Annotated in this window: 50 protein-coding genes, 1 tRNA gene and 1 pseudogene (1 of these 52 running past the window's edge); 32 read left to right on the forward strand and 20 right to left on the reverse strand. The window is 56.7% G+C overall.

The annotated features are described in order from the left end of the window. Nucleotides 1-365 precede the first annotated feature (365 nt). The 8 genes from B5G09_RS08655 (at nucleotide 366) to B5G09_RS08690 (ending at nucleotide 9,150) form a co-directional block, all read left to right on the forward strand. The gene (locus B5G09_RS08655; RefSeq protein WP_087309605.1) at nucleotides 366-1,364 is read left to right on the forward strand and encodes a MoxR family ATPase; all 999 of its coding nucleotides are present in this window, start codon (nucleotides 366-368) and stop codon (nucleotides 1,362-1,364) included. A gap of 2 nt (nucleotides 1,365-1,366) precedes the next feature. Then, nucleotides 1,367-2,251, forward strand: a complete 885-nt coding sequence (locus B5G09_RS08660) for a DUF58 domain-containing protein (RefSeq protein ID WP_087404965.1) — start codon at nucleotides 1,367-1,369, stop codon at nucleotides 2,249-2,251. Continuing rightward, nucleotides 2,248-3,228 (forward strand): hypothetical protein, encoded by a 981-nt coding sequence (locus tag B5G09_RS08665; protein ID WP_087404881.1) that lies wholly within the window; start codon nucleotides 2,248-2,250, stop codon nucleotides 3,226-3,228. Before B5G09_RS08660 ends, B5G09_RS08665 begins: the two co-directional genes overlap by 4 nt. An 11-nt stretch (nucleotides 3,229-3,239) precedes the next feature. After that, complete coding sequence (locus tag B5G09_RS08670; protein ID WP_087404882.1) at nucleotides 3,240-4,040, forward strand: tetratricopeptide repeat protein; 801 nt, start codon at nucleotides 3,240-3,242, stop codon at nucleotides 4,038-4,040. 15 nt (nucleotides 4,041-4,055) lie between these two features. Further along, nucleotides 4,056-5,045, forward strand: coding sequence for a VWA domain-containing protein (locus tag B5G09_RS08675; protein ID WP_087309608.1), 990 nt, complete (start codon nucleotides 4,056-4,058; stop codon nucleotides 5,043-5,045). Nucleotides 5,046-5,057: 12 nt separating this feature from the next. Continuing rightward, entirely contained in the window at nucleotides 5,058-6,086 is a 1,029-nt protein-coding gene (locus tag B5G09_RS08680) for a VWA domain-containing protein (protein WP_087404883.1), read from the forward strand. A gap of 83 nt (nucleotides 6,087-6,169) precedes the next feature. Then, nucleotides 6,170-7,552 (forward strand): aldehyde dehydrogenase, encoded by a 1,383-nt coding sequence (locus B5G09_RS08685; RefSeq protein WP_087404884.1) that lies wholly within the window; start codon nucleotides 6,170-6,172, stop codon nucleotides 7,550-7,552. Nucleotides 7,553-7,851: 299 nt separating this feature from the next. Beyond that, complete coding sequence (locus tag B5G09_RS08690) at nucleotides 7,852-9,150, forward strand: MFS transporter (RefSeq protein WP_087309611.1); 1,299 nt, start codon at nucleotides 7,852-7,854, stop codon at nucleotides 9,148-9,150. A 151-nt stretch (nucleotides 9,151-9,301) separates the two neighbouring features. Here the strand turns inward: B5G09_RS08690 and B5G09_RS08695 are convergent, their stop codons facing one another. Further along, complete coding sequence (locus B5G09_RS08695; protein WP_087404885.1) at nucleotides 9,302-11,296, reverse strand: glycoside hydrolase family 97 protein; 1,995 nt, start codon at nucleotides 11,294-11,296, stop codon at nucleotides 9,302-9,304. Between the two features lie 488 nt (nucleotides 11,297-11,784). Between B5G09_RS08695 and B5G09_RS08700 the strand changes: the two genes are divergently transcribed. The 11 genes and pseudogenes from B5G09_RS08700 (at nucleotide 11,785) to B5G09_RS14360 (ending at nucleotide 23,286) form a co-directional block, all read left to right on the forward strand. Then, complete coding sequence (locus B5G09_RS08700) at nucleotides 11,785-14,400, forward strand: zinc-dependent metalloprotease (RefSeq protein WP_087404886.1); 2,616 nt, start codon at nucleotides 11,785-11,787, stop codon at nucleotides 14,398-14,400. A 30-nt stretch (nucleotides 14,401-14,430) separates the two neighbouring features. After that, nucleotides 14,431-15,501 carry a BACON domain-containing carbohydrate-binding protein gene (locus B5G09_RS08705; RefSeq protein ID WP_087404887.1) on the forward strand — a complete coding sequence of 357 codons (1,071 nt, stop codon included), beginning with the start codon at nucleotides 14,431-14,433 and terminating at the stop codon, nucleotides 15,499-15,501. 844 nt (nucleotides 15,502-16,345) lie between these two features. After that, nucleotides 16,346-16,558 (forward strand): hypothetical protein, encoded by a 213-nt coding sequence (locus B5G09_RS14355; RefSeq protein WP_241147619.1) that lies wholly within the window; start codon nucleotides 16,346-16,348, stop codon nucleotides 16,556-16,558. After that, entirely contained in the window at nucleotides 16,555-17,079 is a 525-nt protein-coding gene (locus B5G09_RS08715; protein ID WP_206384435.1) for a hypothetical protein, read from the forward strand. The genes B5G09_RS14355 and B5G09_RS08715 overlap by 4 nt, the downstream gene beginning before the upstream one ends. Before the next feature lie 214 nt (nucleotides 17,080-17,293). Then, on the forward strand, nucleotides 17,294-17,590 hold the full coding sequence (locus B5G09_RS08720; protein WP_087404966.1) for a helix-turn-helix domain-containing protein: 297 nt from the start codon (nucleotides 17,294-17,296) through the stop codon (nucleotides 17,588-17,590). Continuing rightward, nucleotides 17,580-18,221, forward strand: a complete 642-nt coding sequence (locus tag B5G09_RS08725) for a hypothetical protein (RefSeq protein WP_087404888.1) — start codon at nucleotides 17,580-17,582, stop codon at nucleotides 18,219-18,221. The genes B5G09_RS08720 and B5G09_RS08725 overlap by 11 nt, the downstream gene beginning before the upstream one ends. A gap of 181 nt (nucleotides 18,222-18,402) precedes the next feature. Next, on the forward strand, nucleotides 18,403-19,356 hold the full coding sequence (locus tag B5G09_RS08730) for a toprim domain-containing protein (RefSeq protein ID WP_087404889.1): 954 nt from the start codon (nucleotides 18,403-18,405) through the stop codon (nucleotides 19,354-19,356). A gap of 206 nt (nucleotides 19,357-19,562) precedes the next feature. Next, nucleotides 19,563-20,524 (forward strand): annotated as a pseudogene (locus tag B5G09_RS08740) (relaxase/mobilization nuclease domain-containing protein). 20 nt (nucleotides 20,525-20,544) lie between these two features. Further along, nucleotides 20,545-21,174, forward strand: coding sequence for a hypothetical protein (locus B5G09_RS08745; protein WP_087404890.1), 630 nt, complete (start codon nucleotides 20,545-20,547; stop codon nucleotides 21,172-21,174). A gap of 224 nt (nucleotides 21,175-21,398) precedes the next feature. Further along, nucleotides 21,399-22,529 carry an ATP-binding protein gene (locus B5G09_RS08750; RefSeq protein ID WP_087404891.1) on the forward strand — a complete coding sequence of 377 codons (1,131 nt, stop codon included), beginning with the start codon at nucleotides 21,399-21,401 and terminating at the stop codon, nucleotides 22,527-22,529. A gap of 445 nt (nucleotides 22,530-22,974) precedes the next feature. Continuing rightward, complete coding sequence (locus B5G09_RS14360) at nucleotides 22,975-23,286, forward strand: sigma factor-like helix-turn-helix DNA-binding protein (RefSeq protein WP_087404892.1); 312 nt, start codon at nucleotides 22,975-22,977, stop codon at nucleotides 23,284-23,286. A gap of 393 nt (nucleotides 23,287-23,679) precedes the next feature. On the opposite strand, the gene B5G09_RS08760 is transcribed toward B5G09_RS14360, so the two are convergent. From B5G09_RS08760 to B5G09_RS08810, 11 genes are all read right to left on the reverse strand, one after another. Then, entirely contained in the window at nucleotides 23,680-25,008 is a 1,329-nt protein-coding gene (locus B5G09_RS08760) for a DUF4989 domain-containing protein (RefSeq protein WP_087404893.1), read from the reverse strand. Between the two features lie 21 nt (nucleotides 25,009-25,029). Continuing rightward, nucleotides 25,030-26,466, reverse strand: coding sequence for a DUF1735 domain-containing protein (locus tag B5G09_RS08765; RefSeq protein ID WP_087404894.1), 1,437 nt, complete (start codon nucleotides 26,464-26,466; stop codon nucleotides 25,030-25,032). A 33-nt stretch (nucleotides 26,467-26,499) separates the two neighbouring features. Then, the gene (locus B5G09_RS08770) at nucleotides 26,500-27,651 is read right to left on the reverse strand and encodes a DUF1735 and LamG domain-containing protein (RefSeq protein ID WP_087404895.1); all 1,152 of its coding nucleotides are present in this window, start codon (nucleotides 27,649-27,651) and stop codon (nucleotides 26,500-26,502) included. A gap of 8 nt (nucleotides 27,652-27,659) precedes the next feature. Continuing rightward, the gene (locus B5G09_RS08775; RefSeq protein WP_087404896.1) at nucleotides 27,660-28,706 is read right to left on the reverse strand and encodes a glycoside hydrolase family 18; all 1,047 of its coding nucleotides are present in this window, start codon (nucleotides 28,704-28,706) and stop codon (nucleotides 27,660-27,662) included. A 21-nt stretch (nucleotides 28,707-28,727) separates the two neighbouring features. Further along, the gene (locus tag B5G09_RS08780) at nucleotides 28,728-30,338 is read right to left on the reverse strand and encodes a SusD/RagB family nutrient-binding outer membrane lipoprotein (protein ID WP_087404897.1); all 1,611 of its coding nucleotides are present in this window, start codon (nucleotides 30,336-30,338) and stop codon (nucleotides 28,728-28,730) included. A 12-nt stretch (nucleotides 30,339-30,350) separates the two neighbouring features. Continuing rightward, nucleotides 30,351-33,737 carry a TonB-dependent receptor gene (locus B5G09_RS08785; RefSeq protein WP_087404898.1) on the reverse strand — a complete coding sequence of 1,129 codons (3,387 nt, stop codon included), beginning with the start codon at nucleotides 33,735-33,737 and terminating at the stop codon, nucleotides 30,351-30,353. 202 nt (nucleotides 33,738-33,939) lie between these two features. Then, nucleotides 33,940-34,884: a FecR domain-containing protein gene (locus B5G09_RS08790; protein WP_241147620.1), complete on the reverse strand. Its 945-nt coding sequence runs from the start codon at nucleotides 34,882-34,884 to the stop codon at nucleotides 33,940-33,942. A gap of 105 nt (nucleotides 34,885-34,989) precedes the next feature. Beyond that, entirely contained in the window at nucleotides 34,990-35,571 is a 582-nt protein-coding gene (locus B5G09_RS08795; RefSeq protein WP_087404900.1) for an RNA polymerase sigma-70 factor, read from the reverse strand. 285 nt (nucleotides 35,572-35,856) lie between these two features. Then, nucleotides 35,857-37,341: a BACON domain-containing carbohydrate-binding protein gene (locus B5G09_RS08800; RefSeq protein WP_143256519.1), complete on the reverse strand. Its 1,485-nt coding sequence runs from the start codon at nucleotides 37,339-37,341 to the stop codon at nucleotides 35,857-35,859. Nucleotides 37,342-37,370: 29 nt separating this feature from the next. Next, nucleotides 37,371-38,822: a DUF1735 domain-containing protein gene (locus B5G09_RS08805; protein ID WP_087404902.1), complete on the reverse strand. Its 1,452-nt coding sequence runs from the start codon at nucleotides 38,820-38,822 to the stop codon at nucleotides 37,371-37,373. Nucleotides 38,823-38,849: 27 nt separating this feature from the next. Beyond that, on the reverse strand, nucleotides 38,850-39,176 hold the full coding sequence (locus tag B5G09_RS08810) for a hypothetical protein (RefSeq protein ID WP_087404903.1): 327 nt from the start codon (nucleotides 39,174-39,176) through the stop codon (nucleotides 38,850-38,852). Between the two features lie 281 nt (nucleotides 39,177-39,457). Here B5G09_RS08810 and B5G09_RS08815 point away from each other — a divergent pair, with 281 nt between their 5' ends. From B5G09_RS08815 to B5G09_RS08850, 8 genes are all read left to right on the forward strand, one after another. Next, the gene (locus tag B5G09_RS08815; protein ID WP_087404904.1) at nucleotides 39,458-39,853 is read left to right on the forward strand and encodes a hypothetical protein; all 396 of its coding nucleotides are present in this window, start codon (nucleotides 39,458-39,460) and stop codon (nucleotides 39,851-39,853) included. 435 nt (nucleotides 39,854-40,288) lie between these two features. Beyond that, nucleotides 40,289-41,686 (forward strand): phage integrase SAM-like domain-containing protein, encoded by a 1,398-nt coding sequence (locus B5G09_RS08820; RefSeq protein WP_241147621.1) that lies wholly within the window; start codon nucleotides 40,289-40,291, stop codon nucleotides 41,684-41,686. Nucleotides 41,687-41,911: 225 nt separating this feature from the next. Continuing rightward, nucleotides 41,912-42,226 (forward strand): helix-turn-helix domain-containing protein, encoded by a 315-nt coding sequence (locus B5G09_RS08825; protein ID WP_087404905.1) that lies wholly within the window; start codon nucleotides 41,912-41,914, stop codon nucleotides 42,224-42,226. Then, nucleotides 42,219-43,151, forward strand: coding sequence for a phage/plasmid replication protein (locus B5G09_RS08830; protein ID WP_143256520.1), 933 nt, complete (start codon nucleotides 42,219-42,221; stop codon nucleotides 43,149-43,151). The genes B5G09_RS08825 and B5G09_RS08830 overlap by 8 nt, the downstream gene beginning before the upstream one ends. Before the next feature lie 515 nt (nucleotides 43,152-43,666). Beyond that, the gene (locus B5G09_RS08835; RefSeq protein WP_087404907.1) at nucleotides 43,667-44,335 is read left to right on the forward strand and encodes a hypothetical protein; all 669 of its coding nucleotides are present in this window, start codon (nucleotides 43,667-43,669) and stop codon (nucleotides 44,333-44,335) included. A gap of 101 nt (nucleotides 44,336-44,436) precedes the next feature. Beyond that, nucleotides 44,437-45,285 (forward strand): WYL domain-containing protein, encoded by an 849-nt coding sequence (locus tag B5G09_RS08840; protein WP_162608258.1) that lies wholly within the window; start codon nucleotides 44,437-44,439, stop codon nucleotides 45,283-45,285. Nucleotides 45,286-45,405: 120 nt separating this feature from the next. Next, complete coding sequence (locus B5G09_RS08845; protein ID WP_143256521.1) at nucleotides 45,406-45,744, forward strand: hypothetical protein; 339 nt, start codon at nucleotides 45,406-45,408, stop codon at nucleotides 45,742-45,744. Further along, entirely contained in the window at nucleotides 45,741-46,025 is a 285-nt protein-coding gene (locus B5G09_RS08850) for a hypothetical protein (protein WP_087404910.1), read from the forward strand. The genes B5G09_RS08845 and B5G09_RS08850 overlap by 4 nt, the downstream gene beginning before the upstream one ends. 110 nt (nucleotides 46,026-46,135) lie before the next feature. On the opposite strand, the gene B5G09_RS08855 is transcribed toward B5G09_RS08850, so the two are convergent. The 8 genes from B5G09_RS08855 to B5G09_RS08890 form a co-directional block, all read right to left on the reverse strand. After that, nucleotides 46,136-46,221, reverse strand: a tRNA-Leu gene (locus B5G09_RS08855). 218 nt (nucleotides 46,222-46,439) lie between these two features. Further along, nucleotides 46,440-48,410: a S46 family peptidase gene (locus tag B5G09_RS08860; RefSeq protein ID WP_087404911.1), complete on the reverse strand. Its 1,971-nt coding sequence runs from the start codon at nucleotides 48,408-48,410 to the stop codon at nucleotides 46,440-46,442. Continuing rightward, nucleotides 48,407-49,003 (reverse strand): Maf family nucleotide pyrophosphatase, encoded by a 597-nt coding sequence (locus B5G09_RS08865; RefSeq protein WP_087309643.1) that lies wholly within the window; start codon nucleotides 49,001-49,003, stop codon nucleotides 48,407-48,409. Before B5G09_RS08865 ends, B5G09_RS08860 begins: the two co-directional genes overlap by 4 nt. 219 nt (nucleotides 49,004-49,222) lie before the next feature. Then, nucleotides 49,223-49,855 (reverse strand): fumarylacetoacetate hydrolase family protein, encoded by a 633-nt coding sequence (locus B5G09_RS08870; protein WP_087404912.1) that lies wholly within the window; start codon nucleotides 49,853-49,855, stop codon nucleotides 49,223-49,225. Beyond that, the gene (gene lpxB, locus B5G09_RS08875; protein ID WP_087404913.1) at nucleotides 49,852-50,988 is read right to left on the reverse strand and encodes a lipid-A-disaccharide synthase; all 1,137 of its coding nucleotides are present in this window, start codon (nucleotides 50,986-50,988) and stop codon (nucleotides 49,852-49,854) included. The genes B5G09_RS08870 and lpxB overlap by 4 nt, the downstream gene beginning before the upstream one ends. A 96-nt stretch (nucleotides 50,989-51,084) precedes the next feature. Next, complete coding sequence (gene trmD / locus B5G09_RS08880) at nucleotides 51,085-51,762, reverse strand: tRNA (guanosine(37)-N1)-methyltransferase TrmD (protein ID WP_087404914.1); 678 nt, start codon at nucleotides 51,760-51,762, stop codon at nucleotides 51,085-51,087. Beyond that, complete coding sequence (locus B5G09_RS08885; protein WP_087404915.1) at nucleotides 51,752-52,483, reverse strand: FkbM family methyltransferase; 732 nt, start codon at nucleotides 52,481-52,483, stop codon at nucleotides 51,752-51,754. Before B5G09_RS08885 ends, trmD begins: the two co-directional genes overlap by 11 nt. Then, nucleotides 52,480-53,151, reverse strand: a complete 672-nt coding sequence (locus tag B5G09_RS08890) for an MBL fold metallo-hydrolase (protein WP_087309653.1) — start codon at nucleotides 53,149-53,151, stop codon at nucleotides 52,480-52,482. The genes B5G09_RS08885 and B5G09_RS08890 overlap by 4 nt, the downstream gene beginning before the upstream one ends. Before the next feature lie 194 nt (nucleotides 53,152-53,345). Here B5G09_RS08890 and rlmD point away from each other — a divergent pair, with 194 nt between their 5' ends. The 5 genes from rlmD to B5G09_RS08915 form a co-directional block, all read left to right on the forward strand. Then, complete coding sequence (rlmD, locus tag B5G09_RS08895) at nucleotides 53,346-54,755, forward strand: 23S rRNA (uracil(1939)-C(5))-methyltransferase RlmD (RefSeq protein ID WP_087404916.1); 1,410 nt, start codon at nucleotides 53,346-53,348, stop codon at nucleotides 54,753-54,755. A 183-nt stretch (nucleotides 54,756-54,938) separates the two neighbouring features. Continuing rightward, the gene (locus B5G09_RS08900) at nucleotides 54,939-55,856 is read left to right on the forward strand and encodes a M23 family metallopeptidase (RefSeq protein ID WP_143256522.1); all 918 of its coding nucleotides are present in this window, start codon (nucleotides 54,939-54,941) and stop codon (nucleotides 55,854-55,856) included. Nucleotides 55,857-56,014: 158 nt separating this feature from the next. Next, the gene (locus B5G09_RS08905) at nucleotides 56,015-56,707 is read left to right on the forward strand and encodes an SIMPL domain-containing protein (protein WP_087404918.1); all 693 of its coding nucleotides are present in this window, start codon (nucleotides 56,015-56,017) and stop codon (nucleotides 56,705-56,707) included. A gap of 294 nt (nucleotides 56,708-57,001) precedes the next feature. Next, a complete protein-coding gene (locus tag B5G09_RS08910) occupies nucleotides 57,002-57,457 on the forward strand; it encodes a cytidine deaminase (RefSeq protein ID WP_087309659.1) in 456 nt (151 codons plus the stop codon). 7 nt (nucleotides 57,458-57,464) lie between these two features. After that, nucleotides 57,465-57,671, forward strand: partial view of an RNA pseudouridine synthase gene (locus B5G09_RS08915; RefSeq protein ID WP_087309661.1) — the beginning only. The gene runs 480 nt beyond the window's last position; only the first 207 of its 687 coding nucleotides appear in the window; its start codon is at nucleotides 57,465-57,467; its stop codon lies off the right edge, out of view.

Below are 57,671 nucleotides of genomic sequence, written 5' to 3' on the forward strand. Positions count from 1 at the left end.
GTCCCGGACCTCCGCCACCGCCCTCCCCGCCCGGCCGCCCCGCACAACCGGCGGCTCTCATCCGGCAGGCGCCCGAGCCACACCCGGATCCCCGCCGAAAAACGAGGTTCCGAAGGAATATTTTTCGAAGAAAATAATAACTTTGCATCCGAATCGTTAAAATTTTTGCAACGACACCCTCAGCACCCGTTCTTCCGCTGCGATCGGGAGCTTCCGCAACACCCCGTGCCGGGAGGACCCCGAGCGGTCCCGGCCGCAGTGCGCTCGCGACGGCTTCGGCGCCTCCCGGACAGGGCGGCCGGAACAGGTTCTCCGGGGTCCTGCACGACGGATCCAGAACAAACAACGAACATACATAAAAGACAATGAGCGAAGTCATCAACATCAAGGAACTCAACGAGCGCATCGAACGCGAATCGGTATTCGTCGACACGCTGCGCACCGAAATGGGCAAGGTCATCGTGGGTCAGAGCCATCTGATCGACACGCTGCTGATCGGTCTGCTCTCCAACGGCCACATCCTCCTGGAGGGTGTCCCGGGACTGGCCAAGACGCTGGCCATCACGACGCTGGCCAAGGCCGTCGACGCCGATTTCTCGCGTATTCAGTTCACCCCGGACCTGCTGCCTGCCGACCTGATCGGTACGCTGATCTACTCGCAGAAGAGCGAGGATTTCGTGGTCCGCAAGGGCCCGATCTTCGCCAACTTCGTGCTGGCCGACGAGATCAACCGTTCGCCGGCCAAGGTGCAGTCGGCGCTGCTCGAGGCCATGCAGGAGCGTCAGGTGACCATTGGCGACAACACCTACCCTCTGCCGCAGCCCTTCCTGGTGCTGGCCACGCAGAACCCCCTCGAACAGGAGGGTACCTATCCGCTGCCCGAGGCACAGGTCGACCGTTTCATGCTCAAGGCCAGGATCTCCTATCCCAAGAAGCAGGAGGAGCGCGACATCGTGCGCATGAACCTCTCGGGAGCCGGCATGCCCCAGGTCAACAAGGTCATTACGCCGGAGGATATCGTCAAGGCCCGCCGGGTGGTCGAGGATGTCTACATGGACGAGAAGATCGAGAAGTACATCGTCGACATCATCTTCGCCACGCGTGAACCGGCCGAGTACAACCTGCAGAAGCTCCAGAACCTGATCGCCTACGGCGGTTCGCCGCGTGCGTCGATCTCGCTGGCCAAGGCCGCCCGTGCCTACGCCTTCATCCGGCGCCGCGGGTACGTCATTCCGGAGGATGTGCGCGCCGTTTGCCACGACGTGCTCCGCCACCGTATCGGACTGACCTACGAGGCCGAGGCCGAGAACATCACCACCGAGGAGATCATCACCGATATCCTGAACAACGTAATCGTGCCCTAATGATGCAGGAGAGCGAGAACGATATTCTCAGACGCGTCCGCAAGATCGAGATCAAGACCCGGGGTCTGTCGAACGAGATCTTTGCCGGAAAGTACCATACGGCTTTCCGCGGACGGGGCATGTCGTTTTCCGAGGTCCGCGAATACCGCGCCGGAGACGACGTGCGCGACATTGACTGGAATGTCACGGCCCGTTCGCGCAAACCCCACATCAAGGTCTACGAGGAGGAGCGCGAACTGACGATGATGCTCGTGGTCGACGTCTCGGGCTCGCGCATGTTCGGCTCGACCGACCGCCTGAAGAAGAACATCATCACCGAAATCGCCGCCGTGCTGGCCTTCTCCGCCTCGCAGAACAACGACAAGGTGGGGTGCATCTTCTTTTCGGACCGTGTCGAGAAGTTCATCCCCCCGAAGAAGGGGCGCAGCCACATCCTGATGATCATCCGCGAGCTGATCGGCTTCCAACCCCAGTCCACGGGGACGAAGCTCTCGGAGCCGATCCGCTTTCTGACGAACGTCAACAAGAAGCACTGCACGACCTTCATCCTCTCGGACTTCATGGATTCGTCGGACGATAGTGCGGCGCTGGACGATGCGCTGAAGATCGCCGGCAGCCGCCACGATCTGGTCGGCATCCGGGTCTACGACCCCCGCGAGACGGAGCTTCCCGACGTGGGGATCGTCGAACTGCGCGACGCCGAGAGCGGGCGCAAGGTCTGGGTCGACACCTCGTCGCGTGCCGTGCGCGACCACTATGCCGCCTCGTGGCGCGAGCTGAGCGAGCGGATCGACTCCACGCTCAAACACAACCGCATCGATACGGCTACGATCTCCACCGACGGCGATTACGTCGCCGAACTGATGAAACTTTTCAAACAGCGATGAAACGTCTCTCAACCATAGCCCTGTTTGTCGGGCTGACCCTTGCGGGCGGCTCGTTGCGGGCACAGAATATGCCCGTCGTCACGGCGCACATCGAGCCCGACAGCATCATGATCGGCGACCGCTTCGACTACGTCATCGACGTGGAGAAGGACCTGGTTCAGGTGGTCGACTTTCCGGTTTTCGACCCCCGCGACGGCAAGCTCGAACTGGTCGAGAGTCTCCCCGTGGATACGCTCGAACGCGACGGGCGGCACCTCCGGCTGCGCAAACGCTACCGTCTGGCGGCCTTCGACGAGGGCAAGTACAACCTCGGCGTGGCCCAGGTGCTCTATGCCGACAAGAATATCCTCGATACGCTCCGCAGCCGTGATTCGCTCTATCTGGAGGTGGCGACCTTCCAGATCGACTCCACCTCGCAGTCGATCTACGACCTCAAGGGGCAGAAGACGCTTCCGTTCCGGCTGAGCGAGATCCGGGGCTACCTGCTGTGGGGGCTTCTTGTCCTGCTGATTCTGGCGGCCGGGGCGTGGGGGCTTCACCGCTGGCTGGCCAAACACGGCAAGGGATTCGGCGATCTGTTCAAGCCGGCGCCGCCGCTGCCGCCGCACGTGGCCGCCATCCAGGCCCTCGAGGCGCTCCACAACCAGAAACTCTGGCAGAACAACCGCCACAAGCAGTACTATTCGGGTCTGACCGACATCCTGCGCACCTACATCGCCGGACGGTGGGGAATCGGTGCCATGGAGATGACCTCCGACGAGATCATCGCGGCGATGCGCGGTGAGGAGCTTCCGGACAAGGCCCGCCGGGATATGGAGTCGATCCTGCGCGACGGTGATCTGGTGAAGTTTGCCAAGGCGACGCCCGATGCCGAGCAGAACGAGTCCGACTATCTGAAGGCCTACTATTTCGTCGAGGAGACCAAGCTCGTCGAGGAGACGACGGTCCAGCCGCCGGAGGATCCGATGCAGAATTAAACGCAACAACGATGTACAGAATACTATCCATTACCTTCGTTCTACTCTTTGCGGCGGCCGGCGTGCAGGCGCAGCAGCTGCCCGAGCGTTCGCTCGTGCGCAAGGGTACGCGGCAGTACAACAAGGGGGAGTACGAAACGGCGATCCAGCGTTACGAGGCGGCGCTGAAGGCCGCACCGGGGCTGTTCGAGGCGACGTACGACCTGGGCAACGCCCTCTACAAGGCCGAGCGTTTCGACCGTGCCGAGCAGACCATGCAGCAGGCCGCGGCCGACACGCTGCGCAGCGACACGGAACGTGCCGAAGCCTTCTACAACCTCGGCAACGCCCAGTTCAAACAGAAAAAGTACCAAGAGGCGCTCGAGAGCTACAAGCAGTCGCTGCGTCTGAATCCTGCGGACATGGAGACCAAGTACAACTACGCCTACACCAAGCGGCTTCTGGACCAGAACCAGAACGGCGGCGGAGGCGGCAATGACCGGAACCAGAATCAGGATCAGCAGCAGAACAAGGATCAGAATCAGGGTCAGAACCAGAATCAGGGCCGGAACAAGGATCAGCAACAGCAGCAGAATCCGCAGCAGCAGAACCCGGGCAAGGATCAGCAGCAGAACCAGCCGCAGAATCCGAACGGGAATCCCGACCAGAATGGCGAGCAGAAACCCGGCGAGGGTCAGCCGACGCCTTCGGGCATCTCGCCGCAGGAGCAGGAGCAGATGCTCGACGCCATCCAGGCCCAGGAGGACAAGACGCAGGAGAAGCTCAAGGAGAAGGCCAAGGGCGTGGTGGTTCGCGGCCGGAAAAACTGGTAAAAACGTTTGTAGACTATGCATTTCGCTTCACCCCATTATCTATGGCTGCTTGTGCTGCTCGTGCCGATGGTCGGCTACTACGTGTGGCGGACGCTGCAGGGCGGTGCGGCCATTCAGATCTCGACCGTCCGGGGCGTCGCGGGGGCTCCGCGCACGGTGCGCTACTACCTGCGGCATCTGCCCTTCGTGCTGCGCGCCGCGGCCTTTTCGCTGCTCATCGTGGCGCTGGCCCGGCCCCAGGATGTCGAAGAGAACGTCTCGACCAACACCGAGGGCATCGACATCATGCTGGCCATCGACGTCTCGGCCTCGATGCTGGCCCGCGACTTCCAGCCCGACCGCATCACGGCGGCCAAGGAGGTGGCCGGATCGTTCATCGCCGACCGCTACGGCGACCGCATCGGACTGGTGGCGTTCGCCGCCGAGGCCTTCACGCAGAGCCCGCTGACCACCGACCAGAGTACGCTGCAGACGCTGCTGGCGCGGATCCGCAGCGGCCTGATCGACGACAGCGGTACGGCCATCGGCAACGGTCTGGCCACGGCCATCAACCGCCTGCGCGAGAGCGACGCCAAGTCGAAGGTTGTCATCCTGCTGACCGACGGTGTGAACAACCGCGGACAGATCACCCCGATGACCGCCGCCGAGATTGCCCGGGCACAGAACATCCGCGTCTATACGATCGGAGTGGGTTCGATGGGTACGGCCCCCTATCCGGCCGTGGACATGTTCGGCAACATCACCTTCGTGCAGCAGAAGGTCGAGATCGACGAGAAGACCCTTCAGGCCATGGCCGAGATGACCGGCGGCAAGTATTTCCGCGCTACGGACAACGAAAAGCTCAAGGCCATCTACGACGAGATCAACCAGCTGGAGAAGAGCAAGGTCGAGGTTTTCGAACACGTCGCCTATCACGAACAGTTCCTCGGCTGGGTGCTGGGTGCGCTGGCCCTGCTGCTCGTGGAGTTCCTGTTGTCGAATCTCGTTCTGAAACGTATTCCGTAAAAAGCATCCGTCATGTTTCGTTTTGCCAATCCGCAATATCTCTGGCTCCTGGTCGTGCTGCCCGTGATGGTGGCGCTCTTCTGGCTTGTGGCCCGCAGCCGCCGCAGGCGGATCGCACGCTTCGGTCATCCCGACGTGCTGCAGGAGCTGATGCCCGAGGTCTCGACCGGCCGTGTCACGCTGCGCTTTCTGTTGCTGCTGGGGGCGGTTCTGTGTCTGATTCTGGCCGCGGCGCGTCCCCAGTTCGGGTCGAAACTCCGCGAGGAGAAGACCCAGGGGATTGAAATGATGCTCGTGGTCGACGTCTCGAATTCGATGCTGGCCGAGGATTTCGAACCCAACCGGCTCGAACGGACGAAATACGCCATCGGCAAACTCTTCGACGGCCTTGAGCAGGACCGTGTCGGGCTGGTGGTCTTCGCCGGCGAACCGAAGGTCCAGCTGCCGATCACCTCGGACTACCGCATGGCCAAGGCCTTTGCCCGGCGGATCGATCCCTCGCTGGTCTCCGAACAGGGCACGGCTATCGGCAAGGCCCTGGAGCAGGCTTTGCTCTCGTTCTCGGGCGACACGGAGCAGAACCACGGACGGGTCATCATCCTGATCACCGACGGTGAGAACCACGAGGACGACGCCCTGGCCGTGGCCGAACGGGCTGCCCAGCAGGGGGTGAAGATCTTCACGATCGGCATCGGCACCCCCGAGGGCGCACCGATTCAGATCGACGGCGAGTTCATCAAGGACGAGAAGGGCGAAATGGTCGTCTCGAAGCTCAACGAGGAGATGCTGGCCAAGATCGCCGACATCACGGGCGGCGCCTATGTGCGCGCCACGAAGCAGTCGATCGGTCTGGACGAGATCGTCAAGGCGATCAACGACATGGAGCAGACCGAACTGTCGACCATCCGTTTCGAGGAGTTCAACGAGCAGTATCAGTACCTGCTCATCGCGGCGCTTGTCCTGCTGCTGGCCGAGTTTGTGATGCTCGACCGCCGCAATCCGCTGCTGGCCCATCTGAATATCTTCCGGGAGAAGAAGTAGTCCCGCACGAAAAGGGGGAGTGCCACACACATGCGCTGCGGCACTCCCTTTGTAGGTTGCCATAAGCCGTAAAATCCGAAATCATGACCCTTACGGATACCCCTGCGGCCCGCATCGAGGCGTTGGCCGCCGCCCAGAAAGCCTGGTTCCGCACGGGCGCCACGCGCCCGGAGAAGTTCCGCCGCACGATGCTGCGCCGGCTCGATGCCGCTCTGGTCAACTGGGAGGGTCGCCTGTGCGACGCCCTGTGGCAGGATCTGCACAAGTCGCACGAGGAGGCCATCCTCACCGAGCTGAGCATCATCCGCAGTGAAATCCGCCAGCATCTGCGCCACCTGCGCGAATGGATGCGTCCCGAGCGGCGACCGACCCCGATGAAGCTGCAGCCGGCGCGGAGCCGCATCGTGGCCGAACCGTTGGGGCAGGCGCTGATCGTTGCACCGTGGAACTACCCCGTGCAGCTGCTGCTCAATCCGCTGGTGGGGGCCATCTCGGCGGGCTGTACCGCCGTGCTGAAGCCTTCGCCCCACACGCCGCACGTGGCCCGCGTGCTGGAGGGGCTGATTGCGGAGATCTTCGACGAGGAGTATGTGGCCGTGGTGCAGGGCGGACGCGAGGTCAACACGCAGCTCTTCGCCCGGCGCTGGGACGTGATCTTCTTCACGGGGAGCCCGGCCCTCGGACGCGTCGTGATGCGGGCCGCGGCGGAGCACCTCACCCCGGTAGTCCTCGAACTGGGCGGCAAGAGCCCCTGTATCGTCGACCGCGGGGCCGACCTGCGGATTGCGGCGCGGCGCATCGCCTGGGGGAAGAGCCTCAATGCGGGTCAGACGTGCGTGGCTCCCGACTACGTGCTGATCCATCGTACGCTGCGCGACGACTTTGTCCGGGCCTTTGCCGACGCCGTCAGACAGTTGCACGGCGAGGATCCCCGCCGCAGCCCGCACTATGCGCGGCTGGTCGACGAACGGGCCTACGAACGGGTGACCGGTTACCTGACGCGGGGGCGGATCCTCTTCGGCGGAGAGACCGATGCCGCGGAACGCTACATCGCCCCGACGCTCTTGGGTGATGTCGATCCCGAATGGCCGGTCATGCAGGAGGAGATTTTCGGTCCGGTGCTGCCCGTATTGATCTTCGGGACGACGGACGAAGCTGTGGAGTTCGTCACGACGCGTGAGAAGCCCCTGGCACTCTATTATTTCGGTCCCGAGGAGACGGGACGGGAGATTCTGGCGCGCACGACCTCGGGCGGAGCCTGTCTGAACGATACGGTCATGCACTTCGCCAACGATCATCTGCCGTTCGGCGGTGTGGGCAACTCGGGCATGGGACGTTATCACGGTCGGGAGAGTTTCGAGGCCTTTTCGCACCGGCGTTCGATGCTGGAGGTTTCAGGGCGCATCGACCTGCCGTTCCGCTATCCGCCCTACCGGCTCTTCCGCTGGGTGCGAAAGATGCTCTGATGCGTCTCTGCGGGGCGATCTCTGCGGGGCGATCTCTGCGGGGCGTTTTCCGTTCCGCCGAAGCGGTATGCTACATTGCCGCTGATGTATCCCGTGCGGGTGAATCCCGCCCCGGAGGCGGCGGCCTTGTTCGGGCGGTTGCGGAGCCCGGTCAGACGATCGACCGGAACCCTCCGCCTGGCCGGACGGGCTCTCTTTTGCCGGAAAGCGGCTGCCGGTTAGGGTGTTTGCCGGGGCGGAGTTTTGTGCGGACGTTTTTTTTGGTTACTTTTGCGTCGGAAACGTTGACCTGAACCTTTATGACTCCGAAGAAAGTATCTCCCCTTGCATGGGTCCCGACGGCCTACTTTGCCATGGGATTGCCCTTCATCATGCTCAGCCTGGTGGCCCCGATCATGTTCAATGATTTCGGGATCAGCGATGCGCAGGTGGCCTTCTGGACCTCGCTGCTGATTCTTCCGTGGTCGTTGAAGCCCTTCTGGAGTCCGCTGCTGGAGATGTACCGCACGAAGAAGTTCTTCGTCGTGGCGACGCAGCTGCTATCGGGCGTATCGCTGGCGCTGGTGGCCATGGCGCTTCCGCTGCCGAACTTCTTCCCCTATGTGGTGGCGATCATGGCGGTGCTGGCCTTCAGCGGCTCGACCCACGACATTGCCCTCGACGGCCTCTACATCCACGAACTCACCCCCACGCAGCAGGCGCAGTATATCGGCTGGCAGGGGGCCTTCTACAACATTGCCAAGGTGACGGCCATGGGCGGTCTGGTCTATCTGGCGGGCGTTCTCGACGAACATTTCGGATCGCTCTACGCCTGGATGATCATCATGGGGGCGAGCGGAGCGCTGCTCTTCCTGCTGGGCATCTACCACCTGCGGATCCTCCCCTCGGGCGGAGCCGCCACGGTGCAGGCGGGGGGCAATCTGCGCTCGACGATGCGCGAGACGTGGGAGGTCTTCCGGCTCTTCTTCCGCAAACGCTACATCTGGATCTATATCGCGTGGATTGTCTTCTACCGCTTTGCCGAGGGGTTGGTCATCAAGATCGTGCCGCTGTTCCTCAAGGCGCCGATTGCCGACGAGGGGCTGGCGCTGACCAAGAGCCAGATCGGACTCTACTACGGCACGTTCGGAGTGGCGGCCTTCGTCATCGGGTCGATTCTCGGCGGATACTTCATCTCGTGGCGCGGACTGAAGCGGGCGCTCTTCCCGCTGTGCTGCATCTTCAACGTGCCGTTTGCGGTCTATGCGCTGCTGGCATGGCTGCAGCCCTCCAATCCGGTGATGGTCTGCGCGGCGATCGTCTTCGAATATTTCAGCTACGGCTTCGGTTATGTCGGCCTGACGCTCTTCATCATGCAGCAGGTGGCACCCGGCAAACACCAGATGGCCCACTATGCCTTCGGTACGGCGCTGGCCAACCTCGGCGTGATGCTTCCGGGCATGATCAGCGGTGTGATCAGCGATGCCGTCGGCTATCGGGCCTTCTTCCTGTGGTCGCTGCTGGCCACGATCCCGGCCTTCATCCTCACGTGGGTGGTTCCTTTCTCGCACGACCCCGAAAAGGAGGCGCAGGAGCAGGCGGCCGAAGAGCAGGCATAGTCTCCGAGATATGGAAAACGTATGGCAACGGCCCGGAATCTGTTTCCGGGCCGTCGTTTTTTTTGGGGGGGGGGACATTACCGCCCGCCGTCTCTGCAGGGAGGGAAGAAGGGGCCCCGCTGCCGGACTCTGTTGCCGACCTCTCCCGTGTCTATTTGCCGAGGGGCTCGAAGGTCACGGCACACCCTCCGTCGGGGGCCATGACGATGCGCAGCGAATCGGCCGAGGTCAGCTGCCGCTCCTCGATGCGGTAGGCGGTGCGGAGCTCCGAGGCGGGGTCGTCGGCGTAGATGCGGGCCGTGTAGGTCACCCCGGGTCGGAGGAACCGGAGGGGCTGGACGACGGTCCGCGCCTCGGCATTGGTGCCGGCGCCGAGGAAGTAGCGTTCGCCGGCGCGGCGGGCCACGACGATCCAGTCGCCGATCTCGCCCTGCAGTGCCTCGGACCAGTCGCAGTCGGCGTCGAAGTCGCGGAAGAAGCGGAAGGCCGGATGCCCCTCGTAGTTTTCGATCAGATCGGCGGCCATCTGCAGCGGCGAGTAGATGATCACCCAGTTGGCGATCTGGCGGGCGAGCGTCGTCTTGATCGAGCAGCGGGAGTTGTCGCCGTTCCACTGGATGCGTCCCGGATCGGCCTTGGCGCGGTCGTAGTAGATGTCGAAGATGCCGGGCGTGTAGTCCATCGGGCCGCTCAGCAGCCGCACGAAGGGCAGCGTGCAGAGATACTCCGAAGAGTTGCCCTCGGACCAGGCGTTCCACTCCATGCCGCGGGCCCCTTCGCGGGTCATCATGTTGGGCCACGTGCGGCGGATGCCGGTCTCCTTGATCGGCTCGTGGACGTCGAGCATGATGCCGTACCTGGCGGCCAGCTCCACGACGCGCTGGTAGTGCTGCACGCCGTACTGCGAATGGTGGAAGTATCCGTCCCTGAATCCGCCGGCATAACCCGTCTTGAGGGTGTGGATGCCCAGTTCGGCATAACGCTTCATGGCCCGTTCCATCTGAGCCTCGTAGTCGGGGATGTTGCCTCCGGTCTCGTTGTGCATCCAGAGTTCGACGCCCTTGTCACGTGCGTAGCGGGCGATGCGCTCCAGATCGAAATCGGCGTAGGGTTCCACGTAGTCGAACTGCTGGTTTCCGCCCCAGTTCTCCCAGCCGCGGTTCCAACCCTCGAACAGCACGCCCTGGATGTTGTTCGCGGCGGCGAAGTCGATGTGGCGCAGGGCATTCTTGGTCGTGGCGCCGTGGCGCGGGCCCTGGGTCCAGACCTGCGTGCCGAGGTGCATGCCCCACCAGACGCCGACGTACTTCTGGGGCCGGATCCACGAGGTGTCGTCGATCTTTGAGGGCTCGTTCAGATTCAGGATCAGCGCCGAATTGATCAGATCGACGGCCCGGCGGCCGATCTGCAACGTCCGCCACGGGGTGACGAAACACCCCTTGACGCGGGCCTTCACGCCGTCGGGCAGCGGGGCCAGTTCGGCCTTGAACGAGAGAGGATCCTCGCGCAGCAGATGCATCTCGGGAAAGTCGTAGAGCGCCGCCTCGTGGATCGAACCGTAGAGTTCGCCGAGGTGGAACGTGAAGGGGGTGTTGGCCCGTTCGACGGCCGACAGAGGCTGCTCGCGATAGGGGAGTTCGTAGGTTTCATAGCTGCCGTCGATGCTCCACGAGAGGCCGTCCTGTGCAAAACGGAGTGTCGTGTGTTCGTCGGTGATTCGGAGCGAGTCGGTCGGCGTGCGGTATTCGTAGCGGAATCCCAGTCCGTCGTCGAACAGACGCACGCGCACGGTGAGTGCGACCCCTTCGGGATTCTGCATCGTCACGGCCGTTTCGTTGTGATGGTCGCGGATCCGGCGGTTTTCGCCCCAGGGCTGTGTCCAGGTCACGTCGAGCGACTGCCGCTCGACGTGTTCGACCGTAAATCCCGAGGCAAGGTTGAGTCCGTCGGCCTCGAGTCCCAGCCGCGGGGCTTCGAGAAGCGGGCTCCCGTCGACGTCGATCCTTAGGGCGGGGACTCCCCGTTCGTCGAGCGAGAGTTGAGCCCGGATGCGGCCGTCGGGCGAAGTGACGGAGGTGTCGTGCGAGCAGGACGAGAGGGCGACGGCAGCGCCGAGCATCGCCTGCAGAAGCGTCTTTTTCTTCATGTCGTGGCTGGTTAAGGGTCCGTTGGGCTTTGGCGCGTTCGGAAGACCGGATCCGCCGTTTTCGGAGTCGTCTGTCCGGACGCTTTACAAAGGTAGTAAAATGGGCGGATCGGACAAAACGCTTCCGGGCTTTGGATTCGGTTTTATTTCGTAACGGGACAGGGCGATTTTGCGCTTTCGGGTTCTGGATGAAACGAAGGAATGACTTTTTGTCCACAAACTGCCTCAGAAGCCCTTTTGGATAGCTTTTTTGCCCGGGTCCCGGAGCGACTGATTTTGCTATTTCCAAATTAAACATATAACTTTAAAGCGACAACACCAGATTTTGCCTATTGCCAAATCCTAAAAAACAGTTTGTCGGGACTTTCGCACCCTCTGACGGCCGACAAACATGCCGACTGGTCGGGTTTCGAATCCATCCGGTCGCTGTGGCTTAAGGAACTTTAAATTCAATAATTTCATAATCAATTATTTACAAGCTACAAGAGATGAACAGGAAGTTGATTCTGGCTGTGGCGGCGGTACTGCTGGCCTGCAGCCCGTTGCAAGCCGAGCAGATCTGGCCCTTCTCGCGCAAGAAAAAGAAGATGGAGCAGACCGAGAAGGCCGACTCCGTGAAAAAGGAGGACAAGTTCGACAAGGCGGTCAAGGGGGCCCAGAAGGGTTCGGGCCTGTTTGACTACTACGTGACCAGGAAGGGCGAACTGCTGCTGGCCATTACGCCGCGCAACCTGAAGGGCAGCTATCTGCTGGCCAACCGGGTTTCGGAGATCAGTCAGAATGCCAATTTTGTCGCCGGGCAGATGCTGGGTGAACCCTTCATGATCCGCTTTTCGGCCGATACGTCGAACGTCTACCTGCACAAGGTGAACCACTGGGCACGGGTGGCACCGAACGACCCGATCGAGCGTTCGTTCCGCCGCAACGTGCAGGATCCCATCACACGGACCTTCAAGATCAAGGCGAGCCGCAACGATACGCTGCTCATTGACGTGACGTCGTTCTTCGTTTCGAACGACAAGCTGCTGACGCCGATCCGTCAGAGCCCGATGGTCCCGGGCGAGATGCGAGCGACGTACGACGCCTCGGGATCGAAGCTCAAGGAGGTGAAGGTCTTCGAGAAGAACCTCGAGATTACGAGCATCCTGAACTATTCGACCGAATCGAACGGCTATACGGTGACCGTTCGGCGCTCGATTCTCGAGCTGCCCGAGGAGCCGATGAAGATCCGCTACCAGGACAACCGGGTGGGTTACTTCAGCTCGAAGTTCTACACCTACACCTCGTCGGAGGACAAGCTTCTCACGCATGCGATGATCCACCGCTGGCGCGTGGAGCCCAAGGAGGGCGAGTGGGAGAAGTACTACCGCGGCGAACCGGTCGAACCGGCCCAAAAGATTGTCTTCTACGTCGACAGCGCCTTCCCCGACAAGTGGCGCGATGCGGTCAAGCAGGGCATCGAGGACTGGAACCAGGCCTTCGAGGCGGCCGGCTTCAAGAACGTGGTCGAGGCGCGTGACTATCCCGACGATCCGTCGTTCGATCCGGACGATATCCGCTACAACTGCATCCGCTATGCCGTGACGGACGTGGCCAATGCCATGGGCCCGAGCTACACGGACCCGCGGACGGGCGAAATTCTGGTGGCCGACGTGATCTGGTATCACAACGTCATCTCGCTGGTTCACAACTGGCGTTTCGCCCAGACGAGCGCCGCCGATCCACGAGTGCGCAAGAAGGTCTTCGACGATGACGTGATGCGCGAGTCGCTGCGTTACGTGGCTGCCCACGAGGTGGGCCATACGCTGGGACTGATGCACAACATGGGAGCCAGCTATGCCTTCCCGGTGGATTCGCTGCGCAGCCCGTCGTTCACGCAGAAGTACGGTACGACCCCCTCGATCATGGACTACGCCCGCAACAACTACATTGCCCAGCGGGGTGATTTCGAACGGGGCGTACGGATGGTTCCGCCCGTGATCGGCGTCTACGACATCCACGCCATCAACTGGGGCTACCGCATCTTCGAGCAGACGCGCGATGCGGAGGAGGAGCTTCCGCTGCTCAACGCGCTGATCGCCGCACACAACGACGATCCGATGTACGAGTTCGGTGCACAGCAGATCTTCTTGACGCGCGACCCGACCGACCAGTCGGAGGATCTGGGCAACGACCACATCAAGGCCGGCAACTACGGCGTTGAGAACTGCAAGTATATCATTGCGAATCTCTGCCGGTGGTTTGCCGAGGAGAATCGTGACTACAAGGAGATCCAGTCGATGTATTCGGCCGTGATCGGACAATATACGCGTTATCTGATGCATGTGATGCCCTACCTGGGCGGCGTGGTGTACAAGGATCTGGTACAGGACGGCCGTCCGCTGCGTGCGATGAGCTACCTGCCGCGCGAGCGTCAGAAGGCGGCCATGGATTGGCTGGTGGAGCAGGTGCTCACGGCGCGGTCGTGGCTGCTGCCGCAGGAGATGATGGACAAGCTGGGCCAGTCGTCGACGATTCTTGACAATGCGGCAGCCAGCGTGGCCAACAAGATCTTCAGTCCGGCGACGCTGGGCGGCATCTATCAGGGCGAGCGTTCGGGTCAGGAGAATATCTACCGTGTGGACACTTACCTGAGCGATGCCTATAAGACGGTCTTCGCTTCGGCTCTCCGGGGAGGTTCGCTGACCATCGAGGAGATGAACCTGCAGGGAGCGGCCGTTGCGTCGCTGCTCAAGAACAGCGGTCTGACGGGCCCCTCGGGTACGGAGCTGCAGCTGAGCGCCTATGTCGACGGAACGGCTGCGGAAGACGAGTCGATGGCCGCCCTGGCCCGGATGGCCGACGAGGCGCTGCCTCCGTTCATCTGCAACCACCCGGAGTGCAACCACGATCATGCGGCTTCGGCGGGCGAGATCTCCTATTACCGCCACGACATGAAGGGTCCGGCCCTTTCGATGCAGGTCGGGCAGCCGCTCTATACGGCCACGTTGCGCCGCGTGCTGAACCTCTACCGCCAGCGTCGCGGATCGGGCGACAGCCGTACGCGCGATTTCTACGCCTACCAGATTCTGAAGATCGAGTCGGCCTTCGAGAATGTGAAATAAGCGATAATGATTCCCTAAAAAAGTCAGGTTATGAAAAAGGTGAAATTTCTGACCCCGGTGCTGGCCCTTGCGGCACTGGCATTCGTCGGCTGCAGCAGCGACGATAACAAGGATGTGGCGCCGGCGGCAACCCGTCTTGAACTCAAGGATCCGGCCCAGGTGGCCCTCACCTTCCCGGCTACGCGCCAGAAGCAGACGATCGAGATCTTGACCGATGCCGCGGTTTCGGAGATCCGGGTTTCGCAGGTCAAGGCTTCGGCCGACGAGGCCGATGCCGGCTGGTGCATCGTGAAGGTGGAGAGTGCTTCGGAGATCTCGGTCGAGGCCAGCGACAACAACGGTACGGCATTCCGCACGGCCACGTATGCCATCCAGGCGGGGTCGCTCACGCCGATTGAGTTTACCGTGAAGCAGGACTTCATTGAGCCGGAGAATACCGAAATGTCGATTTCGTTGGCTGCGGATTCGTATGGTTCCTATACGTTCATGGCACCGGCTGCGGGCGGTGACGTGTCGATAACGACGGTGACCACCACGGCCCATCAGTGGACGGCCATATTCTGCGACTGGAGAGGTGATCCGATTGAAAATGAGGAAGCCCTCCCGGCCTATTGCACGATCAAGACCCCTTCGGGCGCAAGCGGCGAGGCGTTGATTCTCACTTTTCAGCCCAATGCGGCATTTTCGATGCAGAGTGGTGCGATGGTCAAGATTTCGTCGGGAAATGCGGAGCCCTTCGTGATCCATGTCAATCAGGATATGCCTCTGGCGACATCGGCGATCGTTATGGATGCGGATTGTACCGAGGTGTATCAGTCTCCCCATGCAGTCTCGTTCCAGAAGGATGCATCCACAGCCTCCAAGCTGGTGTTTGGTGTGGAAGCCAATGGTAGCTGTGAGGTGAAGTTTGTCGAGGTCGGCACGACGACCGAAGTTTCGGAGCCGTGGCTTGACTCCCAGTATCGTGGTGTAGATAGGATTTGGACTGTTTATCCCTCCTCGGCGAATGAGACCGGTTCGGACCGTTCGCTGGATGTCCTGCTGACGGGTCAGAACGGAGTCGAGCTCTTCCGTCTGAAGGTGACGCAGGCCGGAGCCTGATGTCTGGACGCAATGCATGAAAAAACGGGACGAACCTCTGGGGATCGTCCCGTTTTTGTTGTCAGCCCTCCGTGGCGACCTCTGCAGCCCGGGAGGTGAGCTCTTCCCGGACAGCGGCTTCAGAGCAGCAGCAGGAAGAGGATCGGAATGGCAATGCCGGCCGCCAGACGAACGTCTCTCCATGCACGGCTAACCTGCATGGAGGAGCTCAAATTCCCCATGCTGCTCTATGCCTACACCGGCCGGCAGTGTTACCTCGACCTGGATGGCCTGCCGTCCCGTTGAATTTTACATTGTTTCATAACTATTTGTATTATAGTATTTTAATATTCATACGAATAAATATTGATCTTTCTTGTTTTAGGCATTTTTCATAAATGCGGACACGGTGCGGACACGGATTTGTTGCTGTATTCAAATATCAATCATATACTTGCAAAGCATCAAATGGTGAGTCTATGGCAAAAGTCACGTATGTATTGGCTCAGGGAGCGAACAGTGCCGGGGAGTCTCAGGTCAATTTTCGGGTTTACATTTCGCGGGAACTGCGTTTGCGTGTACCGTCGGGCATCTGGATCGACCGCAAACGCTGGGGCAAGAAGAACGACATCAACGTTCCGAATATCCCGGGCGAGGAGCGGAACGCTCTGCTGTCCAAGCGGGCGAAACTGAAAGAGCTGGTCGACGTGATCGAGCACACGATTGAGACAACCGATGATAAATCGACCGTTACGCGGGAGTGGCTTGAAAAGTTGATCCGTCGGACGATCCGTTCAAGCAGTATAAGATCGCGGAGATCGTTTACGGCACGCCGGTCTATATTACGACCGAGGAGCGGAAACAGTTGGCCGAGGCGGATATGGGAGATGACAAGCAACTGGCGACGCAGCGCGATATCTTTGTCTTTCAGTGCATGATCGGCTGCCGGGTGAGCGAGCTTTACAAGATGACCTATGCCAATATCATCGGGGACTACATTGAATATGTTCCCCGCAAAACCCGTGACGACCGGGTGGTGACGGTCTCGGTGCCGTTGATCGATGCGGCGTTCGTTTGATTGTGGCGAGTGTCCTTATCTTTTTCCTCATCGTGTTATTCTGCGTCATGGTTTCGCGGGGCTTCCCGTTTTGGATGGCCTTTGTGTTGCTTGTTCCCGTGGGGCTTTGCGTGGCAGGACTCTACTATTTCAGTCTGGGTACTTCGGCGGACCTCTCGGAGCGTTTCTTCCGTCGTTTCCGTCGTGAGCAGCCCAACCCGGAGGAGATCTCTACCGTGAAAGAGAATCCGGAACCCGCAGTCGATGCGACGGATGAGAAGAGCTTGGATTCGACCGTCGCGATCTCCGAAGTGATTCCCGGCGATCCGGCCCTGGAGACACAAATTCTCGAAAATGCACTTTCGACGGTCTATACCTATACGGATCAAATTCTGGGCGAGGCCCTTGATGAATCGAATCGGTTGATTTTACGGCGTCGGCTGCTTTATCTGGCCTGCATGGCAGCGATTCCAGAGTCGGTTCCTCAGGTTCGGCTCCGGGGCGATCGGATCGGTTACGGCATTGAGTATATCCAACAATAGGAGCGGAATCTTTCTCTGTCGATATTCCCTGCACCGATGAGGTGCAGGGATTTTTTGTTTGGATTGTGTGTGATTGCAATAGCCTGTAAAATAGCTATTTATGAAATTGTTTTCCGGTGCAACGGCGGTGATTTGATTGCAAAAACAGGTGCAGGGGAGGCACCTGCTATATTCGCTGCCGAACCTGCTGTTGGGTTCGATAAAAGATCGAGTTATGGACCTGAAACAATTGTATGAAATGGGCGGTGACGTGCATGTCACCGTCCGTCTGGAGGATCTCCGGCAATGGCATCGGGAGTTGACAGCGGCCGTCCCGTCGCCCTCGGTCTCACCAGCCTTGCCGCAAACGGGCGAACTGTACACGCGCAAGCAGATCGTTGCCTTGTTGGGTGTCGACTCCTCTACGCTTTGGCGCTGGGCAAAGAGCGGCTATCTTGTCCCCGTGGAGTATGGCGGGCAGCGTCGTTATCGTGTGGCGGATGTGCAACAAATAGGTCCCCATGACCGCTAAACGAGAGGAGACCGGCACGGCCTATCTGCGCGTGGAGACGACCATCTACAAGCGGGTTCAGCAGCCGTTGAGCAGCGGCCGGAGCATCGAGACCCTACTGGCGTGGAATGTCGAGACCCTGCGCCAGGATTTCGGAAAGGATTACCTGGCCCGCATTCCGAAGTACGACGGATTCTGCACGGTTCCCGACCACACGAACTACCTGCGGGAGATCCACGGCTTCCTGAACCGCTACGAGCCGATTCCCTTCCAGCCGGCCGAAGGGGATTTCCCGCACATCCGCGGCTTTCTGTCGCACATCTTCGGCGAGCAGGTCGAGATAGGGTATGACTATCTGCAGCTGCTCTACCTGCGGCCCCTGCAGCGGCTGCCCGTTCTGCTGCTGGTCTCCAGCGAGCGCAGTCCCGTGCTGATCGAGGCGGCGGAGACCCGCTACTGGGTACGGCGTATCCCGCCACTGACGCACGACGACCAGCAGCTGCTTGCCCGGATGCAGACTGAAATCCCGGGGCTGCTGTTCTTTCTGCAACAACGCACGCTCTCGACCCGCGAGGAGAGCAAGACGGCACGAATCTATACCGTCACACGGAAACTGCTTGATGAACTGCTGAACGACGTCTCCGGCCTGTAAGATTGTTGGAAGCGAAGGATATTCGGCTTATTCTCTGTTTCTTACATTTCTTACAAATCCTCTTGCAAAATTTTACAACGCTTACGGACTTACGGGCCACCTGCCGTGTAAGAACGTTGTAAGGCGACAACCTTTTCTTTCACTGCGTTTTACGCGGATTTCTCAACAAACTTACGGAAAGATGAATACCACCCCATATTCGCCCCGGATCCCCATCCGGGAATATCTTGCCCGCCGCGGCATTCTGCCCCGGTACGAACGAAACGGCTACGGCATGTATCTCTCGCCCCTGCGCGAGGAGCGCACGCCGAGCTTCAAGGTGAACTACCAGAAGGATCTCTGGTATGACTTCGGGATTGGTGAGGGCGGCACGCTCCTCGCACTCATCATGCGCCTGGAGCGATGCAGCCGCAGCGAAGCCTTCGAACACCTGCAACACGCGGCCGAAGGGACCGTCAGCCTCCTGGCCGCCCGTATCTGCGAGCGCTATGCCGTGCCGACCGAGAGCCCGAATTCCCAACCGGCGCTCCGCATCCTCTCGGATGCACCGCTGCGCCATCCGGCCCTGCTCGGGTACCTTGCCTCGCGCGGCATTGTGCCCGGGATTGCATCGGCGTATTGTCGGGAGGTGCGCTATCAGGTCCGCAGCCGTTGCTTTTTCGCCATCGGCTTCCGGAATGACTGCGGAGGCTGGGAGCTGCGATCCGAACGCTTCAAGGGGAGCTCTTCACCCAAACAGATAACGACCTTCGATCACCAGTCCGACAAGGTGATTGTCTTCGAGGGGTTCATGGACTTCCTCTCCTGCTTCTCGATAAAGCACCCCGCACCGTTCGGGATCGACGCCGCGATGCTGAACTCGGTGGTCAACCTGCCGAGGGCGCTCCCTCTCCTCGAACGGCATCCGACGATCCATGCCTTTCTGGACAACGACGAAGCGGGACATCGCACCCTCGCCGAACTGACCCGTCGGTGTCCACGCAGCCAGGTGATCGACCACGCGCAACTCTATCGAGATTACAAGGATCTCAACGACTTTTGGATCGCCCGCAGACGGCTTCGGGATGATTCGGAAGAGGCAAAGACTGAATCCCGAAAACCACAATTACGCCCCAAGGGAGGAATGAAGGTTTAAGGGAGGCAAGTTTGTGTTTTTGTCAGCCAAAAACCGACCGCAAGGCCCTATCCCGATGGTCTCAACTCAAAAATTCCAATCCATGAACACACCGAAGAAAGGGGGCCGTCCGCCTTTGGGACGCGCCCGAAAACAGGAATACCGCATCACCCTACGGTGCAACACCGCCTGTAACTTCAAGCTCCGCGCCCTGGCTCGTGCGGGAGATGGTCGAGGATTTCGAGGATCAGGCACGCCTCAATCCCCGTCTGCGGCAGAACGTCGGACATATCTCCCTGTCGTTCTCGCCGGAGGATGCCCCGAAGCTCACCGACGAACGGATGACACAGATTGCAAAGGAATACATGCAGAAGATGGGTATCACCGATACGCAATACCTTTTGGTGCGGCACCTCGACCAGCCCCAGCCCCATTGCCATCTGGTCTACAATCGCGTAGGTGATCACGGGTCGACCATTCCCGACCGCAACATCAAGCTCCGCAATGCGAAGGTCTGTCGCGAGTTGACCGAACGTTTCGGGTTGCATCTGGCTCCGGGCAAGGAGCCGTCCGGCGGGAGCGGCTTCGTGAGCCCGACCGGACCCGGTACGAGATCTACGATGCGATCAAGGAATGCCTACCCAAGTGCAGGAACTGGAACGAACTGGAAGGGAGATTAAAGGAACAGGGTATCAATGTCCGCTACAAGTATTGCGGTTCTACCAATCAAAAGCAGGGCATTCTGTTCTCGAAAAACGGGCTGGAATTTTCTGGCTCGAAGGTCGACCGGGCCTTCAGTTTCTCGAAGCTGGATCGCCACTTCGGCCAGGTGCAACAGCGACAAACGACCCTGATGTCAGGACTCAAGGCGGCAGCCGGGAGCTTCCGGGTTGCTTTTGCAGGTCTGTTCGGAGGCGGGCGCCCCTTCTCCGCAACGGGAGGCGCTGGAGGAGGCGGAAACCATGGCGCAGGATCGGTGTCGCTCGGCAGTGCCGGGTCGATTCCACTGCCACCGTTCGACTCGCCATTTGCCCTTTCACCCGAGATGATGCAGCGACGTGAGGGTGAGAGCCCCGAGGAGCATATCGCCCGCATCACGGCATTGATCAACAAGGCGGCCGAGGCGATGGCCGTAGCCTTGATGGAGCGCAAGCGCCGCATGGAGGCACGCTCCCGCAAAATCGGATAACAAACCTAAAATACGAAAAGATGAAAGAGAACACCCTAGAGCTCTCCTTCGAGATGTACGAAGAGTTGAAGGAGGCCCTGATCAAGACGCTCCGCACGGAGTTGGCCGAGGCCCGATCACAGCCGGCAACAACCGTTGATACGAACGCGATCATGCGGTTGCTTCAAACAATCTCCGAGCGGCAGGAGCAGATTCGCGAAGACCTCGGAACGCAGATCGCGGAGATCGACGAGAAAGTGGCCGGGATGGAGATTCCCGAGGAGCTGCCGCCGCGGATGGTGCAGCACTGTTTCTCGTTCTCACTGGACGCAACCCGCAACTTTTGGCTCTTCATGTCGATGTTTGTCGTGATTGCGGTGCAGTCTGTCGGGCTCTATTTAGACTGGCGCCCCGACCGCGGCCGGTATGACAATGATCTGAAGTATCGCTATGTGCTGATGAAGGGCGAGGCGTCGCCGAAACGGCTGTCGGAGTTGGAGGAGTTGTTCGAGACTGAGCGGGATCAGCGGCGTATTGATTCGATGCGGAAGGATATCGTGGAGTACGAACGGCTGGTACGCAGAAGGGCGGCCCTCGACGAGCAGGCACGGCTGAAAGCCCAAGAGGCGGAGCAACTCAAACGCGACGCCGCCAAACTTAAAAACAAGTAGCCCTTCCCTTTCTGCCGCAAAGAGATGCCGCCGGACGGACCGCGCAAGGTCAGAACGAGTTGCCACCGGCAAACCTTGCGCAAAGTCCATCCGGCAGCTTTGGCTTGTCGCTACCAAGCGAATATTTATTGTAAATGGATAAAAAGTAACTTTTTTATTAGTAATAAAATTATTAGTAATAATAATATTTCTTATTTTTGCTTCAGAATAAAATTTGCGTACACATGGAAAATAAACCTTTCACATTCGGTGTTGCAACATCGGGAGATAACTTTACTGATCGAGAAAAAGAGACGGAACGTTTGTTGTTGAATTTTCGTCATGGTGTCAATACCGTACTTATTTCTCCTCGCCGTTGGGGTAAGACCTCTTTGGTGCAGAAAGTATGTCGTCTGGTACAATCCGATCAGTTGAAGGTTGTATATCTTGATATTTTTTCTTGCCGGAGCGACAAGGATTTCTATAATGCATTCGCTTCTGCAATTCTTAAACAAACCTCCTCAAAATTAGAGGAATGGGTCGAAAATGCCAAACTGTTCTTGGCCCGTATTACTCCAAAAATCTCAATCGGGCCTGACACTATGACAGATTTTTCCATATCGCTTGAAATAAATCCCAAAAGCAACGACATCGATGAAATCCTGCAGCTCCCCGAGAAAATAGCTCAAAAGAAAGGGTTCAATATCGTTGTCTGTATTGATGAATTCCAACAGATTGCAGAGTTTAAGGATTCCAAAACTTTTCAGAAGCGCTTGCGCTCGGTTTGGCAATTGCAGAAATCTGTATCCTATTGTCTTTTCGGGAGTAAGAAACATCTAATGAATGAGCTGTTTGAAAAAAAGAGTTACCCGTTCTATAAATTTGGAGATGCAGTTTATCTGTCAAAGATCGGTACGCGAGATTGGATAGAATATATTTGCAGACGGTTTGAAGTTACTGGCAAGCAAATCTCTGAAGAATTGGCTGAGAAGATTTGCCAAAGAGTGGATAATCATTCTTCGTATGTACAGCAGTTGGCATGGTTAGTATGGATTCATACGGATAGAGTTGCAACAGAACAAGATCTCGAAGCCGCATATCAGGATATCATAGACCAGAATACTCCGTTATTTGAGAAGCAGACCGAGAGCCTGACAACCTATCAAATGAATTTCCTGCGGGCCATTATAGATGGTATTCACAGTGAGTTTACCACACAGGAGGTCCTGCATAAATATCAGCTCGGTTCGTCTGCTAATGTTAGTATTGTAAAACGGGCTTTGGTCAAGAAAGAACTTATTGAGATCGAGAAACGCCAGGTTGTGATTCCAGATCCCATTATGGTGGTATGGTTAAAACGTGAATTAGGAATATAAAAGGAGGGAACGTGAGCTGTATAACTAATACATTTCAGGTGGATATTCGCGAAAACGAATTTTCGAACAATCGCCTGATCTGCTTTCAATATTATTGATCGATCGAACGTTAAGCTCGGAAAATTGTCAAGTCAATATTTTCTGGGTGACAAACAATTATACCAACTTGGGAGCTGGTTATCAATATGGATACCCTATTATAATAGGGGCTATTACTGGTAAAACGGAGATGTAATTAAACCTCGAGCTGTCAAAAGTCGTGAAATGCAGCAATAGCGTAGTCGTGAGATGGCAACCGACATCGTGACGGACAGTTTCATGTACCTGTGGGAGCACCGCGAGAATCTCGACTTGGACTTCAACATCAAGGGCTATCTCTGCAATTACGTACGGACCCGCTGTATCTCGTACCTGCGCAAACGCAAATCGATGCTCAAAGCTCAGGATGAACTCTACAAGAAAGTTATGGCGTCTCGAGTCCAGTATCAACACCCTCTCCAACGAGGAGCAGGTCAAAAGACTCTTCGAAGAGGAGATCATCGAGATCTACCAGCGCGAGTTGTCCCGGATGCCAGCCCTGACACGCCGGGTTTTCCTTGCAAGCCGACAGGACAATATGACCTATCAGGAGATAGCCGAAAAATTGAATTTGACCGTCCGCCGTGTCACCACGGAGATCCAACGGGCCAATTTTTTGCTCCGCAAACCCTTGAAAGACCATCTAACGGGAATTCTTGTCGGCCTCTTATGGATGTAACCGGCATAAGCCCGTGATGCTTGCTCCCCTTCCCTCCGTATTTCATATATCGGGTTCTGACAATCGGATAGAGTCTGAGATTCGCCAGTCCAGTTCTTCGCGTCTTGTTGGTCTGAGACACAAGCATTCCCGTTGGACAGAAGTTCAGCGGGATTTTTGCCTGCACTCCGGCCGACACCCCCCCCCACACAGTCAGAAGAGCGGACACGACATGGCTCCCGGCCGTACGGCCGGGAGTGCAAGAGCCGCACAGCCACAAGATCTTAACAGAGACAGCCGTCGACCGATCGGCGACTCCGAAAAGACGACGGAGACTCCCCTTTCGGGAAATCTCCGTCGTCTTCACTTCTCCAGGTCGGAGCAGACACTCCAGACCGGATTTACGGACCAATCTTAATTCTTGCCGTAGATGTTAAACTCGGCCAGATAGCAGCTCCAGCCTTCAATGGCTTCAAAACGGACATAACGGGCCTCAACCTCGCGGACCAGGCCGACATAATGAACATCCGTAGGCGATTCATCACTGGTCAACTGACCCTGCGAAGCCCACGTTTCTCCGTCATTCGAAATCGAGATCGAATAAACAGTGGGCAGATAGAAACTCCAGCCCGAGTAACCGACCACGCGGAACCCGGCAATAGTCTTGGTCTCCTGCATGTCGATAACCACCGTCGTCTCCGTCGTAAAGCTCTGATTGGAATTGTCGAAGATCTGGTTTCCGATGGAAGCGGGAATCGTCGTCCAGTTCGACGTATCGAACTCGACCCACGAAGGATCCAGATCATTCTGGAACTTAAGCCGATCGAAGGTTTTGGTAATCGTAATCTGGCAGGTCCCCTCTTCCTCGGAGAAGACAACCGATGAATCCTCGGAGTCGAGAACAGCCGTCAGTGCGATCGAATAGGAGGCCGGATCATCATTTCCCTCAAGGAAATCATCCTCGGCACTCCACGTCACGGGTTCCGACTCGAGCTCGCCAGCCGCGATCGTCACCTTCTCGGCCGAGAAGTGCTCGCTCGACTTGTAATCCTCGGGGGTACCCGTCGACTGAAGCGTGAAAGTCAGGTCGTTCAGCGCCGGTTTGTCGAGTACGATCTTATACTCGTAGCTGATCGGATCTTCGGTAACGATCTCACCATCCAGACACGAGCGCTCGAACAGAGCCGTACGGCTGCCGTCCTCGCCCACGGCCGATGCAACCATTGTGTAGGCTTCCTTCTCGACACAGAGTTTGGCCTCACTCTGTGCAAGCACCAGTTTCGAACCTTCGGCCCCGGCCAACCGCACGCCCAGCGTGTAGTTCTGCGCATCGTAAACCCCGTCCATGAAGCTGCGGTCATCATCGACCAATCCTACAGTAACCGAGGCCGAAATATCACCGGCCGGAATTCGGAGTTCGGTTTCACTGATCGACACCAACTCTTCAGGAATATTCTCGATGATGGGTTCAATCCGGAAAACCGCGTCCTCGGGGCTCGGTGTAGACAACGAAAAGACATACGTACGAGTCAGATCACCATCAAAGAGCAGTGTACCGGTTTGCGCTTCATAAGTGGCCTTGACGACCACCTCCGAGGCATTGCCCTCCGTACCGGCAATGGTGATGCCGACCGGATTCTCGGGGTATCCGGGGAGATTCAACTCCTCGTCCTCACGGCAACCCGTCAGCACACCGCCGAGCGCCAACACGGAGAGAAGCGTTTGTTTCCAAATATTTTTCATTTTTACAGTCGTTTTAGGTGGTTATTCGAGTTCATCGGGATAGACATAGGGTTTCGTATCGTTCTTCTTGTAGAAGGTCGTCGGATAGAGCAGCGGCGAACCGTAGAGCGTCTCGCAACCCGACAGGCGGGAATAGGAGGTCGCAAAGTTCTCGGGAGCCAGAGCGAAGCCCATGAACCAGCCGTATCCGCTGCTGAGAATGCGCTGGGCCGTGGTCGTCGTCAGACTGCTGATTCCCAGGTTGAATTCGATGGAGACACCCGAACATTTATCATAGCCCATGTCACCAACGGGCGAAGAGTAACCGCCATAGTTGGCAACCACCACGTCGATCCACTCGTCGGCATCCACTCCGTCAACCTCACCGACACCATACATGGAACCATAATCGAAGACGGTCACCAACTTGTCAGGCATCACCTTCTTGGTCTCATAGCACAACCGAGCAGCAGCCTGACTAGAACGGGACGTGAAGTAGGGATTCGAGAGGTCGGGGGACGTGGAGTACTCGTCATCGTAATTCACGCCGTCCAGATTGTACGCGTAAACATACTCGGCCACCTCGGCAGCAAAGTCTCGGGCACCGATATCGGAGAGCTGAGCCAGACCAGCCTGGTCGTGGTTGCCCAGCAGACCCAGCAGCACCTTGATACCGCGTTTGCGCAGCGGCTGGAGGAAGGTCTCGTTGTTGTCGAGCAGGAACTGTACGTTCGGGTTGCAGTTCACGTAGGCACGGCCGGCAGCGGCATCCCAGTTGATGTTGGCAGCGAAGAGCACCACGGCATCCCACAACAGCTTGCCATTCTCCAGTCTGAAGGAGAGGGCATTGAGCGGGTTGGTGCCGTTCACCTCGAAGAAGAGGAAAGCTTTGGGTTTGTCATCGCCCTTGTTGCAGTTAAAGAAGTTGTCGGCCTGTTCCGAGTCTCCGTTGATCAGGTAGAGACAGTGGCTGGCATTCTCCTTGAGCGAGATGCCCTCGGCCGAAACAGCCACCGGGATGGCGTAGGTCACACCGGCACGAAGCGTATCGCAGGGCGCAACCGTCATGTCGACCGTAGCGCGCGACGCATCTTCTTCGTCAAAGGTGAAGGAGCCGCCGTTGGCAAACGAGACAAGCGCCTCGGGATAGAGAACATAGGCGGTCTCATTGGCCGAGTTGTAGGTATCGAGCCAAGCCTTGTCGAGCGCCGCCGTCGCAGAGATCGCCCCGGCAGCGGACCGAGTCACACCGAAGGCGAGCGTTGCCGTATACTCCTTGCCGGTCGGGGCAATTGTCACCACCGATTGGTTGCTCTGCTGGTCGAGCAGAAAGCCGTTCGTCTCGTAGATGGTCTGATAGGGTGCCTCATCGACGGGATCCCCGGCCACGATCTCATCGGAGCAGGCGGCTCCAAGAACCGTGCAACCCAAAACGGCTGCAACAGCCAGCAGACGGAATTTGAAATATCGGATATTCATGACAGATTCTTTCTATTACGGTTTGACATCTCGTTATTCGGGAAGTTCGACGTTCACCCACTTGGGCGTGCCCGAACCGGTCAGGTTCGTGCCGTTGCCGGTGGCATCCATGATCTGGTTGCCGCTTCCCTCGTTGAATTTCCAGTAGGCCAGCAGCCCGGGGGTTGCCGGATCAACGGTGTACATGCTCGAAGCGATCTGCTCCTTGGTACGCTGGACATTCCAAATGCGCAGCTCGGAGATCTCACCCGGCAGCCAGCGGGTATCGTCATACGAATAACCCACGTAGCAGTTGCTGCCCAGCGATACGGTTCCGCTGGCACCGCTGTCGGAAGCCACGACTTCACCGTTCTGATAGTAGATGCGGTCACCGGTGGTGGCGTCCCAAACCACGGCGATGTGCACCCACTCGTTGACCGGAAGACCCGGAGCGACATTGGGCGAAGGCCAGTTGCCGTTGGGGTTCACCAGCTGGAGCTGGTTGCGCGGACGGTCGGCATCGCCGATACGTACGAGGAACGAGCCCTCGATGCCGAAAACGGAGCTCAGGGCGTTGTCACGTCCAGCCTCCCAGTCCTTCGAACGGACCAGCGCCTCGACGGTGATCGTCTGCAGTCTGTTGACGTTCACCGAGCTGGACCACTTCACCGGGAAGGCCACCTCGGAAATGTCGGCCACGACGTTGATGAGCGCAGCACCCTTGAAGACGAAGAAGACCGTACGCGAGCTCTCGAGCAGGTCGACACCCCGGATATCGGAGATCGTCACCGGCAGCACATAACGCAGGTCACCGTCGAGCTCGTTCGTATTGAGGAAGTTCACCACCAGGTCGTTGCCCGTCACGTCACCCTGTCCGATCGTAATGACCTTCTCGGGCATATCAAAGTGCTGCTCGGGCATGCCCACGGCATTGTCGCCGTAGATCATGTTGTACTGCGCAGCCATGTTCGGGCGACACTCGAACGTTACGGTCACATTCTCCTCGGCCGGCAAAGCCAGGCGGGCCGAAATCGTGCGCGAATCTTCGGTAATGTCGTCGCGGATGAGCAGGTCGTCGGTCACGGCCGCGGACGAGATATACAGTTTGTTCCCGAAATGGTGCTCTTCGGCATCCTCGTTCTTGCAGCCCGTAAAGGCCAGGCCGGCAAGCAGGAAGAGCATCAGTTTTGCTTTATCGAATTTCATGGCGAAGATTAGTTTTTGGGTGAAGGATTCATGATGTCGATAGCCTCACGCAGGTGGAAATAGACCGGCGTGTTGTCGTAGTAGTCGTACTGGGCATTGAGAATCAGCATGCCGGCGCGGGTGAAATCCGACGGCTGACCAACCCAGACGGCCCCACCCTGGATCGAACGGATGGAATTGCCCGATGCATCGACCGAACCGAAATAGCCGTAGATTTTGTCCTCGTCATCGTAACGCGTGGTCTCGGTCGTGATGACGAAGCGGTCGGAGGGGGTATTGCCGCTGCCGATCGCCGCACTTGCCGTAATGGTCATGTCAGAGGCATTGTTGGCCGAGGTGGTCTCCAGAATGATATAGTCGCATTCGGCCAGAAGCGGTTTGCTGGCTTCGACAAGATACTGAGCGCGGCCCTTGTAGGCGAAGAAGGCATCGGGATGAGCCGTCCGCCATGACGAAACGGCCTCGAAGAAGGCAGCCTGACGGGCCGTATACTGCGCCAGATCCGCCTCGGTCATGCTCGCCATCGAGCGTCCGTTGAAGCTGAAGATCAGGCCGTCATAGCCGTAGGTATCGTTCAGGGCCAGCATCGACTGAGTCCGCTCGGAGATATAGGCCAACGCCTGCTCTTCGGTGAGTGAAGCATCCTCCTTGAGCATGGCCGACCACTCGGATTCAAAGGTGCTGTAATCGATCACATATCCTACGCGCGTACCCTTCTTGCGGACCTCGGTGATCTCGGCACGGTAATCGGCATGGAGATTGTCGGGGTTGTTCAGGGCGATGAAATCCAGACTGTCAGGCAGGACCGTAAGGCGTTCAGCCTGGCGGGTCGGGCCCTGCACGGCGTTCTCGAAGGTCGCCATCACGACCTTGTGTGCCCCGGCCTTGTAGGCCTTGAGGTTGGCCACATAGTCGGCATAGAGCCCCTCATCCATCGACGGGGTCTTGACATCGAGGCTTTCATACTCGGTCCAGTCGCTGCACGACGTCACCAGGAGAGCCGATGCGGCCAGCAGCGCAGAGATGGACAAGCCTTTTTTCATGATATTTTTCATAATCTGTCCGTTTTTCCTTGATTAGTTTTTCCGGGCCCACCACAGGTCGGTCGACATCAGGTCGGGACCGCCCAGCAGCGTGGAGACCGCATTCTGTACATTCTGAGCGTTGCTGACATACTCGTCCAGCGGGTAGCGCATACGGCGGGCGCCGCGGTTGGAATCCACTTCGCCGTTGCTCATGTTGCCGGCAGCCGTAGCGGGGATCAGGTGCGGGAAGCCCGTACGACGGTAGTCGGCCCAGGCCTCGTTACCCAGCGGGTAGTTGGCAATCCACTTCTGGATCAGGATGCGCTCCTGCATCTGCTCGACGCTACCCTCCTCCCACTTCACCGAAAGGGTCGACAGCTGGACGTTGTAGTCGTTCGAGCCCGACGGATCATCATAGATCTCGGGGAGGGCGTCCTCCTGGGCCAGATAGGTGTCGGCACCCTCGACACCCCACTGCTCGAACGAGAGACGTATGCCCTGCTCATAGAAGTCGGAGGCCGTGCCACCCATATTGAAGCCATAAACGGCAACACCTTCGGCGCGCAGGAAGGCCACCTCGGCGGCATTCATCCACTGCAGGGCATCGTCGGCCTTGAAGTTCGGGCCCGAATACTTGTGACCTACCGAAGAGTGCTCGGGGATCACAATACCGTGACGCAGGCCCACGAAATCATGGCCGGGCCACTCGCAACGGGTAAAGAACTTGTCACGACGCGGGTCGTTGTAGCCGTTCATGTAGCAGATGATGTCGGCCGCAGCATGCGTATCGCCCGTAGTGACACAAGACGTACCGTCATCGTGCGTGGAGACGCGGTTGTAGTTCACGGCCGTGTAGAGCGGGTTGGTCACACTTCCGAAATAGTGCCAGGCGGCATTGTCCTCGTTCGAGACGATCAGGCCTCCGGGATCGGAGACAGCCTCCTCAGCCTTCTGACGGGCCACATCGGGGCTGACACCGGCGATACGGATGGCCAGACGCAGTTTCAGCGAGTTGGCGAAACGGATCCACTTCTTGATGTCGCCGTAGTAAACATAGTCGGCCGTCGAGACGAGTTTGTACTCCGCATTCTCGTTCAATGTGGCAATTGCATCATCGAGTTCCTGGAAGAACTGCGTATAGATGCTCTCCACCGAATCATAGGGCGTGTTGATGCTTCCGTCGGCACCGATCTGCGAATAGGGAATCGGGCCGTAGGTATCGGTAATGCGGTGCATGGCAGCCACCTTGATGATGTTGGCGATGGCCATCGGCACGGGCGAACCGGTCTGCTCCGAAACAGTCGAGATGATGCTCAGGTTGGTATAGATCACCGGAATCACCTTGTCGGACTTCAGGAAGACGTTCGTCCAGTCGTCCGTGGGGTTGTAGTTCGCAACGGTGTTCTTCCAGTCGGCCTTTGCCGGAGCGAAGTAGCCGGCCAGCGGACCGCCCATCAGCGCATCGGTAAACTGAGCCGTGTTGACATCCGACGAGATCACGCCGCTGGCCAGCGAGTTCATCGCCGACCCCAGGGCATAGTCGTCAGCAGTCAGATCTCCCGGCTGATAGGGATTCGAGTTGATATCCAGATAATTCGCCGTACAGGAGACCGTGCCGAGCAGCAGGACTCCGGCGAATAACTTGCTGATTGTATGTTTCATGGTCGTAAGTCTTTAGAATTTGAGTCGCACGTTGAATCCGATGTTGCGCAGCGAGGGCATCATGAAGTAATCGATACCCTGATAGAAGTTGCTCGTCGTAGCGATCGACTCGGGATCGAACGGGGCCTTGTTGTAGATCATCCAGAGGTTGCGGCCCACGAGCGAAACAGTGATCTCGCAGACGCCACGCAGCGCCTTACGCGGAATCGTGTAGCCGATCGAGGCCTCCTGCAGCCGGACGTTCGTAGCCGAATAGGTGTAGTACTGCGGAATGGAGTTACCACCGCCGATCGTATTGTACCACTCCTGGGGTGCGATCCGGTCGTTGCCATTGATCAGGACATAGCCGCGGTCGCGGGCTGCGGCCGAAGCCTCCGACACACCGTAGTCATCGAGCATGGCCTGCGTACGCGAGAAGACCACGCCGCCCAGACGGGCCGACACCATGAATCCGAAGTTGAAGTTGTTCCAGCGGAAGTCGTTGCGCCAGGCCATGTTGGCATCCGGAAGCACCGATCCCAGCTTGATGTACTTGTCCGACGACAGTTTCTGAGTGCCCAGTTCGCCGTTCTGATCGATATAGATGTTGTTGTTGCTGTCGCGCTTGAGATCGACGAGCGAATAGAGGTCGCCCATCGTGCCGCCCTCCTTCAGAAGGAATCGCGTGTCGCCAAGGCCGCCCATGTTCAGCAGCGAGAGATTCAGCGTCTCGCCCGTCACGGGGTTGACGGCGTTGTCCGAGAGCGAAAGGATCTTGTTCTGGTTGGCCGAGAAGGTGTAGTTCGACGACCACGAGAACTTGTTCCACGTATTGCGGTAGCCGAGAGCCAGTTCGACACCCTGGTTGCGGACCGAACCGGTCTGGAGGTAGATCTTCGACCATCCCGAAACGGGCAGCTTCGGGTCAAAGGTCTGGTTGGCGGTCTTGGCGTTATAGTAGGTCACATCGAGTTCGAAGTGCTTGAGGAAGCGCATGTTCAGGCCGACCTCGAAGGACTTCGTACGCTCGGGCTTGAGATTCTCGATCGGGTACTGGGTCGTATTGGCCCACTGCTGCAGGTCGCTCGACCACTCGTAACGGGGGTTGGCCAGGTAACGTTCGAAGGCGACGCCCACCGAGGCGTACGAACCGCGGATCTTCACATAGGAGAGGTTTTCGGGCATGTTGGGAATGATCTGCGACAACACGACCGAAGCACCGATCGAAGGATAGAAATAGGACGAGGTGTTCGAACGGGGGCCAGCCAGCTGCGAAGGCCAGTCGTTACGGCCGGTCAGCGTCAGGAAGTAGGTGTTCTTGTAACCGACCTCGGCCGAGAGGAAGATCGACTGGGTCTGCTCGCGCCAACCCTCCTGCAGACGTTCGGTGCGGCTGGGCGAGAGGTTTTGTACGGCGAAGAAGTTGGCAAGGCCCACCTTCTCGTCGCCGAACGGCTCCGAGCCGTCGGCAATCGGGCCGCGGACCTTCAGGCCGTCGGACTTCATGTCCGAGATCGAGGCACCGAAGTTGGCCTGCAGCGACCATTCCTCACCGAAGGTCTTGTTGATGTTCAGCATCACGTCGCCATAGGTCTGACGGTCGCGCGTACGGGTAATGCCGTAGAGGCCGTTGTTCGAATTTTCGGTCAGCTGCGTGTTGGTCGAAGCGTAGAACTTCTCCGTGTAGTCGTTCACCGAGTTGTCGATACGCAGACGGCCCGAAACATTCAGCCAGTCGAGGATGTCATACGACAACTGAGCGCTCAGCATGTAACGGTCCTTGTCGTTTTCGCGGAGATTTCGGTAGTTGATCCAGTAGGGGTTCTGCATCGTCATGCCGGCATCGCCCACGGGCCAGTACTGCGTATAGAGTTTGCGGGCGGGATCATAACGCTCGTACATCTCGATATCCGACCAGGCGTTTCCGCGCGGGAAGAGGTAGGCACCCAGCAACGGGTTGTTGTAGGTACCCTGGTTGGTCATGTTGCGGTCCTTCTGCTTGACATACGAAGCGCTCACGTCCAGCGTGATACGGTCATTGAGGAACGACGTCGTATTGCGGAACGTGAAGTTGTAACGGTCGTAGCTGTTGTTCGGCACGATACCGCGCGAATTGACCGTAGCAGCCGAGAAATAGGTCTGGTTGCGCTCCGTACCGGTCGACAGCGAGACGCTCTCCGTACCGGTCACACCCGTCTGGAAATAGTCGTCGGCAGGGTCGTAGCCGCGGTAGTTGAACTGATTGAGGTGACTGCCCCAGCTGCGCGAAACGGAACCTTCGCTCGACGAGAGGTCGCCCGTACCGTAGCGGGTCTGGAACTGCGGCATCACGAACGGCATCGAAACCTCCGTGTTGCTCGAAACCGTCACGTTCAGCGTACCGGCCTTACCCTTCTTGGTGGTGATGATGATGGCGCCGTTGGCGGCATCCGAGCCGTAAAGGGCGGCAGCAGCGGCACCGTTCAGCACCGACATCGATTCGATGTCCTCGGGGTTGATATCGGCAATGGGTTCCGACGTACCCTGCGAGTTGAACTCCGTACCGGCGCTCGACGTCGGGGCAAACATCGGCACACCGTCGATCACGTAGAGGGCGTTCGACGACTGCAGGATCGACTTTTCACCACGCATCACCACTTTCGAAGCACCGCCGACACCCGACGACGAGGTATTGATCGTCACACCGGCGACCTTGCCCGAAAGCGAGTTGATGAAGTTGACGTCCTTGTTGGCCACGATGTCTTCCGACGAAACCTGCTGTACGTTGTACGACAGGGCCTTCTCCGAACGCTTAATACCGAGGGCCGTAACCACAACGGCGTCAACCTGCTGCGACTCCTCCTGGAGCGTGAAGTCGATCTGCGTGCGGCTGCCTACGGGCGCCTCGACCGTTTGGTAGCCCAAATAGTTGATAGTTAACACAGCCGATGCCGTGGGGGGGGGAACTTGAAGCGCATAGGCACCGTTGACGTCGGTGCTCGTACCGATGGTCGTGCCCTTGACGAGCACGGCGGCGCCGATCACCGGCTGCCCCTTGCTGTCGCGGACAACGCCCTGCACCGAAACCGGCTTGTTGTCGGCGGCCTTCGGGGCCTGCTGACGGGTCGACAGCACGATGTTCGTGCCGTTGACCGTATAGCTGACCGGCATATCGCTGAAGAGTCCGGTCAGGACTTCGCCGAGCGTCTTGTCCTTGGCTTCGACATTGACGGAGCGGTTCAGGTCGAGACCTTCGTCGTAGATGAACAGATAGTTGGTTTGCTTCTCGATTTCATGCATGGCCTGTTTGAGGGAAACCTGCTTGAGGTCGACGGTCACGCGAGCGGTCTGTGCCAGAGTCGTTCCCGGAAGCGACAGGAAGCCGACGGCAAAAAACGCGGCAATCAGCAGTTTGATTTGCTGAATCCTTTTTTTATTCATAATCTTGTTGATTAAGGATCAATAGGTTATTTACTGATGCTTACGAGTGCGGGCCCGATCCTTGGGGACAGTCGGCATTGCCCTGTCGGCCGTCCTTTTCTTTTTCTTACTTAGAAGTCCGCAACTGCACGGGGAAAATAGGAGAGATGGGGGTGGTTAAGTCATAGACAATCGGTTTAGGTTAGTAACTTGGTTTTTACAATCATCGAATATAGATTTCGTTGCGGTTGTAATCGTGTTCGTAGGTGAAGTCAGCATTCATCCGGAGGATGTTCAGAGCGTGGTCGATACCCTCCGAGACGTGGATCTTGCCCCGGCAGCGGATCCGCGGCAGCTCCTTGCGCTGGATGACGATCCGAATGCCGTATGCTCGTTCGAACTTGTCGATCAGCTCTTCGAACGAAGCGCTGTGCAGGTTGATGATCCCCTCGGGCCAGAGATACTCCGCCGGATCCTCAATTCTGCTCAGAGTCAGGTGGCCGTCTACCAGATCCACACAGTCGTCGGGATTCATGTAGATCAACTCGCCGGCCCCCGAAGAGAGTCGGTTAGAAACCTTGATATTGCCGCGCATGAGCGCAGCCGAGAAGAGATTCTCCGACTCTTCGGCCCGCACGTTGAACTTCGTGCCCAACACCTCGATGTCGCAGGCATAGGTTTCGACGATGAAGGGATGTTCCCGATCGGGTGCCACATCGAACATCGCCTCGCCGGATACCACCACCCGGCGGTCGCGATGCGAGAAGACGGCCGGATAGGTCAATGTCGTTCCGGCATTGAGCCACACTTTCGTACCGTCCTGAAGAGTCATGCTGATACGCTGGCCCGCGGGAACCTCGATCGAATTCATCCGTTCCGAGAAACTGCGGACCTGCTGCGCGACAAAGAGCCAGCTTCCGCCGGCCATCAGAACCAGCATGGCAGCCACGGCCCCTGCATAGCGCAATACCCGGCGGAAACCCCACGGGCGGCTGCCGAACAAACGCCGGCGATGGGTCGTAGCGGCATCGGGAGCATGCAGCACAAGCGCACTGAAGGCGGCATCGAGGCCATTGAGTTCCTCGCGGTGTCTGGGGGAGGCTTCGAGCCACTCCAGCACGGCGGTCTCCTCCTCGGCCGAGGTCTCACACTTCAGGAATTTAAGCAAAGTTTCTTTTTCCATACATAAATAATGACAAATAAGCGCACCGACCTTACAGGTTGAAATGCGCTTTTGCTCAAAATAAATATTTTTAATAATTATTTCACCTCTCTACACCCGCATGGCGCTGATGTAAAGCAGGATGAACGCGAAGGGAAGATAATCCCGGAGGTCCTTGCGCAGCAGGCTCAGGGCCCGCTGCATCTCGGAGGTTACCCGCCGCTGCGAAATGCCCAGTTCCTCGGCAATCTCGGCATAGGTTTTGTCGCTGAACCGGTTCGATTCAAAGACCTGCCTCGTCAGGTCGGGCATGTTCTCCAGGGTCCGCTCGACGATTCGTTTCACCTCTTCGGCGAAAAGCCCCGTCGGATTGCAGGCCTCGAGGGAGAGGATATTGGCTGCAACCATCCGATATTGTTGACCCTGCAGCTGTTTCTCGACCCGCAGGTGCAACTGCTGGGCATGGAGCCAGTTCAGGCACTTGTTCTTGACGATCGTCAGCAGATAGGCAGCGTGGTTGGTATCGCCATCGAGCCGTTCACGGTTCTCCCAAAAGGAGACGAAGCTGTCGGTCACCAGATCCTCGGCTACCATGGCATCGCGGACATAGCGCTGCGCGATGACTACAAAACGGGGGTGGTATTGAGCATACAGACGCTCAAACTCGGACCGGTTTATCACTTGGGCACTCATCGCTGCATAGCGTTTTCTGTCGGATTCCGGAGCCGGGACCGGCAAGTTTCGCCCCCCCCCGGGAACCGGACTCTTATTGCAAATATATCAAATTTCAGCCGTTATATATTAAAATTTTGGAATAAAAAATTTCTTCCGCGCCTGCGCTCCACTTTGTCCGAAGCGGTCCGACCGGACGGGGTCAACTCCCGGCAACACGCCGCAACGACCCTAAAAAAGAGGGCCCGAACGCGGTCGAGCCCTCTCCATCAGGCAATTGCTGAAGCAATCGCCGTATCGTACCGATTATTTCACGACGAAGTTTGCCGAAGTATTGCTCAGCGTGATCTTACCCTGCTGCTCGGCCGTAATGTAAATCGTGGTCAGCTGATCGCGCCCCATACCGTCAATAGACGTCAGGCTCGGACACTGCGTTACATCCAGTTCCTTCAACTGGTCACCGGAAATATAGCGTGCCGTCAGGTTGATCGATGTCACTCCGCTACCAATAATGGTCATCGACGAAATGCCGATCCGTCCGCCTTGTGACAATTGGCAGGGATTCGAGCCCAGATTAATCATCGAAAGCATCGTATCGTTGCTCGTATTTACAGTTTTCACCTGCTCCAGGCCAGAGATATCGATCGACTCCAGTTCGGGGTTGTCGCCCATGTTGCACTGGGTTACCCACGGGAAGTTCTCAACACCCTCGAACGACTTGATACCGGCTCCTGAGCAGCGGAGAATATAATAATAGTACTTGTCGTTCTGCTTGACCTCTTCCTCCGTATAGGGGATCACCTCGGACGAATCCTCATCGACAATCTTGATCCAGCCGTATTGGCTCAACCGCTGACGGAAGTTCTTGTCGGGGATGGTAATCATCTGTACACCCGGCGTGAGCTGACGCACCGAAAGGGTGAACTCGAACCGCTTGTCGGCATCGGCGATCACCACAGAGCCCGTTCTGGTCTCCGTGCTCTCCGAAACCTGGAAGGTCAGATGGTCGGTCGTCAAAGCCCGGGTCGAAGGCTCTTTCTCATAGGTAATCCAGTCGGGGGTCGTCACCGTGTATTCGATATTGCCCTTCACATCGACCGAGAACGACGTAGCTTCAAGCGACTCGAATTCGAAGACCGTCTCACCCACTACGTTGAGATAGTCAAGCTGGTGTTGTGAAACGGCAACCTCGACTCTCAGGTCATGTCCCGAGATGGTCAGCGTGCTGACACGGTCCGAGTAATCAGTGTTCTCCGAAGCGGTAAAGGTCATCAGCAGATCACCAAACAGATCCGTGAATTCGGGAGCTCCGATCCACGAATCTCCGCCGTCCGAGAACGTATAGTTCAACTCCTCCTGCGGGATATTGGTCGCCAGCTTCACCGCGAACTCACCGCCGGCCTGGAGTACCGAAACCGCAGCATCGGAATCCAGCGACAATATATAGCCCTCGCCGCAGGTCACCGTCAGACGGGCCACGGCGCTTCCCGTGAAGAGTTTGAACTCCGACTGAAGGTTTCGGTCGGTCGTGTTGGGGTCGATCGTGAAGACGATCGTGTCTCCCGACTTTCCCTCCGTAGCCGAGGGATGGGCCCAGGTCGAGGAGCCCGACATCCGCCAGTCCCCCGAACTCGTCACGACGATCTCGTCCGTACCGCCCTCGAAGTCCAGCGAGATCAGCTCCTTCGAGAGGGAGATGTTGTCGGCCGGCTGCAGGTTGTCCGAATCGCTGTCCGAGCAGCCCCAGAAACCCGACGCCATGCATACGATTGCCAATAATATCTTTTTCATTGCGATAATCCGATTTTAACGATTCTTAATTACTGGGGACGACTCAAAGCCTTGCGTTCGGTGCTCTCCTTCTCGTAATAATAGGAAACCGTGTCCAGCGTCTCGTCGTAGAGTCCCGAAGCCACACTGCGCACCATCGTCACCTGACCGCGCATCGCATAGTTGTCCGGATTGAGCGAGAAGAACATGTAGTGTCCGTATCCGGCCGCCTTCTGCTTGCGGGCCGTAGCCGTCGTCCAGTCACCCTTCAGGAGATTCATCTCAATCGAGGCGCCGGCGCAGTTCTTCAGCGGCATACCCGTCATCGGCGAAGCACCGGGGTTAATTGTGCTGTAATCGGCAACGGCCACATCGACGAAATAGCCCGGATCGATGCCGTCAACAGCCGGAAGGCTGGGCGTGATATTACCCAGATAATAGACCATGACCGTTTTCTCGGGCATTGCCTTCTTGGTCTCATAGAGCAGACGTGCGGCAGCAGCCATCGACGGACGGGTAAAGAGCGGATTGCTCGTATCGGGATTGTAATTCGAGTACTCGTCGTCGAAGCAAACGCCATCCAGATCGTAGGTACGGCAGTAGGAAGCCAATTCGGCGGCAAAATCACGCGCCGCAGGATCGGAGAGCTGTGCCAGACCCGCATCGTCGTGGTTGCCCAACACGCCCATGATCACCTTGATACCGGCATCACGCAGCGGCTGCAGATACTCCTCGTTGTTGTCGAGCAGGAACTGAACCTCCTTGTTGCGCGAGAAGTAGACGCGGTTTCCGGCCGGATCGTAGTTGATGTTTCCGGCGAAGAGCACCACGTAGTCGAAGAAGAGCTTGCCGCTCTCCTGCAGACGGAACTCCAGGGCGTTGAGCGGGTTGGCATCGCCGAGCTCGAAGAAGACGATGTTCTTCACGGCATCAGGTCCCTTGTCGGCGCTGAGATTCATGCGGCCATCCTTGACACGATAGACCATGCGGTGCGAGCTTTCGGACAGCGTAATACCCTCGGTCTCGACCTCCACACAGAGCGGGAGCAGGTAATCCTTCTCGGGAGCGAACCCGTCGAAAGCCGTCAGTGCCACAGTCACCGATTCCGAACGCTTGTCGTCCGGAGCAAGCAGCACGCGGCCCTCGCCGGCGATCTCCACAGCAGTCTCGGGGAAGAGCTCGCAGCTCGTCCCGTGCTCGAGGTTGTAGGTCTCCAGGTAGTCTGCGTCGTATTTCACAACGGCATCCACACCCTTGCCTGCCTGCTGCGTCAGGGAAAAACGTACGGATGTCTCGATCCGGTCGTTGGTCAGCGTTAGCTGACGCTCCTTGTCCGAGGTATATTCGTCGGAGAGCATGCCGTCGACTCGCGACAGCCCGTCGAAACAACTCTCGTCAAACTTCTTGCTCGTTTCTATCTCTTCCGAACAGGATGCAAGCGCCAGGCCCAGGCAGCAGGCCGAGGAGAGAAGAATCCGGTTCACATATTTCATGGTATTCATAGTCGTTATCGTTTTTACGATTGGTTGTTATTCGGGGAGATTCACCGAGACCCATTCCGGTTCGAACTCGAACGTCAGATCGTGCGCATAGGACGAATAGTCCTTACCCACCGTTCCGGCGCCGTCGTTGAGTTTCCAGTAGGCCACCAAACCCTCCGATTCGGGATCGACGCGATAGAAGTGGTTCTCCGTATTGATCTCCTCCTCGGTCAGCACGCGGTTCCAAACACGCAGCTCGGCGTGTTTGCCTTCGAATCGGCGCTCGTCGGAGAACGAATAGCCTACCCAGAAGCAGCGCTTGAACGACGAACCCGACTCGTTGGAGTGCGGAATGGCGAAGTTGATATGAAACATAGAAGGTCCCTTATGATATTCCTGTTTTCTTTTGGATTTCTGTAATATGGCGAATGTCGTCATGTGATAATTATTATGGGTTTAAGTTGCCCGATGAAATAAATGACAAGTTGCATGATAATCTTAAACAATATCTTCAAATGAAAGAAGACGGGCAAGATACCTCCCTTCTTCTTAGAGATATTAATTTCCAGTATAAAATCTTACAATGTAAAGATTTCTGTAAGAGTAATGCTGGGTATATATATTGTCAATATAATGAGCGTGATACCTCTTAAGTAATGTCCATGGGAGATTTGTGTGTATGCGGGATGTTTGGTGTAGATACGATTCCAGAAGATTTTCCGTTTTTTGGATTGGAATCATTTATAAAAGATGCTCCTATAAATAGCGGAAACGATCATGAAAAGCGGTATAACGTTGAGCCTGATAATTATAAAAAATCTATTCAAGAATTTGTAAAAATAGGGGCAAAGCTAAGGCTGAATGATGAATTTCAGATTTTAGATAAAATGTGGGAATTGTCAGGGTTTGGTCGATATATGCCCATTAGAATGAAGATGTTATTTCTCCAAATGTTATATGATGAGAGTGTTAAAATAGGAGAAAGGCATACTATGCAACGATATCTAGATATATTTACATTTCTTAAAAAGAAGGTCTATTTGTGGTATTAGGGTTTGCCGATTGAAAATTAAGCGTATAATCCTGATAATTTTACCATATTCAAAATTAGAGCATGAGTAAATGGAATTTTATGTTGATACTTGAGTCGATTTTGGGAATATTAAATCGGGGAATAGAGGGGGCTAGGATGAGGTTGTAGGAGAATATTAAACCTACTAAAATTTTGCTGACATTTTGTGTTAATTAAGACAATTTAAGATGATGAATTTTTCTTGCCGGAGCAATTGCGGACATGGTGCGGACACGCAAAAAGAAAAACCGCGTCAAACTTTCGTCTGACGCGGTTTCTGGTGCCCAGGACAATTATATAACTATACAAAAAATGAATAGCCGAAAGTTGCCCTTAATATATGGGAAAATCTGGATTTTGTAGCTGAAAATCAATGTAATAAAAAATTTGAAAAGTTGCATCTTCAAGACAATGATTGTATATTGTTGCAGTTTTCTTGTGCAAAAGAAGAGAATTTGCACAAGGTATTATCAACAATAATCAAGAAAGAATGGCGACTGTAAAGGCTTTTTTAAGGACTTCTACAAAGAAGTCAAAACCTGTAAATGTGCGGTTCCGTTTGAGTGACGGAAGTAGAGTGCAACTTTTTTATAAAAGTAAACTGACGATTAATCCGGCTCTTTGGGATGCCAAACGGGAAGAGATAAAATCGAAGGTCTTATATGATGCCAAAGAGCGGGTAGAGTTCAATTCTAATGTGGCAAGGATAAAAACGATTATCAATCAGCTGTATCTTCATGCAGGTTACAGGCAGGATTTGACTTCGGAATGGCTTTCGGCTGAAATAGACAAGGCTTTATATCCTGAAAAATATAAAGTTGAAGAAAAATATACATTCTTTGATGTCTTTCAAGATTTTTTGGAGAAAAGAAATGTATCACAGGCTCAAATTAATGCTTGCAAAGTGTTGGGCAGGGCATTAAAGAGGTATGAGTTATATGAAATAGCCGTTCGCCGGAATTCATTTGTTTTGGACTTGGATACTTTTAATACGGAGACTATCTGTAATTTTGATAAATTTCTTCGGGATGAGCATTTGTTTTATGATCAGTATCCGCAACTTTATGTAGCTGTTCCGGAGAGTCGGACTCCAAAGCCCAGAGGACAAAATACGATTAGTGGTTTGATGTTGAAACTTCGGACGTTCTTTTTGTGGGCCATCAGAGAGGGGAAAACTAATAATAATCCATTTGTCAATTACTCTATTGGGGAGTGTGTTTATGGCACTCCAATCTATATTTCTGTCGAAGAACGTAATAAACTCTATCAATATGATTTTTCGGAGAATCAATACCTTGCGGTTCAACGAGACATATTTGTGTTTCAATGTTTGATAGGATGTCGGGTAGGAGATTATTTCAGAATGACAAAGGACAATATTATTGATGGAGCCATTGAATATATTGCCCGTAAAACAAAAGACGGCCATCCTGAAACATTGCGGGTGCCGTTAAATAAAACGGCGCAGGAGATTTTGGATCGTTATCCAGTTGTGAAAGATAACAAGCTACTTCCCTTCACCTATCCCCAGCAGTATAATGATGATATTAAGTTGATATTTAAAACTGTTGGTTTAACAAGATTTGTTACCATTCTTGATCCTACCACAAGGATGGAGAGGCAGGTACCACTAAGTGAAATTGCTTCCTCGCATTTGGCTCGAAGAACATTTGTCGGTAATATTTATAAGAAAGTGCAAGATCCAAATCTTGTTGGAGCCTTATCTGGTCATGTCCCGGGGAGTAGAGCTTTTGCGAGGTACAGAACGATTGATGATGAAATGAAAAGAGAGTTGGTTGCTGCTATTGAGTAGTGGGAATAAAAAAATATTTAAGATTTTTTGAGTCTTGTTTTATCCCGTAAAATAGGGGAAAAACGGCAGATAAAAATATAAAAGTTATATCTGTAAATATAACATTATCAGTTTGTTAATTTCTTTTATCGGGGATAATTCCATATATTTGCCAAACCCGAAGTTGGGTAGCTGTCACCTCCTATGGTGTCTGGCGGATTGATGATAAAAGATATATGAAACGGAATGTTATTGGATTTGTTGAACAGTGGTTCGAATGTTACGGTTGCTGTATCTATTCGAGAACTGAAAGTATTTGCAGATTATTTGATTGCTGCAACCCGGCGGGAGCTGGAGGATGAGATTGCTGCTCAAAAGCAAGAAAAGTATTTGACAGCCAAGCAGGTTAGCGAGATTCTTAATGTGCATCCATCAACAATAAGTCGATGGAAGGAACGGGGCTATTTGATCCCTTGTGAGATTGGGGGCAAGCGGAGGTATAAGCTGAGCGATTTAAAAGCATTGTTGGGCAATGCAGCGAAAGGAGGCTCCCATGAATAAACGGCTGTATGATACGGTGGGTCTTCGAATGCCTATTACCTATGAGGAATTTGTGAAGGTTGCGGAGCGATTATCCAATATTAAAAAGCATGGTACCTGTTTGGAGGGTAATGCCAAGAATTTCAGAGTTATATTAAGGTCAAAAGGGATTTATTTGGTCGGAAGCGTAGCGACTTTCTTGTATGGGACAAATCTGCATACATTGACCAATGATGAGATACCATTGGCCATTTATAAATTAGGGGAAATCTTGGGATTGGATTTATTCAAGGCACAAGTGGTTTCGTTGGATTTGGCGCAAACTTATCATACTTGTGAGAATCCAGCTTTCTATTTTGATTGTTTAGGCGTGCATCCGACCTTGGACAGACATACGAAAATAGGCTCCTTGTATTATGGATTCAGGACGGACAGACGCAGGATATTACCCAAACAACTTTGTTTTTACGATAAGAATGCAGAAATAAAGTCGCGTGGTCATCAAGTTGTAGAGGATCGTTATTTGCTTCGTTATGAACTACGATTGAGAAAACAATTGCAAAAGCAATTGAATTTGGAAAGTCCTGTAACAGCAGATATGCTGATGGATGAAGGTTTTTTTAACTCTTTGTTGAGGTTTTATCAATCGGAGTATTTGGCAATCAAGAAAGAACCTTATTATATTGGAGTCATTGATCTTAAAAAAACAGGAACCCCTACACAAACCTGCGATTTGTTGCTCGCAAAATTGCTGGTTGATCGACTGCAAAAAAGTCCTGATTTTTTGAATGAATTATACACAAAAGTCAAGTCTTATTCTATCTACAAGCAAAGTGTTTATTATAAGCGGCTGAAAGAACGTTTTGAAGATCTACTCGGCAAATATGCTTTTAACGAACCGAATGATCTGATCAAGGAACTTGACAGAAAAATCCTATTATCATAACCATGATATGAACTTAACAAATATTGTTATTAATATCTATTAGGTAATGGAATACAAAATATAGAAATAACAAAGGCCTGGGTTGATAGCTTTATGAATTATAGAGTTAGAAAGTGTTTGAGACATTGGTCTGTTCAAGATGCCTGATTATAGGGACAAAGGTCTTATCTTTGAAATAAGAAAGGATTTAAGGTAAAATCCGTATATTTGTACTACAAACAAAATAAAGGAAAAAGAGCCAACAGAAAAATAGTAGAATCGACATATCGGCAAATAAAGCGTTAGCTTATTCTTGATTCTGAAAATCGCCAAATTAAAAGAATCCCCAAGAATAGAGTTGATGCTCATGTATTCTTGCATGGGCTTTTACTTATTTGGGGAAAGGTGTTTGGCGATACCTCAGAAACGAATAAGATTTGAGCTCATGCTTTTTGTTTGCAAAATTCTTTGGCAGAGGGACATCCTATGGCATTCAATAGTGGTAATTTTAGTTCCGAGAACTAAAAACTATTGATATGGATACACTTATGTTGGAGAAGAAAGTCAAACATGTGTTGGAGCATTTTGGAAAAGAAGTAAATGATGATTTCTTTCAGCGGAATTACATTGGGATCAGTTCTACGCTGTCAACCTATCTTATTCTGAAAAGAGCCTATCATGAAAAAGGAGTTAAGTTTTATGGTGATTTTATAAATGCTTTTTCTCTTTTTTATGGAATTAAACGGTTTGTCTCGGATGAGTTCATGGAAAAGTATTTCAATAAGATGGAGACTTTGAGAAATACGGATACCTGTGATATTCGTGATTTGACGGAATATTTGGTTGATTCGAATGCCCGGGACAGAAATAAGCAAAAGACTGAAAAAGTGCAGTTCTCATTCGTGACCAAATTGCTGAATATCATGAATGATGCAAAGTATCCGATCTATGATTTGAATGTGGCTACAGTGTTTGGATTTGCAGTTCCCTATCAGCCAGATATTAAAGACAAGATTGATAAATATGTGGAACTATATGAAATCATCCAGAGGGTGTATGAGGAGGTTCTAATTGTTTATGCAGACAGGATAGCGTCTTTTAGAAAGATGTTTGATTGTGTGGGTGTTACTGATTTGCGTGTTGTGGATATTATCACCTGGAAATTGGGAGAGGAATTGCTGAAAAAAAGATCAGAGCATAAGTAATCAAGTATATGTCGAAAGTTGGGTATATCCAAAGGTATTTATTGATCATACGGCACATTCGGAGTCATCGGTATATCAGCATGGAGGAATTGTGTGCTTGTGTGGAAAATGATCTCAGCCTGTATGATGATTCGGAAAGCATAGGGACATCTTCGAGAACCATTAAACGGGATTTGCAGGAGATCAGAAAATATTTGGGTATAAGCATTGATTATTCCAAAGCCAATAATGGGTATTATATCCCGGAAGATGAGGATCAACAATCCGATCTTGAACGAGTGTTGGAACCATTTGATTTGTTGAGTTCCCTATATGCCGAAAATAAGTTGCCCGGCTTTGTATTTCCTGAAAAACGGCAGCATAAAGGTACAGAACATTTATATCCCTTGATTCATGCCATTAAGCGGAGTTGTATAGTTGAAATCCTTTATGCAAAATTTGATGATACGGCTCCTCAATTGAGGGTTGTGGAGCCCTATGGCTTGAAAGAGTATCATGGCAGATGGTATCTTCTTGCCAAAGAGGTTCATGGCAGGATCGAGGAGGCAGGAGAGATTAAAACGTGGGGGTTGGATCGGATCTCTCATATCACAATCAGTTCCGATCGTTTCTCCCGAGATCGGGATGTTGATGTAGAAACAGAGTATCAGAATTGTATTGGTATCTATTCTGACAAGGATAAACCCGTAGAGGAGATAATTTTATCCTTTCCGCCTATGGGAGGTCGCTATCATGTTGCACATCCTCTGCATGAAAGCCAAGAGGTTATTCTGGCTAATGATCAGGAATACAGAATTCGATTGCAGGTCCGGATTACCTATGATTTTATGATGGAGTTGTTGTCTCAAACACAAGATGTAACAGTTTTGGCTCCACAGCATCTTAAAAATGAATTGATCCGTATTTATGAGCAAGCCATTCAACGGACGGTTGGACAGAATAGGGGCTGATTTTTCTATTTATTATTAAAAAGGATATGACTGATTTATCAAGGTCGGGTAATATTCATATCCGGACAGATTAAGAGAATGCAATAAAGAAAGGGAGAACCCGGTTGAAATGACTTGTAGATGAAAACCATGATTCAACTTGATGATTTGGAAGCATTGGGGTGGGGCTCAGATGAGTTGATCCTTTTTACCAGAAAGGAAGATCGGAATAATCCGCTTTGTCTTGCGATAAAGGTTTGTTTTGATAGTAGAACTTACTACATTGATCTTTTGCAGCGATTCTTGAAGTTCGGGGTTTATGAGGAGGTCTCATTGGAGTCATCAGTCCAAAATCATTATATGCAAAAGTTGAATACGACTTTTCCGAGAAACTTGCAACAAGAGTTGCTTTCAGTTTTTACGGAGGAATTGGATAGGTGGGTGAATTTGAATGATAAGTTTAAATATGAGGCAGAATGACAAGAGAGCAGTATGAAGATCGGTTTTGGAAAGTATCAGATGAAAAATGGAATGAACTTGTAGAAAAGGGTCTTGTTCCTGAAGATACTCCTAAAGCCTGGGCAAAGTGGAATAAAATGATGAAAACCAGAAAGCCCATACCGTATAATGATGAACATTTTGATGATTATCCTGTTGACTTTACAGAAGATGAAATTTTGTTTATGGGGAAAATGGATTTGGTCCGTTTTGGGGAAAAGTTCCTTGGAGAAGCAGGTTTGTATATGCTATGGACTGAATAATTCTTCTCCAATAAAATTGTGGCTTTATGGGTTTTTGTGCAACTCTTGTGCAGGAATGAAAAATAAAAGAGGCAACTGATTGAAAATCAATTGTCTCTTCTTTTGTTTTGTGCCCAGGACAAGACTCGAACTTGCACGAACGCAATTGTTCACTACCCCCTCAAAGTAGCGTGTCTACCAATTTCACCACCTGGGCATTGCACGCATCTGTACGGCCTTTTGTACGACCCTGTGCGCGACCTCCCGAATTATCTCTCGGGCCTGCAAATATAGGCACTATTTTGCTATTTGCAAAATTTTCGGAGAAAAAACTCGAAAATCTTCTTCCGGGGGGCGGCCCCGCAGCCGGAAGAAGGCTCCGGTTACGGCCGGACCGTATCCCGGCCCGGCCGCTGCGGAGGTTGTGCCTGTGTCCTATTTAATCTTCATCTCCCGGAGCAGATAACCGGCACCGCCGATGCGGTCCATGACGAAGAGCACGTAGCGGATATCGACGGCGATGTTGCGGCAGATCGTGGGGTCGAACGCGATGTCGCTCATCGTCGAACGCCACGTACGGTCGAAGTTGATGCCGATCAGTTCGCCCCGGGCGTTCAGCACCGGCGATCCGGAGTTGCCGCCCGTGGTGTGGTTCGAGGCCAGGAAGCAGACCGGAACCGTCCGCCGTCCGTCGATCTCCACGCCCCAGCGCCCGTAATCCTTCGAGGCGTAGAGGTCGCGCAGCGCCTGCGGAATGTCGTAGTCGTAGATCTCGGGGTTGTCCTTGGCGATGATCCCGTCGAGGGTCGTCAGCGGCGTGTGGTACTCGCCATCGGCATACTCGTAGCCGGCAATGGCGCCGTAGGCCACGCGCAGCGTCAGGTTGGCGTCGGGGTAGTAGGGGTGGTCGGGCCACGTGGTGCGCAGTTCGTGGACATAGTCGCGGTAGAGATCGTTCAGACGCCGGCTCGTGAGGTTGCGCAGGCGGTCGGTACCCAGCAGCCAGGTGATGTGGTCGAGCATGCGCTTCGAACCGTTGCGCAGCGAGTCGCTCAGCGGCGTCTCTGCGCCGGCCCACACCTCCTCGAAGACCTCTTCGGCGAAGGTTTCGGGTGAACCGCTTCGGGCTACGCCGTCGAGGAAGGCCGGCACCTGGTATTGGGCCGGACAGCGGCGGGCGTATTCGCCGAAGAGCCAGCGGAACAGTTCGCGCTCGGTCTCACGACGGGCCGGGAAGACCGCCTCGGCGCGCTCCTCGTCGGTATATTTCGCCGGCAGGGCCCGGAGGGTCTCCACCGTGATTTCACGGGCGAAATAGGGAGTCATGATGCGTTGATATTCGGCCTTCATTTCGCGCAGCAGCTTCGCGCCGCGGGAATTTTCGCGGGCAAAGGCCTCTTCGCGCTGACGTTTGATCTCGACGGTTTTCCGGCGCGTGAGGCCCAGCACCTCGCCTTGCCACTTCTTCCAGGCATTGGCGATTGTGGCGCGCTGGGCGGCGTAGTGGATGCGCAGCGCCGGATCGCTCTCCTGGGCGCGGGCGATGATCTCGAGGCGGCCGTCACGGATGGCGATCTTGGCCGGGTCGGACTGCGTGGCGATGTACTCCGCGGCATCCGAGAGGATATACTCCTGGGTGTTGCCCGGGAAACCGTAGATCATCGTGAAGTCCCCCTCGCGGAACCCTTTGGTCGAGATCGTGAAGTACTTTTTCGGCCGGTAGGGGACGTTGTCGGGCGAGTAGGCGGCGGGTTTGTTCTCCTTTGAGGCGTAGATGCGGAAGACGGAGAAGTCACCCGTGTGGCGGGGCCAGATCCAGTTGTCGGTGTCGCCGCCGAACTTGCCGATCGACGAGGGCGGGGCGGCTACCAGACGTACGTCGTCGAACTGCTCGTAGAGGAAGAGGAACTGCTGGTCGCCGTAATACATCTGCTCGACGGTGGCCTTGTAACCCTCCCCCTCGGCCTCGGCGCGGCGGATGATCTCCTCGGGGGTCTCACCGGCGGCGATGCGGTCGGTCACCTCCTCCATGCGTACCAGAAAACGGACGTTGAGCCCCTTGTTCGGAAGCTCCTCCTGGCGTGAACGGGCCCAGAAACCGTGGGTCAGGTAGTCGTGTTCGACGGTCGAATGGCGCTGGATGGCATCGTAACCGCAGTGGTGGTTGGTCAGCAGCAGCCCCTCCGGGGAGACCAGTTCGCCGGTGCATCCGCCGTCGAAGAGCACCACGGCATCCTTCATCGAGGCGCGGTTGATCGAGTAGATGTCTTCGGCCGTGAGGCGGAATCCCTTGGCGCGCATGTCGTCGATGCGCGAGGCGATGAGGCTCGGGAGCCACATGCCCTCGTCGGCTGCGGCGGTCAGCAGGCTGAAGAGGGCCAGAAGCGAGAACAGGGTGCGTTTCATGCGTTGAGGAATTTATTCAGTTCGGTGTATACTTTCTGGACGGGGAGTCCCATGACGTTGTAGAACGATCCTTCGATGCGTTCGATGGCGGCATAGCCGATCCACTCCTGAATGCCGTACGAGCCGGCCTTGTCGAAGGGGCGGAAGGTGTCGACGTAGTAGTCGATCTCCTCATCCGTGAGGGGCCGGAACCAGACGTCGGTCCGCGCCTCGAACGAGTGGATGCGCTCCGTCGTACGGAGGGTCACGCCGGAGACTACCGTGTGGCGGCGTCCCGAGAGGCTGCGGAGCATGGCGACGGCCTCTTCGCGGCCGTGGGGTTTGCCCAGCACCCGTCCGTCGAGCACCACCACGGTGTCGGCCGTCAGCAGGATGTCGCCTTCGGCGAGCGGTGCGGGGTAGGCGCGGCTCTTGAGCTGTGAGAGGTAGAGCGGGACCTCTTCGGCTGCAAGATCGGCCGGGTAGCGCTCTTCGCAGTCGTATTTCGGGGCCAGTTCGTAGGGGAGCCCGCAGGCCGTGAGGAGTTCCCGGCGGCGGGGCGACTGCGAAGCCAGCAGCAGCCGTCGGGAGTGGAGTTGTTCGTGTAAAAGCATGTTTTCGTGCAGGTTGTTTTTGTTTTTTTGTCTGTTTCGGCGGGCGGCGGGTGCAGGGGTTGGGCCGCTCGGCTGTTCGGAGCGCCGGCCGGTTTGCCGGTTGTCCGGGGGCTTGGGAATTCGGGAGCTCGGGCGGCGGGTCCTGTCATCCGGTCCTGTCATCCGGTCCTGTCATCCAGCCCCTCGCCGATCCCTCTGCGGTCCCTCGTCGGCCCCTTGCTACCGGATGTCGAAGTTGAGCAGTTCGTGCCCCTCGAGCGAGGCCCGAAGGTTGTTGCCGGGGCAGACGGGACCGACCCCGGCCGGCGTTCCGGTGAAGAGCAGATCGCCCATGCGCAGCGTGACATACTGCGAGACGGCGGCGATCAGCCGGTCGACCGTGAAGATCATCTCGGCGGTCGAGCCCGTCTGGCGGCGCTCTTCATCGATGTCGAGCGTGAAGTGCAGCTGCTGCACGTTGCCGCCCAGTTCGGCGAGCGGCAGGAATTGCGGCGAGAGGGCCGCCGAGTGGTCGAAGGCCTTGCAGCGCTCCCAGGGAAGCCCCTGGGCGATAGCTTCACGCTGCAGGTCGCGGGCCGTGAAGTCGATGCCGAGCCCCACCTCGTCGTAGTAGCGGTGGGCGAATCGCTCGGAGATGGCCCGTCCGACGCGGTTGATGCGCACGACCAGCTCGCATTCGTAGTGCACCTCCTGCGAGAAGTGCGGAATGTAGAAGGGGTCGTTGTTGCGCAGCAGCGCCGTGTCGGGTTTCATGAACCAGAGGGGCTCGGCGCCGCTTTCGGCCAGACCGGTCGTGTGGTGCAGCTCTTCGGCGTGGGCCCGGTAGTTGCGTCCGATGCAGATGATCTTCATGGTTTTGGGTTTTTGAGCAGTTCGACCATGCGGCGCGCGAAGCGGTCGCTGGCGCCGGGGCCGCCGATGATGGTGCGCAGCCGGTCGAAGTCGGCCAGCATCCTTTCGCGGCGCTCACCGCCCGGGAGGATGGCTCGCAACTCGCGTTCGGCGCGCGAGATGTCGAGGTTCGACTGGAGCACCTCGGCGACCGCTTCGCGCCCGAGGTTGAGGTTGACCAGCGAGACCCACGGACAGTGCAGGAAGAGCGGTATGCCGTGATATTCGATCCACGAGAGGCGGTAGACCACCACCTCGGGGACGCCCAGCAGGGCGGTTTCGAGCGTGGCGGTACCCGATGCGACGACGGCGGCCTCCGCGGCCCGGAGGGTTTCGTAGGTCTGGTCGCAGACCCGGCGCAGCGGGGTGCCGGCCAGATACTCCTCGTAGAGCGAGGGTTCGAGCCACGATACGCCGGCCACGACAAACTGCTGGTCGGGGAAACGCCGTGCGAGGGCGACCATCAGCGGGAGGTTCTTGCGGATCTCCGAGCGGCGGCTGCCGGCCAGCAGGGCGATGATCGGTCGTGCGTCGAGGCCGTTGCGACGACGGAACTCATCGGCCGGGGGCAGTTGGGGCAGGCGCTCCGCGAGTGCGTCGACGAGCGGATTGCCCTCGAAAATGGGGCGGATGCCGTGACGCGGAAAGTAGTCGCACTCGAAGGGGAAGATGATGAACAGTCGGTCGACATCGCGTTGGATGGCGCGGATACGTCCCTCGCGCGAGGCCCAGACCTTCGGGGCGATGTAATAGAACGTACGGAGCCCCTGCTGCCGGGCCCAGCGGGCGATCTTCAGGTTGAAGCCCGGGTAGTCGATCAGGATCACCACGTCGGGGGCGAATGCGGCGATCTGCTCCCGGCACTGGCGCATCTGGCGGCGGATCGTGCCGAGGTTTTTCAGTACCTGGACCACCCCGAAGAACGACGTTTCGCGGTAGTTCATCTGGAGGTTTTCGCGGCCGCCGGCCTCGGCCATGAGGTCGCCGCCCCAGAAGCGGAACTCGGCCTCGGGGTCGGCTTTTCGCAGGCCGCGGATCAGGTTGGCGCCGTGCAGGTCGCCCGAAGGCTCGCCGGCGATGAGGTAGTATTTCATGTGCAAGTCGCTTGTTTGCGGTCCGATGCGGGGGAGGGTTCGGCGGATCCGTGCCTTGCGGCGGGGATGGCCGGCCGTCACCCGGGTGTCGGGGTGTTATCTCTCCAGCAGGTCGGGGCGCAGCCGCCGGGTGCGTTCGTAGGCCTGCTCGTCCTGCCACTTTTCGATCTCGGCGAAGTTGCCCGACAGCAGCACGTCCGGAACCCGCCAGCCGCGGAACTCCGCCGGACGGGTGTAGATGGGCGGTGCCAGCAGGTTGTCCTGGAACGAATCGGTCAGGGCCGAGGCCTCGTCGCCGATCGCCCCCGGGATGAGCCGCACCACCGAGTCGGCGATGATGCAGGCGGCCAGTTCGCCCCCCGTCAGGACGTAGTCGCCGATCGAGATCTCGCGCGTGACGAGGTGTTCGCGGATGCGGTGGTCGATCCCCTTGTAGTGGCCGCAGAGGATGATGATGTTCTCGAGCATCGAGAGGCGGTTGGCCTCGTGCTGGTCGTAGCGCACGCCGTCGGGCGAGGTGTAGATGATCTCGTCGTAGGTGCGCTCGCTCTGGAGCTTTTCGACCAGTTCGAAGACCGGTTCGCACTTCATGACCATGCCGGCCTCGCCGCCGAAGGGGTAGTCGTCGGTGGTTTTGCGGCGGTCGTGTGCGTAGTCGTGGAGGTTGTGTACGACGATCTCCACGAGCCCCTTCTCCTGCGCGCGCCGCAGGATCGACTCGTTCAGGGGCGAGGTCATCAGATCGGGTACCGAGGATATGATGTCAATGCGCATGGCGGAAGATGATGTCTTTGGTCGATTCGGGGGTAAGCGGAATTTCGCCTCCGTGGTCGAGGGTGAAGCCCCGGTATCCCAGCGCGGTGAAGAGGCGGATGATCTCGGGACGGTTCCCGCCGCCGGTCTCGATGAGCACCGTGGGGCGGAAGCGCTCCAGCAGGGGCCGCATCTCGCGCATGACCGTCAGTTCGTAGCCCTCGATGTCGCACTTGATGAAGTCCAGCCTCTCGAGCCGGGCGAAGAGCTCGCTGCCGCGGCGCATGCGGGCCGTGAACTCCACGTCTGCCCGCTCGCCGGAGTCGTTGACGAAGTTCTGCCCGGTACCGAGGTATCCGTTTTTGCGGGCCGAGTCGTTTCCCATGGCCACGTCGCGGTTTTCGGCGCCGAGGGCGTAGGGGAGGATCTCGACGTTGGAGCAGCGGCGCAGGTTGCGGCTCAGGACCTTGCGGATCGGCGCGACGGGCTCCACGGCCAGCACCCGGCCCGAGGGGCCGGCCAGGCGGGAGATCGTGCGGGCGTAGTAGCCGAGGTTGGCACCGATATCGATGCAGGTGTCGCCCTCGTGGACCAGCTGCGGCAGGTGATAGACATACTCCGTGGCGGGGGCGTAGCGGCCGATGCCGAGGCGCTGCCAGAGGAAGAACATCCGGCTTACGACACGGAGGTATCCCTCGAGCGGGAGGATGTGGTAGAGCAGACGGTGAATCGGTGCCTTCATTGGTTGCGGTAGTTGACCTCCTCGTTGAGGACCTCGACGATGAAGGGGTTGTAGAGCAGTTCGTGGCCGATCGTCGTCTCGGGGCCGTGGCCCGGGTAGACGCGCACCTCCTCGCCCAGCGGGACGATCACGTCGAGGATCGAGCGCATGATCCACGAGTAGTCGCCGCCCGGAAGGTCCGTGCGCCCGATCGACTCGCGGAAGAGCGTGTCGCCCGTGAAGAGCGACTTCGATTCGGGTTCGTAGAAGGCCACGTGGCCGGGCGTATGGCCCGGGGTGCGGAGAATCTGCAGGCGGGTTTGGCCGAAGCGGATCTCCTGCTGTTGTTCGAGGTCGATGTCGGTCGAGGGCATTGCGCCGATCCTGACGCCGAAGACCGAGCCGCTCGTGGCGGCGTTGTCGACCAGGAAGCGGTCCTTCGACGAGAGGGCGAAGGGGATTCCGTAGCGCTGTTTGAGGTGTTCGACGCCGAGCGTATGGTCGAAGTGTCCGTGGGTATTGGCGGCCAGGACGGGTTTCAGGCCGTGGCGGGCGATGAAGTCGTCCAGGGCGGCATCCTCGCGCGGCGAGGAGTTCCCGGCGTCGATGACGACGCATTCCGAGGTGTCGTCCCAGAGGAGGTAGGTGTTCTCCTGTATCGGATTGAAGGTCAGGCAGGCGATTTTCATAGCTGTAATTGACTTTTTCGGGGTCACTGTTCGGGCAAAGATAGCGTTTTTTGCGGGATTTTGCCTATCTTTATTCCTCAAAAGCGCTTCCGGGAGGGGCGGCCGTGAGCGGGGTGTGAGCCGGATGGGGGCGGTAGCGGCTGCCGGGGCGAAAATTTTGTTACCTTTGCACTCTGAATTCCGAATCCGAAACGATGGCAAGAAAGAAAGCGAACTATCCCCTGATCGAGGGGCTTGAGATTACGACCCTGGCGGCCGAGGGCAAGGCCATGGGCCGCTGGAACGATGTGGTGGTCTTCGTGCCGATGACCGTGCCGGGCGACGTGGTGGACGTGCAGATCCGCCTCAAGCGACGCCGCTTCATGGAGGGCTACGTGGTGAACTACGTGAAACGCTCGCCGCTGCGCGAGGAGCCCTTCTGCGAACACTTCGGCGTCTGCGGCGGCTGCAAGTGGCAGAACCTTCCCTACGAGGAGCAGCTGCGCTTCAAGACGGCGCAGGTGCGCGACCAGCTGACGCGCATCGGCAAACTCACGCTGCCGGAGATCGCCCCCTGCCTGGGTTCGGCCGAGACGCGCTTCTACCGCAACAAGCTCGAATTCACCTTTGCCGACCGCGGCTGGCTCACGCGCGAGCAGATCGCCTCGGGCGAGGAACTCGAAGCATCGCCGGCCGTGGGGTTCCACATTCCGGGGATGTTCGACAAGGTGCTCGACATCCGCCGGTGCTGGCTGCAGCCCGACCCCTCGAACGGGATCCGCCTCGAGACCAAACGCTTCTGCCTTGAATACGGCTATACGTTCCACAACGCCCGCGAACATACGGGGTTCATGCGCAACATGATCATCCGCACGGCCTCGACGGGCGAGGTGATGGTGATTGTGGTCTTCGGCGAGGAGGACCGCGCACGCCGCGAGGCGTTGCTCGACCACTTGTCGGAGCGCTTCCCGCAGATCACCTCGCTCTTCTACATCGTCAACACGAAGCTGAACGACTCGGTGGGTGATCTGGAGCCGGTCTGCTACCGCGGCAAGGACCACATCATCGAGGAGATGGAGGGGCTGCGCTTCAAGGTGGGTCCGAAGTCCTTCTACCAGACCAACTCGAAGCAGGCCTACGAACTCTACAAGGTGGCGCGCACGTTTGCCGATCTGCACCCCGGGGATACGCTCTACGATCTCTATACCGGAACGGGGACGATCGCCAACTTCTGCGCCGCACGCTGTGCGCGGGTCGTGGGCATCGAGTACGTCCCCGAAGCGATCGCTGACGCGAAGGTCAACTCCGAACTGAACGGCATCCGCAACACGCGCTTCTATGCCGGCGACATGAAGGCGGTGCTCGACGATGCGTTCGTTGCGGCGAACGGCCATCCGGATGTCATCATCCTCGATCCGCCGCGCGCTGGAGTGGACGAGCCGGTGATTGAGGTGATCCTGCGGGCGGCCCCCGAGCGGATTGTCTACGTGAGCTGCAACCCGGCCACGCAGGCGCGCGACCTGGCGTTGATGAACGAAGCCTACCGCGTTGAGGCGGTGCAGCCCGTCGACATGTTCCCCCACACGCATCATGTGGAGAATGTCGTAAAGCTGGTGCGCCGCTGATCCTGGTGGGCTATTGGCCCTGCCGCGCGGCGTGTATGCCTCGCGTCGCCTGCCCGCCCGTCGCTGCCCGCCCGTCGCCTGCCCGCCCGGCACTGTACAGTACGTTCCGCGCCGTGCTGTCCGCCCGCGCCCCGCTTTTTCCGGGGCCCGGCAACCGATTGAACAACCTTAAAACTTCGAACCATGATGAATCGCCTTTTGTTTGTATTGTCGCTGCTGCTCGCGGTCGAGGCGGTGGCCGGGCCGCAGGTCCGGGTGAAGAGGGATCCCGCGACGAAAGTCCTGACCTTTTATCTCGAGGGGAAGAACTCGCCGGGCGTGCTGACCCTCTATTTCGACCTGCGTGAGGTGAGCAACTGCAACCAGTTGCCGGGTGTCTACCGATATGAGATTGCGCAGGACGGGGATTCGTTCCTGACGCTCCGCCCCGAGGACAAGACGCGGGACGTGGGGTATAACTATGCCTACCGGACCCTCTCCGGGCGGGTGGATTCGCCCGTGGACACGATGTTCGTCTACCGGATTCCGGCCACGACGCAGCGTCCGCTGCAGATCACGCCCGTGCGCGACGGCCGGGACATGGATCGTCCGGAGTCGGAACGCCGGATCATCGGGTATTCGGTCGGTCTGGAGGAGGGCGATACGGTCTATGCCGCACGCCGCGGGATCGTTTTGTCGATCCTCTCGCCCGCCGACTCTCCGATCAAGCGTCCGGACGTGAAGACCACGGCGGGGACGGTGCGGCTTGATGTCGAGCATGCGGACGGAAGCCGGGGCTGTTATACCTGCCTCGAAGCGGAGCACCTGCTGGTCGGGGTGGGCGACGAAGTGCTGCCCGGCACGCCGCTCGGTTTGGCCGGGAGCTACGACGGCGAGCACCATTTTACGGTTTTCATGCTTACGCGGCGGGCTTTCGATCCCGGCGACGATCCCCTGCAGGCGCAGCCGCGGACCCGCTACGTAAAGGGGCGCTTTGCGACGGCCGAAGGCGATCTCTTTATCGGCGAGAAGAGGGTCTGCCAGGGGGTGATGAACGACGACCTGCTCCTGCGCGAGCTGTCGAAACGCGAGCTGAAACGCTGGCACGCCTTGCACCGGTAGCCGCACCGCATGGCAGATTCCGCTCCGTGCGATGCAGTATTTTCGCATGTTTTCCGTTTTTCTGTCAGAAAGGCTCTCCGCAGCGACTCCCGGCCCCGGAATCGGGCGCCCCGGAAGCGGGAGCGGAGGCCCTGTTGTACATTTAAAATCCGAAGAAGATGAAACGATTGATTTTGTGGGCCGTTGCGGCGCTCGTGGCGCTTCCGGCCGCTGCCCAGACTCAAGAGGCATTCCCGAGTTACGTCCAGGTCTACGGACGGGCCGAAAAGGAGATCACTCCCGATGAATTCTACCTGCAGATCATTATCAACGAACGCGATTCGAAGGGCAAGATCTCGGTCGAGCGCCAGCAGCGCGACATGATTGCGGCGCTGAAGCGGCTGAACGTCAATATCGACAAGCAGCTCAAGGTGGCCAACCTCTCGAGTGAGTTCTTCAAGAAGAAGAGCTCGGTGGCCACGGCCAAATACCAGCTGCAGCTGGGTTCGTCGGCCGAGGTGGCCCGCGTCTGGCAGGCGCTGGACGATCTGGGCATCTCGAACGTCTCGATCCTGAAGGTTTCGCACTCGAAGATCGACCAGCTGAAGGAGGAGGTTCGCGTCGAGGCGATCCGCAATGCGCGGAAGAATGCCGCCACGCTGGCCGAGGCGATCGGGCAGCAGGTCGGACGGTGCTTCTATATCTACGATTCGAACAGCAACGTCGTGCCGGCCGTGTATGACAACAGGGTGCTGATGCGCAGCGCCAAGGATGTGGCGACGGGCGAGATGCAGTTCGAGGAGGAGGCCCCGCTCGAGTTCAAGACCCTGCGGCTGGAGTACGGCGTGCAGGCGAAGTTCGTGCTCGAGTAGCGGCGCGGTGTCGGCACCTGGCGGGCAGTCGAAGTTCGTGCTCGAGTAGCGGCGCTGTGTCGGCACCCGACGGGCGGGTGATGCCCGGCGGGCGTGCGGCGTTGTTCGGCTGCTGACGCCTGTGGCTGCAGATTCCGGACGGAAGAGGTTTTCCAAATCAACCTCTTCCGTCCATTTTTTGTCTTCGGGGTGCGTTCCGCCCGACGGCCGTCCGGCTGTCGGGACGAAGCTGTTGCGGGATTCGGAAATATTTTCTACCTTTGTGATTCACCCCTGCAAAAAAAGGAGGCGTTTATGGAAAAGCAGTTCCGTTTCGATTATGAACATTATGCGGCGCTGTCGGAACTTCCCGAAGCGGACCGCCTGTTGGTTGCCGAGGCCGAAGAGGCCACGAAGCGATCCTATGCTCCCTATTCGAACTTCCGCGTCGGGGCGGCTGCGCGGCTGCGCAGCGGGCGGATCCTGCACGGCAGCAACTCCGAGAGCGAGGTCTTCCCCGCCGGACTCTGCGCCGAGCGGACGCTGCTCTTCTACGCCGAGGCCAACCATGCCGACGATCCGATCGAGGCGCTGGCCATCGCTTCGGACCCCTCGGAGCGCGAATGCTACCCCTGCGGACAGTGCCGCCAGGTGCTGGTCGACGTCGAGCGGCGCCAGGGCAGCCCGATCCGTGTCATCATGAGCGGCGGCGGCTCGGCATCGGTGGTCGACGAGGCCGCCCGGCTGCTTCCCTTCACCTTTATCCTGTAAGCTGCGGATGTTCCACCCGAACGACATACTCTACGAAGACAACCACCTGCTGGTGGTGAACAAACACGCCGGCGACCTCGTGCAGCCGGACCCCTCGGGCGAGAGTGCCCTGGAGGATCAGATCAAGGCCTTCCTCAAGGAGCGCGACGCCAAACCGGGCGCCGTCTTTCTGGGGGTGGTCCATCGCATCGACCGCCCGGTGAGCGGTGCGGTG

Origin of the sequence: Alistipes sp. An54 (assembly GCF_002159375.1) — a bacterium.
GTDB classification, from domain to species: domain Bacteria; phylum Bacteroidota; class Bacteroidia; order Bacteroidales; family Rikenellaceae; genus Alistipes; species Alistipes megaguti.

Coding starts and splice junctions, on each gene's coding strand:
- B5G09_RS08655 (WP_087309605.1), top strand. CDS start 366: ATGAGCGAAGTCATCAACATCAAGGAACTCAACGAGCGCATCGAACGC.
- B5G09_RS08660 (WP_087404965.1), top strand. CDS start 1,367: ATGCAGGAGAGCGAGAACGATATTCTCAGACGCGTCCGCAAGATCGAG.
- B5G09_RS08665 (WP_087404881.1), top strand. CDS start 2,248: ATGAAACGTCTCTCAACCATAGCCCTGTTTGTCGGGCTGACCCTTGCG.
- B5G09_RS08670 (WP_087404882.1), top strand. CDS start 3,240: ATGTACAGAATACTATCCATTACCTTCGTTCTACTCTTTGCGGCGGCC.
- B5G09_RS08675 (WP_087309608.1), top strand. CDS start 4,056: ATGCATTTCGCTTCACCCCATTATCTATGGCTGCTTGTGCTGCTCGTG.
- B5G09_RS08680 (WP_087404883.1), top strand. CDS start 5,058: ATGTTTCGTTTTGCCAATCCGCAATATCTCTGGCTCCTGGTCGTGCTG.
- B5G09_RS08685 (WP_087404884.1), top strand. CDS start 6,170: ATGACCCTTACGGATACCCCTGCGGCCCGCATCGAGGCGTTGGCCGCC.
- B5G09_RS08690 (WP_087309611.1), top strand. CDS start 7,852: ATGACTCCGAAGAAAGTATCTCCCCTTGCATGGGTCCCGACGGCCTAC.
- B5G09_RS08695 (WP_087404885.1), bottom strand. CDS start 11,296: ATGAAGAAAAAGACGCTTCTGCAGGCGATGCTCGGCGCTGCCGTCGCC.
- B5G09_RS08700 (WP_087404886.1), top strand. CDS start 11,785: ATGAACAGGAAGTTGATTCTGGCTGTGGCGGCGGTACTGCTGGCCTGC.
- B5G09_RS08705 (WP_087404887.1), top strand. CDS start 14,431: ATGAAAAAGGTGAAATTTCTGACCCCGGTGCTGGCCCTTGCGGCACTG.
- B5G09_RS08720 (WP_087404966.1), top strand. CDS start 17,294: ATGGACCTGAAACAATTGTATGAAATGGGCGGTGACGTGCATGTCACC.
- B5G09_RS08725 (WP_087404888.1), top strand. CDS start 17,580: ATGACCGCTAAACGAGAGGAGACCGGCACGGCCTATCTGCGCGTGGAG.
- B5G09_RS08730 (WP_087404889.1), top strand. CDS start 18,403: ATGAATACCACCCCATATTCGCCCCGGATCCCCATCCGGGAATATCTT.
- B5G09_RS08745 (WP_087404890.1), top strand. CDS start 20,545: ATGAAAGAGAACACCCTAGAGCTCTCCTTCGAGATGTACGAAGAGTTG.
- B5G09_RS08750 (WP_087404891.1), top strand. CDS start 21,399: ATGGAAAATAAACCTTTCACATTCGGTGTTGCAACATCGGGAGATAAC.
- B5G09_RS14360 (WP_087404892.1), top strand. CDS start 22,975: ATGAACTCTACAAGAAAGTTATGGCGTCTCGAGTCCAGTATCAACACC.
- B5G09_RS08760 (WP_087404893.1), bottom strand. CDS start 25,008: ATGAAAAATATTTGGAAACAAACGCTTCTCTCCGTGTTGGCGCTCGGC.
- B5G09_RS08765 (WP_087404894.1), bottom strand. CDS start 26,466: ATGAATATCCGATATTTCAAATTCCGTCTGCTGGCTGTTGCAGCCGTT.
- B5G09_RS08770 (WP_087404895.1), bottom strand. CDS start 27,651: ATGAAATTCGATAAAGCAAAACTGATGCTCTTCCTGCTTGCCGGCCTG.
- B5G09_RS08775 (WP_087404896.1), bottom strand. CDS start 28,706: ATGAAAAATATCATGAAAAAAGGCTTGTCCATCTCTGCGCTGCTGGCC.
- B5G09_RS08780 (WP_087404897.1), bottom strand. CDS start 30,338: ATGAAACATACAATCAGCAAGTTATTCGCCGGAGTCCTGCTGCTCGGC.
- B5G09_RS08785 (WP_087404898.1), bottom strand. CDS start 33,737: ATGAATAAAAAAAGGATTCAGCAAATCAAACTGCTGATTGCCGCGTTT.
- B5G09_RS08795 (WP_087404900.1), bottom strand. CDS start 35,571: ATGAGTGCCCAAGTGATAAACCGGTCCGAGTTTGAGCGTCTGTATGCT.
- B5G09_RS08800 (WP_143256519.1), bottom strand. CDS start 37,341: ATGAAAAAGATATTATTGGCAATCGTATGCATGGCGTCGGGTTTCTGG.
- B5G09_RS08805 (WP_087404902.1), bottom strand. CDS start 38,822: ATGAATACCATGAAATATGTGAACCGGATTCTTCTCTCCTCGGCCTGC.
- B5G09_RS08810 (WP_087404903.1), bottom strand. CDS start 39,176: ATGTTTCATATCAACTTCGCCATTCCGCACTCCAACGAGTCGGGTTCG.
- B5G09_RS08815 (WP_087404904.1), top strand. CDS start 39,458: ATGTCCATGGGAGATTTGTGTGTATGCGGGATGTTTGGTGTAGATACG.
- B5G09_RS08825 (WP_087404905.1), top strand. CDS start 41,912: ATGTTATTGGATTTGTTGAACAGTGGTTCGAATGTTACGGTTGCTGTA.
- B5G09_RS08830 (WP_143256520.1), top strand. CDS start 42,219: ATGAATAAACGGCTGTATGATACGGTGGGTCTTCGAATGCCTATTACC.
- B5G09_RS08835 (WP_087404907.1), top strand. CDS start 43,667: ATGGATACACTTATGTTGGAGAAGAAAGTCAAACATGTGTTGGAGCAT.
- B5G09_RS08845 (WP_143256521.1), top strand. CDS start 45,406: ATGAAAACCATGATTCAACTTGATGATTTGGAAGCATTGGGGTGGGGC.
- B5G09_RS08850 (WP_087404910.1), top strand. CDS start 45,741: ATGACAAGAGAGCAGTATGAAGATCGGTTTTGGAAAGTATCAGATGAA.
- B5G09_RS08860 (WP_087404911.1), bottom strand. CDS start 48,410: ATGAAACGCACCCTGTTCTCGCTTCTGGCCCTCTTCAGCCTGCTGACC.
- B5G09_RS08865 (WP_087309643.1), bottom strand. CDS start 49,003: ATGCTTTTACACGAACAACTCCACTCCCGACGGCTGCTGCTGGCTTCG.
- B5G09_RS08870 (WP_087404912.1), bottom strand. CDS start 49,855: ATGAAGATCATCTGCATCGGACGCAACTACCGGGCCCACGCCGAAGAG.
- lpxB (WP_087404913.1), bottom strand. CDS start 50,988: ATGAAATACTACCTCATCGCCGGCGAGCCTTCGGGCGACCTGCACGGC.
- trmD (WP_087404914.1), bottom strand. CDS start 51,762: ATGCGCATTGACATCATATCCTCGGTACCCGATCTGATGACCTCGCCC.
- B5G09_RS08885 (WP_087404915.1), bottom strand. CDS start 52,483: ATGAAGGCACCGATTCACCGTCTGCTCTACCACATCCTCCCGCTCGAG.
- B5G09_RS08890 (WP_087309653.1), bottom strand. CDS start 53,151: ATGAAAATCGCCTGCCTGACCTTCAATCCGATACAGGAGAACACCTAC.
- rlmD (WP_087404916.1), top strand. CDS start 53,346: ATGGCAAGAAAGAAAGCGAACTATCCCCTGATCGAGGGGCTTGAGATT.
- B5G09_RS08900 (WP_143256522.1), top strand. CDS start 54,939: ATGATGAATCGCCTTTTGTTTGTATTGTCGCTGCTGCTCGCGGTCGAG.
- B5G09_RS08905 (WP_087404918.1), top strand. CDS start 56,015: ATGAAACGATTGATTTTGTGGGCCGTTGCGGCGCTCGTGGCGCTTCCG.
- B5G09_RS08910 (WP_087309659.1), top strand. CDS start 57,002: ATGGAAAAGCAGTTCCGTTTCGATTATGAACATTATGCGGCGCTGTCG.